At 37.9% G+C, this 52,306-nt stretch carries 39 protein-coding genes and 2 tRNA genes; 18 read left to right on the forward strand and 23 right to left on the reverse strand.

Annotation, left to right across the window (positions count from 1 at the left end):
- Positions 1 to 465: 465 nt before the first annotated feature.
- The 3 genes from J0L69_13080 to J0L69_13090 all read right to left on the reverse strand — a co-directional run bounded on the left by J0L69_13080 (position 466) and on the right by J0L69_13090 (position 1,999).
- Positions 466 to 1,131, reverse strand: a complete 666-nt coding sequence (locus tag J0L69_13080) for a hypothetical protein (GenBank protein MBN8694122.1) — start codon at positions 1,129 to 1,131, stop codon at positions 466 to 468.
- The gene (locus J0L69_13085; protein ID MBN8694123.1) at positions 1,124 to 1,291 is read right to left on the reverse strand and encodes a hypothetical protein; all 168 of its coding nucleotides are present in this window, start codon (positions 1,289 to 1,291) and stop codon (positions 1,124 to 1,126) included. The genes J0L69_13080 and J0L69_13085 overlap by 8 nt, the downstream gene beginning before the upstream one ends.
- Before the next feature lie 471 nt (positions 1,292 to 1,762).
- Positions 1,763 to 1,999, reverse strand: a complete 237-nt coding sequence (locus J0L69_13090; protein ID MBN8694124.1) for a DUF2061 domain-containing protein — start codon at positions 1,997 to 1,999, stop codon at positions 1,763 to 1,765.
- 996 nt (positions 2,000 to 2,995) lie between these two features.
- On the opposite strand from J0L69_13090, the gene J0L69_13095 reads away from it, so the two are divergent.
- From J0L69_13095 to J0L69_13105, 3 genes are all read left to right on the forward strand, one after another.
- Complete coding sequence (locus J0L69_13095; protein ID MBN8694125.1) at positions 2,996 to 4,597, forward strand: VCBS repeat-containing protein; 1,602 nt, start codon at positions 2,996 to 2,998, stop codon at positions 4,595 to 4,597.
- A 110-nt stretch (positions 4,598 to 4,707) separates the two neighbouring features.
- A complete protein-coding gene (locus J0L69_13100; protein ID MBN8694126.1) occupies positions 4,708 to 6,165 on the forward strand; it encodes a T9SS type A sorting domain-containing protein in 1,458 nt (485 codons plus the stop codon).
- A 327-nt stretch (positions 6,166 to 6,492) separates the two neighbouring features.
- A complete protein-coding gene (locus J0L69_13105) occupies positions 6,493 to 7,614 on the forward strand; it encodes a Fic family protein (GenBank protein ID MBN8694127.1) in 1,122 nt (373 codons plus the stop codon).
- Between the two features lie 60 nt (positions 7,615 to 7,674).
- On the opposite strand, the gene J0L69_13110 is transcribed toward J0L69_13105, so the two are convergent.
- From J0L69_13110 to J0L69_13125, 4 genes are all read right to left on the reverse strand, one after another.
- Positions 7,675 to 7,759 (reverse strand) — tRNA-Leu (locus J0L69_13110).
- Positions 7,760 to 7,797: 38 nt separating this feature from the next.
- Positions 7,798 to 7,870: transfer RNA gene (locus tag J0L69_13115), tRNA-Gly, on the reverse strand.
- A gap of 508 nt (positions 7,871 to 8,378) precedes the next feature.
- Positions 8,379 to 11,024 carry a DNA mismatch repair protein MutS gene (mutS, locus tag J0L69_13120; protein ID MBN8694128.1) on the reverse strand — a complete coding sequence of 882 codons (2,646 nt, stop codon included), beginning with the start codon at positions 11,022 to 11,024 and terminating at the stop codon, positions 8,379 to 8,381.
- A 131-nt stretch (positions 11,025 to 11,155) separates the two neighbouring features.
- The gene (locus J0L69_13125; GenBank protein ID MBN8694129.1) at positions 11,156 to 14,923 is read right to left on the reverse strand and encodes a gliding motility-associated C-terminal domain-containing protein; all 3,768 of its coding nucleotides are present in this window, start codon (positions 14,921 to 14,923) and stop codon (positions 11,156 to 11,158) included.
- Between the two features lie 285 nt (positions 14,924 to 15,208).
- Here J0L69_13125 and fabG point away from each other — a divergent pair, with 285 nt between their 5' ends.
- A complete protein-coding gene (fabG, locus tag J0L69_13130; GenBank protein MBN8694130.1) occupies positions 15,209 to 15,955 on the forward strand; it encodes a 3-oxoacyl-[acyl-carrier-protein] reductase in 747 nt (248 codons plus the stop codon).
- Positions 15,956 to 16,201: 246 nt separating this feature from the next.
- Positions 16,202 to 18,070 (forward strand): hypothetical protein, encoded by a 1,869-nt coding sequence (locus J0L69_13135; protein ID MBN8694131.1) that lies wholly within the window; start codon positions 16,202 to 16,204, stop codon positions 18,068 to 18,070.
- Here the strand turns inward: J0L69_13135 and smpB are convergent, their stop codons facing one another.
- Positions 18,071 to 18,529, reverse strand: coding sequence for an SsrA-binding protein SmpB (gene smpB, locus J0L69_13140; GenBank protein MBN8694132.1), 459 nt, complete (start codon positions 18,527 to 18,529; stop codon positions 18,071 to 18,073).
- A gap of 20 nt (positions 18,530 to 18,549) precedes the next feature.
- Between smpB and J0L69_13145 the strand changes: the two genes are divergently transcribed.
- Complete coding sequence (locus tag J0L69_13145) at positions 18,550 to 19,053, forward strand: GNAT family N-acetyltransferase (GenBank protein MBN8694133.1); 504 nt, start codon at positions 18,550 to 18,552, stop codon at positions 19,051 to 19,053.
- Positions 19,054 to 19,157: 104 nt separating this feature from the next.
- On the opposite strand, the gene J0L69_13150 is transcribed toward J0L69_13145, so the two are convergent.
- Together J0L69_13150 and J0L69_13155 are read right to left on the reverse strand one after the other, a co-directional pair.
- The gene (locus J0L69_13150) at positions 19,158 to 21,074 is read right to left on the reverse strand and encodes an ABC-F family ATP-binding cassette domain-containing protein (protein MBN8694134.1); all 1,917 of its coding nucleotides are present in this window, start codon (positions 21,072 to 21,074) and stop codon (positions 19,158 to 19,160) included.
- A 122-nt stretch (positions 21,075 to 21,196) separates the two neighbouring features.
- Entirely contained in the window at positions 21,197 to 22,429 is a 1,233-nt protein-coding gene (locus J0L69_13155; protein ID MBN8694135.1) for a NupC/NupG family nucleoside CNT transporter, read from the reverse strand.
- Between the two features lie 100 nt (positions 22,430 to 22,529).
- Between J0L69_13155 and J0L69_13160 the strand changes: the two genes are divergently transcribed.
- The gene (locus tag J0L69_13160) at positions 22,530 to 23,375 is read left to right on the forward strand and encodes a hypothetical protein (protein ID MBN8694136.1); all 846 of its coding nucleotides are present in this window, start codon (positions 22,530 to 22,532) and stop codon (positions 23,373 to 23,375) included.
- 133 nt (positions 23,376 to 23,508) lie between these two features.
- The gene (locus J0L69_13165; protein ID MBN8694137.1) at positions 23,509 to 23,730 is read left to right on the forward strand and encodes a DUF2795 domain-containing protein; all 222 of its coding nucleotides are present in this window, start codon (positions 23,509 to 23,511) and stop codon (positions 23,728 to 23,730) included.
- A gap of 40 nt (positions 23,731 to 23,770) precedes the next feature.
- On the opposite strand, the gene J0L69_13170 is transcribed toward J0L69_13165, so the two are convergent.
- From J0L69_13170 to J0L69_13190, 5 genes are all read right to left on the reverse strand, one after another.
- The gene (locus J0L69_13170) at positions 23,771 to 25,015 is read right to left on the reverse strand and encodes a hypothetical protein (protein ID MBN8694138.1); all 1,245 of its coding nucleotides are present in this window, start codon (positions 25,013 to 25,015) and stop codon (positions 23,771 to 23,773) included.
- Positions 25,012 to 27,384 (reverse strand): DUF2339 domain-containing protein, encoded by a 2,373-nt coding sequence (locus tag J0L69_13175; protein ID MBN8694139.1) that lies wholly within the window; start codon positions 27,382 to 27,384, stop codon positions 25,012 to 25,014. Before J0L69_13175 ends, J0L69_13170 begins: the two co-directional genes overlap by 4 nt.
- Positions 27,385 to 27,552: 168 nt before the next feature.
- On the reverse strand, positions 27,553 to 28,416 hold the full coding sequence (locus tag J0L69_13180) for a hypothetical protein (protein ID MBN8694140.1): 864 nt from the start codon (positions 28,414 to 28,416) through the stop codon (positions 27,553 to 27,555).
- Between the two features lie 114 nt (positions 28,417 to 28,530).
- Positions 28,531 to 29,784 (reverse strand): choice-of-anchor J domain-containing protein, encoded by a 1,254-nt coding sequence (locus tag J0L69_13185; GenBank protein ID MBN8694141.1) that lies wholly within the window; start codon positions 29,782 to 29,784, stop codon positions 28,531 to 28,533.
- A gap of 18 nt (positions 29,785 to 29,802) precedes the next feature.
- The gene (locus tag J0L69_13190) at positions 29,803 to 32,355 is read right to left on the reverse strand and encodes a hypothetical protein (GenBank protein MBN8694142.1); all 2,553 of its coding nucleotides are present in this window, start codon (positions 32,353 to 32,355) and stop codon (positions 29,803 to 29,805) included.
- A gap of 295 nt (positions 32,356 to 32,650) precedes the next feature.
- Between J0L69_13190 and J0L69_13195 the strand changes: the two genes are divergently transcribed.
- Positions 32,651 to 33,703 (forward strand): hypothetical protein, encoded by a 1,053-nt coding sequence (locus J0L69_13195; GenBank protein ID MBN8694143.1) that lies wholly within the window; start codon positions 32,651 to 32,653, stop codon positions 33,701 to 33,703.
- Here the strand turns inward: J0L69_13195 and J0L69_13200 are convergent.
- The 3 genes from J0L69_13200 to J0L69_13210 form a co-directional block, all read right to left on the reverse strand.
- Positions 33,700 to 36,396 carry a DUF4173 domain-containing protein gene (locus J0L69_13200; GenBank protein ID MBN8694144.1) on the reverse strand — a complete coding sequence of 899 codons (2,697 nt, stop codon included), beginning with the start codon at positions 36,394 to 36,396 and terminating at the stop codon, positions 33,700 to 33,702. The genes J0L69_13195 and J0L69_13200 overlap by 4 nt on opposite strands.
- An 87-nt stretch (positions 36,397 to 36,483) precedes the next feature.
- On the reverse strand, positions 36,484 to 37,647 hold the full coding sequence (locus J0L69_13205; GenBank protein MBN8694145.1) for a proline dehydrogenase family protein: 1,164 nt from the start codon (positions 37,645 to 37,647) through the stop codon (positions 36,484 to 36,486).
- Positions 37,648 to 37,701: 54 nt separating this feature from the next.
- Positions 37,702 to 38,679 carry a pyruvate dehydrogenase complex E1 component subunit beta gene (locus J0L69_13210; protein MBN8694146.1) on the reverse strand — a complete coding sequence of 326 codons (978 nt, stop codon included), beginning with the start codon at positions 38,677 to 38,679 and terminating at the stop codon, positions 37,702 to 37,704.
- Positions 38,680 to 38,808: 129 nt separating this feature from the next.
- On the opposite strand from J0L69_13210, the gene J0L69_13215 reads away from it, so the two are divergent.
- From J0L69_13215 to J0L69_13245, 7 genes are all read left to right on the forward strand, one after another.
- Entirely contained in the window at positions 38,809 to 39,552 is a 744-nt protein-coding gene (locus J0L69_13215; GenBank protein MBN8694147.1) for an electron transfer flavoprotein subunit beta/FixA family protein, read from the forward strand.
- Positions 39,553 to 39,579: 27 nt separating this feature from the next.
- Positions 39,580 to 40,563, forward strand: coding sequence for an electron transfer flavoprotein subunit alpha/FixB family protein (locus tag J0L69_13220; GenBank protein MBN8694148.1), 984 nt, complete (start codon positions 39,580 to 39,582; stop codon positions 40,561 to 40,563).
- A gap of 38 nt (positions 40,564 to 40,601) precedes the next feature.
- Positions 40,602 to 41,201 carry a bifunctional nuclease family protein gene (locus J0L69_13225; GenBank protein ID MBN8694149.1) on the forward strand — a complete coding sequence of 200 codons (600 nt, stop codon included), beginning with the start codon at positions 40,602 to 40,604 and terminating at the stop codon, positions 41,199 to 41,201.
- A gap of 36 nt (positions 41,202 to 41,237) precedes the next feature.
- On the forward strand, positions 41,238 to 41,843 hold the full coding sequence (locus J0L69_13230; protein ID MBN8694150.1) for a PASTA domain-containing protein: 606 nt from the start codon (positions 41,238 to 41,240) through the stop codon (positions 41,841 to 41,843).
- Positions 41,844 to 41,847: 4 nt separating this feature from the next.
- Positions 41,848 to 43,788 carry a T9SS type A sorting domain-containing protein gene (locus J0L69_13235; protein MBN8694151.1) on the forward strand — a complete coding sequence of 647 codons (1,941 nt, stop codon included), beginning with the start codon at positions 41,848 to 41,850 and terminating at the stop codon, positions 43,786 to 43,788.
- Between the two features lie 3 nt (positions 43,789 to 43,791).
- Positions 43,792 to 44,874 carry an RluA family pseudouridine synthase gene (locus tag J0L69_13240; protein MBN8694152.1) on the forward strand — a complete coding sequence of 361 codons (1,083 nt, stop codon included), beginning with the start codon at positions 43,792 to 43,794 and terminating at the stop codon, positions 44,872 to 44,874.
- A 170-nt stretch (positions 44,875 to 45,044) separates the two neighbouring features.
- A complete protein-coding gene (locus tag J0L69_13245; protein ID MBN8694153.1) occupies positions 45,045 to 45,389 on the forward strand; it encodes a hypothetical protein in 345 nt (114 codons plus the stop codon).
- A gap of 37 nt (positions 45,390 to 45,426) precedes the next feature.
- Here J0L69_13245 and J0L69_13250 read toward each other — a convergent pair whose 3' ends face one another.
- The 5 genes from J0L69_13250 to radC all read right to left on the reverse strand — a co-directional run bounded on the left by J0L69_13250 (position 45,427) and on the right by radC (position 49,974).
- On the reverse strand, positions 45,427 to 46,083 hold the full coding sequence (locus tag J0L69_13250; GenBank protein ID MBN8694154.1) for a phosphatidylserine decarboxylase family protein: 657 nt from the start codon (positions 46,081 to 46,083) through the stop codon (positions 45,427 to 45,429).
- Positions 46,084 to 46,324: 241 nt separating this feature from the next.
- Positions 46,325 to 47,065 carry a hypothetical protein gene (locus J0L69_13255; protein ID MBN8694155.1) on the reverse strand — a complete coding sequence of 247 codons (741 nt, stop codon included), beginning with the start codon at positions 47,063 to 47,065 and terminating at the stop codon, positions 46,325 to 46,327.
- 244 nt (positions 47,066 to 47,309) lie between these two features.
- On the reverse strand, positions 47,310 to 48,071 hold the full coding sequence (locus tag J0L69_13260; protein MBN8694156.1) for a hypothetical protein: 762 nt from the start codon (positions 48,069 to 48,071) through the stop codon (positions 47,310 to 47,312).
- Between the two features lie 18 nt (positions 48,072 to 48,089).
- Entirely contained in the window at positions 48,090 to 49,238 is a 1,149-nt protein-coding gene (gene wecB / locus J0L69_13265) for a UDP-N-acetylglucosamine 2-epimerase (non-hydrolyzing) (protein ID MBN8694157.1), read from the reverse strand.
- A gap of 34 nt (positions 49,239 to 49,272) precedes the next feature.
- Complete coding sequence (gene radC, locus J0L69_13270) at positions 49,273 to 49,974, reverse strand: DNA repair protein RadC (GenBank protein MBN8694158.1); 702 nt, start codon at positions 49,972 to 49,974, stop codon at positions 49,273 to 49,275.
- 126 nt (positions 49,975 to 50,100) lie between these two features.
- Here radC and J0L69_13275 point away from each other — a divergent pair, with 126 nt between their 5' ends.
- Both J0L69_13275 and J0L69_13280 read left to right on the forward strand, forming a co-directional pair.
- A complete protein-coding gene (locus J0L69_13275) occupies positions 50,101 to 51,360 on the forward strand; it encodes an MFS transporter (protein MBN8694159.1) in 1,260 nt (419 codons plus the stop codon).
- Positions 51,361 to 52,143, forward strand: coding sequence for a TIGR02757 family protein (locus tag J0L69_13280; GenBank protein ID MBN8694160.1), 783 nt, complete (start codon positions 51,361 to 51,363; stop codon positions 52,141 to 52,143). It abuts the gene before it with no gap.
- The last annotated feature ends 163 nt before the right edge of the window (positions 52,144 to 52,306 follow it).

The raw sequence follows: 52,306 nt of genomic DNA on the forward strand, positions 1-52,306 counted from the left end.
GGTTTCTGTACTTCCCCCTCTCTATTCATATAGTGGGCCGGGGTGAGTTTTATTTGTTTCCCGCAGATTACGCGGATTTTCGCAGATGGGTTTCTGTACTTCCCCCTCTCTATTCATATAGTGGGCCGGGGTGAGTTTTATTTGTTTCCCGCGGATTACGCAGACTTTCGCAGAGCGGTTTCTGTACTTCCCCTTCTCTATTCATAGAGAGGGTCTGGGTGAGTTTTATTTGTTTCCCGCAGATTACGCGGATTTTCGCAGATGGGTTTCTGTTCTTCCCCTTCTCTATTCATATAGTGGGCCGGGGTGAGTTTTATAAAAGCTGTCTCTACTACCCCTTCGACAAGCCTGTCTGCCGACTAGGCAGGCTCGGGGACCAACTCGACATGACATTTACTTTTTAAAAAAATCATAAATTAAAATCACTAAATCCTAACCCCTATATCCTCTGCCTCTATATGACATTTACTTCTTAACTCTTCGCTTAATTCCCTTCTTTGCTTTTAGATTCTCTCTCTTCAATAATTTAAAATGTTGTGTTAATTGAGGGCATTGTCTTCTTATGTACAAAGGCAATGCTTTGTTTATTTTAATAAGCTGATTATTGCTGAAATACAAAAGCACTTCGGGCTTCACATTCTCCCTGCTACTCTCAAGCAGCAATACCGATTCAAAAACATTAAAATACCGATCCAGATTAGCAAAACCTAAATGATATCTTTGAATAATTTCTTCGTCATTCACATAGTGTCCGCCATTTTGGTATCTGATAGCTACACGCTCTTTTGCGAGTGAGGTACTTTTTAAACAAAAAAACATGAGGTGTACGGCAAAATCGGCAGCCCTAAATTGATTCACCCAAAACATAGGATCTGAATGAAAATTTGTCTCGAAGGCAAAATCCTTTTTTCTAACCAATGAGTCCTTAATTTGAGTTTCAAATTCCTCTTGCGTTTTATTCCAGGCCATTTGTTCACGAAACTCGAAGTCGAAAGGAAAATTATTATAAATCTCCTTCTTTCTTTTATCAGCGTCAAATATCTTTAGCTTTGTTGCAAGGATAGTGGAAGCGTAAGTAGATTTACCGGAACCATTGCAACCTGCAATTAACACCAAATTTGGTTTAGACATTAAATAGTTTTTCGCTTTGAGAAACTGTCATTTTTTTAAGAGTACCTTTTCGCTTTGCAGTGCGGTATTTCTTCACCTGCATTCTAACCTTGCGCATAACAAGGCTCATTTCTTTTGAGTTTTCAGAAGACGCAATAAATATTTGCTTGATTTTCTTCATATACAAATTTACAAAAACATTCTGTTATTCAAAAGTAACTCCTCAACCGATCACACTTCCCCCCTCTCTATTCATAGTGAGGGTCGGGGTGAGTTTTATTTGTTTCCCGCGGATTACGCAGACTTTCGCAGAGCGGTTTCTGCGCTTCCCCCCTCTCTATTCATATAGTGGGTCGGGGTGAGTTTTATTTGTTTCCCGCGGATTACGCAGATTTTCGCAGAGCGGTTCCTGTACTTCACCCTCTCTATTCATATAGTGGGCCGGGGGTGAGTTTTATTATCCAGGTTGAGTTCAAAAAGATGTCTCGACTACGCCCTCCTTCACTATAGTTGCGGAGGGTAAACTCGATATTAGATTATGTGTACTCGTCATTCCGACCAGAGGGAGGAATCTGTTTAGTAAATAAGATTACTTCGTTCCTCGCAATGACGTACTCCATTCCCTTACTCCTTAATCCTATATCCTCTGCCTCTACTTTCTATGCGGTAACCCGAAATTAATTTTATACCACACACGCTCATGAATGAAGTATAAAATCATTTTGGTAAAAAGTTCAAGTCCGCCAATTTTCAAACCAACCATTGGGTCGCCGGTAACAATCCAAGCCAGTACAACCGAATCGATAGTGCCTACAATTCGCCAGGTAATTGTTTTCATGGCATGACGCTTTACCGAAGGATGGATGGATGCAAGACGATCAATTAGCATTTTTTATTTTTTTCGCAGATGTTGCTGATTTTCGTAGAGCGGTTCCTGCACTCCCCCCCTCTCTACCTGTAGAGAGGGACGGGGTGAGTTTTATAAAAGCTGTCTCAACTACCCCTCGACAAGCCTGTCTGCCGACTAGGCAAGCTCGGGGACCATCTCGACATGACATTTACTTTTAAAAAAATCATAAATTAAAATCACTAAATCCTAACCCCTATATCCTCTGCCTCTCCCACATGGCTCCGCCGTTCTCAGTCACAATTGAGGTAACATTCTGAGCTTTCATAGGCAGTCTGAAAATACTATTTCTTATTGCGCAATTTCACGAGCCACCAACCGAGTTAATAGAAGCGTGTTGTTAATAAGTCGGATGCCGCCTTTTCACTCTCATACTCTCATTTAAAAAAAGAAAATATGTTACAACACCCGTTAAAAATTTACTCATGTTTGAGTAGGGAAATTGGAGCGGTTTCACGAGGGTTTGAATGTTTTGGTTTCACGCGGAGGCGCAAAGACGCAGAGTGGGCTCTTTACTGATCATTATTTATTTTTCCCGCGGATTACGCAGATTCTCGCAGAGCGGTTCCTGTACTTCACCCTCTCTATTCATAGAGAGCCTGCCTGTCGTAACTAAGGCAGACAGGGGCCGGGGTGAGTTTTATTTGTTTCACACGGAGGCGCAAAGACGCAGAGTTTTTCTGCACTCCCCCCTCTCTACCTGTAGAGAGCCTGCCTGTCGTACCTAAGTCAGACAGGGGGCCGGGGGTGAGTTCAAAAAAATGTCTCGACTACCCTTCGACAAGCCTGTCTGCCGACTAGGCAGGCTCAGGGACCAACTTGACATTCTGTGTATTCGTCATTCCGACCAGAGGGAGGAATCTGTTTAGTAAATAAGATGGCTTCGTTCCTCGCAATGACGTACTCCTAACTCGTAAATCCTAATTTACCCCAACCCTATCTCAATTTTACTATATTTGATTATACAAAATCATCCCCATGAAAACAAAATCAATTCTCTTTCTTTTGTTTATTGCGTGCAGCTCACTTTTTTCACAAACACCAAAAATAAAATGGTGGTACAATACCAATGATTTTTCGGCTGGGCAAACCGCGGCGAAAGATATTGATGGTGATGGAAAAAAAGAATTGGTTTTTGGTTGCTATCGTAACGATTCATCCATCTATGCGCTTAATTCGGAAAACGGAACGCTGCTTTGGAAATATAATGCCAGTGCAGTCGGCACCCATGGCTGTAATGATGTGGCTCCGATTATTTACAACGTTGATAATATTGGATCGGAAGAGGTTATTGTTCCCGCTTCCTGCAATCCCAAAACGTTTTGTTTTAATGGTCCGAATGGCACCGTAAAATGGGTAGCGAATACCAAGGGCAGTGATTCACCTCCTACCATTGCCGATGTGGATAATGATGGGAAACCGGAAGTGCTACACGGCGAATTCGGAGGCTATGTTCTATGCCTGAACGCAGAAGATGGTTCTCAAGCCTGGGAAATTAAAGTGGATGGTAATTCCTGGATACAAACCGCACCAACGATTGTGGATTTGGATAACAACGGGCAGTTAGATTTTGTAGTCGCCACCTGGAATTTTAATTATAAGGACAGCATCTTCGCTTTCCGCGGAAACAATCAAACACGTTTGTGGGCTTATCCGGTTCACGATCATATTTACCATGGTACAGCTGTGGCGGATTTGGATAACGATGGTAAACCCGAATTACTCATCGGCTCCTATAACGACACGCTGTACTGCATCAATGGAGAAAACGGTACAACTGCCTGGAAATATTGTGGCAGCGGTTACGTTGGCTCTCCGGCGGCGATTGGTGATATTGACAACGACGGTATATGCGACGTAGTATTTACTAACGGTTCGCAGGTAACGGCACTTAGTAATAGCGGCGCTTTAAAATGGACTTACACCATTCCTAATTTCGGACAAGCATTCAGAGGGGTGGCTTTAGCTGATATGAATAAAGATGTTTATCTGGATGTGGTTTTTGGTTCGAGTAAAGGACAATTGATGGCCTTAAACGGTAACAACGGAAGTTTGCAATGGAGCATTGACCTGGCGGCGCATTATGGTAATTCACAATATTCATTAAGTCACGCGCCGGTGATTTCCGATTTCGACGGTGACGATACCTTAGATGTTTTTATTGTGGGTGGTTATGGGATTTATCCCAACACTTCCGGAAATTTCGGTCGCGCCTACATGGTATCGGTAGCTAAGGGGAACGGTCCGGACTGGCTCATGTTTCAACGTGATATCTGGAGACAATCTTCCATGTGCAGTAATTCACCAACAGCAATTCATGAATTAGAAAATGGTAAAGAGAACACTATTGTTTACCCTAACCCTGCTCATTCTGTCTTGAATTTTAAATTAAGTGAGGAGAATGAATCCGCAAACATGGTGAAAATATTTAACTGTAATGGCTCGCTAGTGGCTGAAGAGGAAATCATTTCAGCTGACCACAGCATAAACATCAGCGAGTGGCCGGCAGGAATTTATTTCTATCAAGTATTATTCAATGGAAACAAAACCATGACAGGAAAATTTGTTGTGGAAAAATAAATTGCTGCAACCTTAGCTTGCTTAATTCATTTATGGATGCTAAGTAACAAACTCGCAGATTAATTTGGATAGATAAAATATTTTACTACCTTTAATTATAGTCTACACAAATGGTTATACGCTTGCCAAACTATTTTATTTACGTTTTACTCTTTTTAGTGAGTAGTCGCGCCGGTTTATTCGCCTCTAAAAACGATTCGTTATTAGCTAAAGCAAATGCTGTGCTTTGTATTGAAGCTGCTTCGAGTCACGCAACGCTCAATTGGTATCCCGAAAAAAATAAAAGCATTTTAATCATTGCTTCCGAAAACACAAACATCACTGCGCCGGATGTTCATTCGTCTTACATTGCTAATTCGCATTACGGAAAAGGCACTTCTCTCAATAATGGATTTGTGGTTTATTACGGCAATGCGTCTTCCATAAACATCAGCGGATTAAAAAAAGGAAAAAAATATTATTTTACATTTTATGAAATAAGTGCGGAAGGTTTTGTGACAAGTAATGCGGCGTTGTTAAATCCATCCAATCAAACTAACATTCTTGAAAAACCAATTCCGCAAACTCCCAATGCGGTGGTTACTTGTGTATGTCCGGCTATTGCCGGCATTACCTGTACGCTCACGGGCACTACTAATACCGGTTCATCTGTTGCTTCCGCGGCGGGTTGCCCGCACGTTGGTTATTGCAGTCCTACAACAAACAATTCATGGTCGAGTGCAGCCGGAACAGGAACATTACAGTATATGTTTTCCGCGCCGGTTTCAGCAGCAACACTGCGTGCTAATTCTGTCAACACAAATGATTATGCTACTGTTTCTGCCAGCGGCGGTTCGGGTGGCGCGCTTTCTATAACGGGAGTTGTATGTATGGGCGTCGCCGGATTGGTGATTGGTCCGCTTACTGTTGCGTCCAGTTACGGTGGTGTAAGCTGGACAGTTAACTCAACTGGTTCTTACACTAATGTTACATTATTAAACACTGGCGCACAATCCGGTTGGGTATCGGCTTGTCCTACTGCTATTACCGCTGCACCATTACCAATTGAATTAGTTTCATTAAAGGGAGATTGTGTAGGAAAAAACATTGTACTGAATTGGCAAACGGCCAGCGAAAAAAACAACAGTTATTTCACCATTGAGAGAAGTTTTAATACGGAAGATTGGGAAGAAATTGGAAGAGTAGCCGGTGCAGGAAACTCCAACCAGCTAATGAAGTATGAGTTTGCGGATTTGAATACAATTAAAGGAAATGCTTATTACAGATTAAGACAAACGGATCTCGATGGACGATTTAAACTTTCGGAATTAATTGCAGTTGAAAGTTGCAAGGGTGTTGTGGATGTGATGGTTTATCCGAATCCTGCAAAGGATATTGTTAATGTGAAATGTGCTTCGCCACTAAACTTAGAAATCTATAATATTTTGGGAGAAAAATTAAGTGAAGAAAAGTTGGTGGCCGGTCAGAATAAAATTGACATAAGCACTTTGGCCATTGGTACCTATTTCTTTAAACTTTCAGATTCTGATTCCACCCTTCAGTTCTCGAAAGTGGTGGTGAGCCGCTGATTTTAAGAATTACATCAATTTCTTTCAACCTGTAATATTATTGCCTATACGTTTTTATTTTTCGGTTCTCGTTCAAGCAAGCTTGACTCAACCTGTAAAATCAAAAAAAGGATAGAACTGCGTTCTATTCTTTTCATTTATCTGTACCTCCAAGGGGAATGAATCCGAACCTTGGATCGATACTATCCAAAAGTTGGCAAATAAGATTCATACCACCAGTGAACGGAATATCAGTAAATGTCCAAATAATTCGAATAAATGAACATATAACTTTTTAATTCGATAAAATGGACATATATTTGCAATATGTCCATTTATTATTAAAATATGAACAAATCTAAAAAGATAGCTTTTGACAGAAACACCCCATATAATGATCTGCCATTATTACCACCCAATGAGAACATCATTGATAAAGAAATATTAATTAAATGGGGCTTGGCTTCACGTGCACTGGCAGAACTGAATAAAAATATTATGCGGATTCCGAATCCATTGATGTTGGTTAACACGATCTCTTTACAGGAAGCGCAAAGTTCCACTGCTATTGAAAACATTTTTACAACGGAAGACGAACTATACAAAGCCATTTCAGATACCGTAAAAGAAGTACACGCAAATCCGGCTACAAAAGAAGTTTTACGATATCGGGAAGCTTTATGGAGTGGACATCAAGCATTAACAAAAAAGAAAGTGTTTGATAAATCAATTGCAATAAAGGTCTTCCAACAAGTTAAAAACTCCAAGCAAGGTATAAGAACTCCTCAATCACAAGTAGTTATTAAAAGAGGACAAAGCGAATTTAAAGCCGGAGAAATTATTTACACACCACCAAGAGGAGAAGGTATCGTTGAAAAAAAAATAGAAAATCTGTTTAAATTTTTGAATGAAGAAAATGATTTTGATCCCTTATTAAAAATGACAATTGCACATTATCAATTCGAAGCAATTCACCCATTTATTGATGGAAACGGAAGAGCGGGACGTATATTAAACTTACTTTATCTGGTTCATCAAAAATTATTATCGCATCCTGTATTATACCTAAGTAAGTACATCATTAATCATAAAGACGATTACTACCACCATTTGGCGGGAGTAACTCAGCGTGGAGCATGGAAGCCATGGATACTGTTTATGCTAAAAGCAGTTGAAGGAACAGCAGTTATTACCAATCAAAAAATTGATGAGATCCTTCTTCAAATGGATTCAACTTATAAATATGCCAATTCAAAATTGAAATGGTATTCGTTAGAATTGAATCAGGCGCTTTTCTCACAACCCTACGTAAAACAAAAATTAATAGGCGAAATTACAGGTGCGCGAAGCAGAACAACGCTTACAAAATACATGTCACAACTGACAGAGCTTGGAATACTTTCTGCACATGAAGACGGAAGAGAGGTGTTTTATATTAACAATGATTTGATTCGGATATTAGAGTCATAGTTCCGAGGTGTCCTTAAAAAAGAAAACTCCAAAAAAAGTTACCTTTTTTTGGAGTTCGTGTACCTCCGGCGGGACTTGAACCCGCACGACTGTTGAGGTCACAGGATTTTAAGTCCTGCGTGTCTACCAATTCCACCACAGAGGCATCCTGGTGTTAAAAAAGCCCTTTTGGGGGCTTTTTCGAGCGGAAAACGGGTCTCGAACCCGCGACCTTAACCTTGGCAAGGTTACGCTCTACCAACTGAGCTATTTCCGCTTAATTTTCACTCTTATCATAAAAGTGACTATTTCAAATCCTCTTAATGAGGTCCCATCGTTTTGGGGCAGCAAATGTAATGGTTTTTTTAAAAATCCTCAAAATTTTGGGGTGTTTTTTTGATTTTTAAGGCAATTTACTGATTAGTTTGAGGTTACTTCATTACTTAATATGCGAACTTGAAACAAAGAAGGGTTTCTAAATAAAAGAAGCCTCGAATCAGCGCTCTTCTCCACTAAATCCTGAATCCTTAATAGATGTCTCAACCGCACCCACCTTCATAATTATTGCGGAGGATAAACTCGACATAACAACAATCCAATATTTAAGATTTGTATTTATTCTTCCCCCTCTCTATTCATAGAGAGGGCCGGGGTGAGTTCAATTAAAGATTTCTCGCTTGAGCTCGAAATGACAATTCGCTCAAAAATCATCACTCATAAATATGAACTTATGTTGATTGCTTCGTTCCTCGCAATGACGTATTATAAACATCAAACATTAATCATCATCCCCCAACTAACTTCTTTATCTCATTTAACTTCAACAGGGCCTCTACAGGTGTCAAGGTATTAATATCCGTTTTTAAAATGTCTGCTTTTATTTGCTCCAAAACAGGATCATCTAACTTGAAAAAGCTCAATTGCATTTCATCATCCGGTATTACTTTCTTTCGTCCGTTACTTTTCACCTGTATATCTTCCGTCTCTCCATCCAATGGCACTAATTCCATTTCGTGCTCTTTCTCTAATTGTTTTAGTACTTGATTGGCTCTCTCAATAACTACTTTTGGCATTCCTGCCATACGCGCTACATGTATACCAAAACTATGCTCGCTTCCCCCTTCTGCCAACTTACGAAGGAAAATAATTTTATTGTTGATTTCCTTCACGCTCACATTAAAGTTCTTGATGCGCGGGAAATAATTTGTCATTTCATTCAATTCATGATAATGCGTAGCAAATAATGTTTTGGCTCTGTTCGCCGGTTGATTGTGTAAGTATTCAGCAATTGCCCATGCGATGGAAATTCCGTCATACGTTGATGTTCCTCTTCCAATCTCATCTAACAACACTAAACTTCGCGCCGTAATATTATTTAAGATGCTGGCCGTTTCATTCATCTCTACCATGAAGGTGGATTCGCCGGATGAAATATTATCGGTAGCTCCAACACGTGTAAAAATTTTATCGATGATTCCTAACTCAGCAGCTTCAGCCGGAACAAAAGCGCCAATTTGCGCTAATAAAACAATGAGTGCCGTTTGTCGTAACAAGGCTGATTTACCACTCATATTCGGACCGGTAATCATCATCACTTGCTGCTCTTCATTATCCAGATAAACCGAATTGCTAACATATTCTTTGTCAACCGGCAATTGTTTTTCAATGACAGGATGGCGCCCTTCCGTAATTTTAATGGCATAACCCTCGTTAACTTGCGGCATCACATAATTATTTTCAATCGCTAAAGCTGCAAATGAACTTAATACATCTAATCTAGCTACGAGTCCGGCGTTTAATTGAATAGGCACAATGTAATCGGATACATCACGAATCACCGCTTCAAATAATTGTTGCTCTAAGGCTGTAATTTTTTCTTCGGCGCCTAAAATTTTCTCCTCGTAATTTTTTAACTCAGGAGTAATGTAACGCTCCGCATTGGTTAAAGTTTGTTTGCGTATCCATTCTTGCGGCACTTTATCTTTATGCGCATTGGTTACTTCCAAATAATAACCAAACACGTTGTTGTAAGAAATTTTTAAACTCGGAATTCCGGTGTTGGCGCTTTCTCTTTGCTGTATTTGTATTAAATAATCTTTTCCTGAATAAGCAATACTTCTTAACTCATCAAGTTCTGCGTTTACACCGGCTTTAATCACATCGCCCTTTAAGATGTTTACCGGCGCTTCTTCGTTTATTTCTCTTTCTAACTTATCCTTTATTAAAGCGCAGGCGTTTAATTGATCGGCGATTTTTTTAAGGGATGCAGGTTCCACCACACTCATCTCTAGTTTTAATTGCTCAATGATGTTGAGTGATCGCTTTAACTGAACTAACTCACGCGGATTAACACGTGTTGCTGCTACTTTAGAAATCAATCGCTCTAAATCGCCTACTTCCTTTAATAATAAATTGATTTTTAATCGCAGTTCATTATGTTGCACAAAATAATTCACGGCTTCATGTCGCTCATTTATTTGCTCAACAGATTTAAGTGGCAATGCTAGCCATCGCTTTAATAAACGAGACCCCATTGGGGTTACTGTTTTATCAATCACGTCAATTAAACTTTTTCCGTTCTCGTTATTGGAAGCAAATAATTCGAGGTTGCGAATGGTGAATTTATCCAACCACACATATTGCTCCTCATCAAGACGACTAACTTTAGTAATGTGCTTTAATTTGTCGTGTTTGGTTTCGTTTAAGTAATGAAGTAAAGCTCCACAACTCACAATTGCCAGACTGTAATCTTCAATTCCAAATCCTTTTAAAGATGTTGTTTCAAACTGCTTAATTAAACTTTCATAACCGTAATCGTATGTAAAAGCCCAATCATCTAATCCGAAAATATAAAAGCGGTCGCCGATTAATTCTTGTAAATCGTTTCTCTTATTTTTCTCAAATAAAATCTCATTAGGCTTAAAGTTCTGAATCAATCTTTCTACATAGGTCGTGCTGCCTTGTCCGACTAAAAATTCACCGGTACTGATATCCAAGAATGAAACCCCGGCTTTGTCTTTGTCTAAATGTATACTGGCTAAGAAATTATTTTTTTGATGATCTAAAACTTTATCATTGAAGCTCACACCGGGCGTAACTAATTCGGTGATGCCACGCTTCACAATGGTTTTCGTCATTTTTGGATCTTCGAGTTGATCACAAATAGCTACGCGATAACCTGCTCTTACTAACTTGGGCAAATAAGAATCGAGGGAGTGATGCGGAAATCCGGCCAACTCAATATGCGATGCCGAACCGTTTGCCCGCTTTGTTAATACTATACCTAAAACCTTTGCGGTTTTAACGGCATCATCTCCAAATGTTTCATAAAAATCGCCCACTCTAAATAACAATATGGCATCCGGGTATTTCACCTTGATGCTGTTATATTGTTTCATGAGGGGGGTTTCTTTGTCGCCTGCTTTTGCCATAATAAGGATAGCTAAGTTACGACAAGGTTATTGGAAGGCGGAATTAAATTTTTAACACAATACATGATTTTGTTTAAAACAAAAAGCCCCTCTCGAATGAGAAGGGCTTTTATTATTTAAGAGTGTTATGTTTAACGGTATACGCTAATAGATCCTTTATCTTCGTAATCCTTACCATCGGCGCCTTTCGCCTTCAGGATGTAGAAGTAAGTACCTACAGGAACTTCTTTACCGCCGAAGTTTTTACCATCCCATGATACGTTTCCGCTTTCAGATTTTACATCATACATTTTAACACCCCAACGATCGAATACCGTAAAAGTAATCTCAGATAAATTGGTTGTTAATAATGTGAAGCTATCATTAACACCGTCACCGTTCGGAGTAAACACGTTTGGTACAGTTAATTCTGATGGTAAATCAACTACTACAAGAGCTGTTGCAGTACCAACACAAGATACAGTCCCAACATTTTGTGCCATTACCAACAACACTGTGTAAGTTCCTGCGGTTTGGTATTGATTTGAACCACCAGGATAAGGAGTTGCAGAACCTGTGTAAGTGTTTGCTAAACTTGTTGTGCTTACTGTAATACCGTTACCGTAGTTCCAGGTAGTAGTCATAGTTCCTGAACTACTTGTAAATGGAGTTGTATTAGAGAAACCAACATTTAACGGAGCATAACCTGAAGCAGGGTTTGGTGTCATACTTACATCCAATGAACCTGAAGTAACAAGTATAGAGTTAGTCGTAGAACACCCGTTTACTGTATTTGTAATAACAACTTCATATACACCCGGAGCGTTTACAGTTGTACTGTAACCGTTTGGTGATCCCATACCTGCATTTTCAGGAGGAGTCCATGAATATGTATACGTATTAGATGTAGTAGTGGTGCCGGCCGTTACAATCGTTGTGGTTTGTCCGCAAGGTATTTGTACAGGCGCTAAAGCTACAGTTGAAGGGAATGTTACGTTCAACGGAACCACACATGTTGTTACTGAAGAACATCCGTTTAAGCTATTGGTGTAATCCATAGTATAAGTACCAGGTGCACAGAAGGTAGAACCCGGAATGTTATTTGTAAACGTAGGAGCCGGTGAAGTAAATGTAAATGTAATTGGGATAGTAGACGTTCCGGTTGCTAACTGAGGTGATAGCTGAACACAAGAGTTGGCACAAGTTATCGCACTCGGTGTAAACACCGCGTTATAGCGTGGCACAAATATATCCTTATAGAACTGTACCCTTTGTCGACCCACACAACCATTCGCAGGATTAGTTGCTAATACTGTGTAATTGGTAGGTGAAGTACTTGAAGTAATGTTCGATAAGTTAACAACCACCTGGTTAGTGAATGTTGTTAAGTTTGGCGGAACAGTCCAGCTATAGTTATTAGCTGCCAGTTGAGGGTTTGATATAGCCGTTGCGAGCAATGTATTGTTTGTACAAGTTAAGGTGTAACTGTTACTTGGCAAATTAGTAATAGCAGTTGGGAAGATACGTGCCGTATCTATCATAACGTTTACGGTTTGTGTAACTGTACAGCCTAAACCATCCTTAAATCCTGCAACATAAGTACCGGGAACACACACTGAATAGCCACCATTCACAGGAGTGGTTGTTACACTGGTAGTAACATTTGTCCAAGAATAAGAAATTGGTGCTATTGTAGAGCTTGAAGCAATTGCTAAACTCACACAAGGAACCGAGCATGTAATAGTATAACCTAAGTTAGCTGTTACCGACATGGTTGGAATTGTTGAGTTGGATGTTACTGATACGGTTTGAGAATTTGAGCAACCGTTTGCTACGTTAGTAAATACAACCGTATATGTGCCCGGCGCATTAAAGGCTCCAACCAAAGGTGTACTTGATAGGCCTCCAACAGGAACTCCCGGAGGTGCAAACCACTGACCTACGATATTTACTGTTGTAGAAGAGGTTGCCGTAAACGTTGCAGGTGCTCCATTACAAGTTAAGTTGCCTGTTATTGGGTTTACAGAAACGGTAGGTACTGCTGTATTTTGTACAATCGCAATTGTTTGTGTAGTCGGACAAGAACCTGCGCCTAAATCGGCTCCAATCACTGTTAATACGTTTGTACCACTTGGTGCACCGCCGGTCCATGTGGAGCCCGTCGCTGTACCGGTTGTTGTACTTACCCAAGTATACGTCATATTGGTTAAAGTACCCGTATTAATCGCATTTAAAGAAATACTCGGTGGATTACAACCTATTATCGTACCACTTGGTGCGCTAATTGAGAATGATCCTATCGGAGGGGCTGCCTGGAAATTTACTGTTTGCGTTGCAATACAACCAGCCATGTCTGTTATAGTAACAGTTGTTGTGCCTGCAGGAAATCCCGTATAAGTTCCTGTTGTTGCCGACTGACCTACAGTGGCTGTTGGCATTGCAGGCGCAAAACTCACCGTATAATTTGGAGTTGCTGATGTGTTGGGTGATCCGCTTCCCATTATTAATGATAAGCCATTAACCGTACTTGTACACGAAACTTGAGTCTGTGAAGACACCGCTAAGTTTGGAGCAGGTGAAATTACTACACTCACTGTTCGAACAATTGGTAAACAAGCACCTGGAGGATTCATTGTTAAGGTGTACATTCCGGTTACAGATGTTGTTACTGTTTGTGCAGTTGAACCATTTACCAATGGATCCGGACCGGCCCAAAGATAAGGACCAACACCAGGAGGAGCTGTAATCGTAGCCGTGTTACCCGTACCGCAAGTTGGTAATGTAATGTTTGGTGTACCGGCAGGGAATGAGGTACCGTTACCGATAATTGCCATTGGAGAGCATTGAGCATCAAAATAAATGTAACCATAATGTCCACCTGCATTACAGTCAAAAGCTTCAACTTCAATGGTAACGCACTGTCCAATATAAGAGGTTAAATCTAAAGTATTTTGCTTCCAACGATTGTAAGAAACACCCGCGGTAGCGGCTGGTAAATAAGTAACCGTGTTTCCTACAGAAGGAGAACTACAAGCCATTGCTCCACCTGGACAACCGGCGGTTTGAGGTGCTGTAGCAGTAAACTGAGGACAACCTAAAAGTGTTGTTGTTGCGGGCGCACATCCTAATTGCACTTTAATTGAAAAACCGCCACTGGTACAACAACAGTGAGAACTTTGTAATACTGCTATAAAAGCAAACTGGAATAATGCATTATTTGGTGTTACATTGATGTTCTTTTTTAAACGATGCGCCGTATAACCACCCGTGTTATTATTCATCTTAATAAACCAATCTCCAAAACATTGAAAACCATTCAAAGTTGTTGCCGCAGGATAAGAAGTGGTGGTATTACCGTAAACTGAATAAATAGGATAGGATGCGCCAATAACAGGGTCAATCAAACCAGTTGAACCTCCAGACATCACCCAAACAGCATTCGGGTTGCCGGTCATAGTCTTATATACACAAGACGCATTGGCACCCGTGTTAGAACCCGAGTTAACTGTCCAACCATTAATTGCGGTAGGTAATGTAACATTAATTGTACCCGGAACAGCTGAAACCAAACCTGCCTCTTCAAAATCTTCATTCACACAATTAGCAACTGCAATTGAATTCGGGCTACCACCTTTTGCAGTAGAAGGAGCAATAGGTTCCACTGTTTTTAAATTGTATTTCGCTTTCACGAAGTCACGCTTCATGTAATACATCATTACCTTGTACTCATCACCCACATAATCATCCGCCAAAATAGCTGCACTGGCAGCATTCTCATCAAACCCTTTGATTGAGTCAGCAGAGAAAATGTAATTTGGGGCAACGTTAGGATGCTCGAACTGTGCATTCGCATTAGTTGCGCTTAAAACCAGAGCAACTAACAGAAAGGCTAACTTTTTAACAATTGATTTTTTCTTCATTTCCTGTTTGGTTAATTATTAATGAATTCTATTTTGTCAGATTTTAACAAGAAACGTGCCAAAATTAAATTTTTGTTAAAATGAGGGATAAAAAAACGTAAAATACTGATTTTCTTACATTTAAATATTCGTTAATTTATTGAGCTAAAAATTTACATCTAATTTCATAAGACCTTTTCATCAAATATTGCTGATAATTGAAGATAGTTGGTTATTAGTAAAAACTATAATAACGTATCGCTTGGATATAATCTTTTATCTTTGAACTCATCATTCAAACCAACTATGAAATTACTTCAAAATAAAGTAGCTCTTATTACAGGTGCTACGCGAGGAATCGGTAAAGGCATCGCTCTTGCTTTTGCCCAACAAGGCGCTAATGTTGCCTTTACTTATGTGAGTTCAGAAGAAAAAGCTCTGGCTCTTGAAAAAGAATTAACCGCATATGGCATTAAAGCGAAAGGTTACAAAAGCGATGCCGGTGATTTTAAAGCGGCCGATCAATTAGTAAATGATGTGGTTGCTGAATTTGGAACTGTCGATGTTTTAGTTAACAACGCCGGAATCACCCGCGACACTTTGTTAATGCGTATGAGCGAACAACAATGGGATGAAGTAATCAACGCTAATCTTAAATCTGTATTTAATTTAACAAAAGCTGTTCAACGCCCGATGCTTAAAGCGCGTAGCGGCTCTATCATAAATATGAGTTCGGTGGTGGGTGTAAAAGGAAACGCAGGACAAGCTAACTACGCTGCTTCAAAAGCAGGTATCATCGGCTTCACAAAGTCTGTTGCGCTTGAATTGGGTTCTCGTAACATTCGTTGCAACGCGATTGCACCCGGATTTATTGAAACTGAAATGACCGGTGCGCTGGATGAGAAAGTAGTACAACAATGGCGTGATAGTATCCCTCTTAAACGCGGAGGTTCTGCCGATGATGTGGCTAACCTTACTTTGTTTTTAGCCAGTGATATGAGCGGCTACATTACAGGACAGTGCATCAATGTTTGTGGTGGAATGCTTACTTAATATTTTACTTTTATTATTTAACTTTAATGTCTGCCTGCGGGCAGACATTTTTTTTATATGGATCTTATTTCAGAACATGCCTGGTATTTTTTATTGCTTTGTCCCCTTGCGGGATTATTGTATGCATGGCTTCTGTATAACCGCGAGAAGAAACGTGACACATTTACAAAACCAGTATTATACTTTCTAACCGCATTACGATTCGTTTCTGTACTTATAATCACTTTGCTGTTGCTGAATCTTTTTTTGAAGCGAACAATTAACGAAACAGAGAAGCCTCTGATTTTGTTTGCGCACGACAACTCCGCTTCCATTATTGCAACTGCCGACTCTCAATTCATTAAAAAAGAATTTACAACTCTTCTAGAAAAAGTAAAATCAGAAGTTGGCGAGAAATACGCCGTTAAATCGCTTCTCTTCGGAAATAAAGTGACTACCGGAGAACTACCTGATTACAACGACAAGGAAACTGACTTATCACAACTCTTATCCGAAATTGATAATAATTACGCGAATCAAAACATTGGCGCTTTAATTATTACCAGCGATGGTATCATCAACCGGGGCTCAGGCAATTTTGATTTAGCGAACAGATTTAAATTCCCGGTATACACAGTTGCCTTAGGCGACACCACACTCACAAAAGATTTAACCATTAAAAAAATCAATCACAATCAAGTGGTTTATCTAGGTAATAAATTTCCGGTTGAAGTAATTACTCAAGCTTTTAAACTAAACGGCAAGACATCAACCGTTAGTATATTTAAAGATGGAGCGAAAAAAGCCGAACTTCCTCTTAAAATTAACAGTGATAATTTTATCCAAACACTTTCTTTTGTTTTAGAAGCGGAGAAACCGGGTGTTCAGAAATACAAAGTGGTAGTAAATTCTTTACCTGAGGAGAATAACAAAAGTAATAACACGATGGATTTTGTGGTAGACGTAATTGATACCCGCGAAAAAATCCTCATCCTCTCTTCTGCCCCACATCCCGATGTCGCTGCCATAAAAGAAAGTTTGGAAAGCGCACAAACCTATGAGGTAGAAACCTCATCCGCTTTTGATTTTAATAAACCATTGAAGCCATATAGCCTTGTCATTCTCCACAACATTTCTACGAACAATCGCTCATTAATGAATGAATTAAACACCAACAACCAACCTTACTTAATTATTCAGGCGGCCATTAATGAAAATTTACCCGGACTAAAAATCAATAGTTCATATAATAAACAAAACGAAACGGAAGCTTTGCTCAATAAAAATTTCACCTTGTTTAATTTAAGCGATGAACTAAAAAATTTCATTAAAGACTTCCCTGCCGTAAACACACCATTTGGAAATTATATTACTTCACCGGGCACCAATAGTCTTTTGTACCAAAAAATTGGCGTTGTGGAAACGGAAAATCCATTGATACTTTTTAACGATAATAGCGGAAGAAAAACAGGCATCATGGCTTTTGATGGTTTATGGCGATGGAAACTTCGTGATTTTGCTGAACACAAAAATCATAATTTATTTAATGAACTTATTTCGAAAACCGTTCAATACCTCGCTGTAAAAGCCGATAAAAGTTTCTTCAGGTTAATCACGAAAAAAATAATTTCGGAAAATGAAAACATAGAATTTAACGCGGAAGTATACAATCAAAGTTACCAACTCGTAACAGAACCTGAAGTGAATGTGATTATCACCGACAGTGCCGGCAAACAATTTACTTACACCATGAGTAAAACATCTAACGCTTACTATTTAAACAGCGGATTATTTCCGACAGGAGAATATAAATACAAAGCCACGGTGAAAGTCAACAATCAGGTATTCACACAAAGTGGTAGCATTACCGTTAAAGCCATTGTTGCAGAAAAAACAATTACGGTTGCCAATCATCAATTGCTTCATCAATTAGCGATGAGTACCGGAGGCAAATTATTTCACAAAAATGAAACTGAAAAATTAAAGCAGGAATTACTAAATAACGAAACCATAAAACCCATAACCTACTCACAAAAACAATTGAGTGATTTAATTGATTTGAAATGGATGTTCTTTTTGATTATCGGATTATTGAGCCTCGAATGGTTTTTACGTAAACGCAGCGGCACTATTTAATTAACGAACCTTTCGCATAATTTCGCGCTTCACATCTCTCTCTTTAATGCTTTCACGTTTATCAAATTCCTTTTTCCCTTTTGCAAGGGCTATTTCCAGTTTTGCATAACCACTATCTGAAATAAATAATCGAATGGGAACGATGGTTAATCCCTGATCTTTTAATTTTTTTTGCATTTTATTCAGCTCAGGCTTACTCAACAACAACTTTCTTTCACGATTAGGTTCATGGTTATAGTGAGTGCCCTCTGAATATTCGGCAATATGCATGTTCCGGATAAAAAGCTCATTGTTTCTGAAATAACAATAACTGTCAACCAGAGCTGCTTTACCTTCGCGAATAGATTTAATCTCAGTGCCGGTTAATACTAAACCTGCCACCAACTTTTCTAAAAACTGATAGTCGAACTTGGCGCGACGGTTTTCTATATTAACCTTATTGTTTATTTTAGCTGACACGTTGCAAATATACTAATACCATGTCAAACCACAGTGTACAATTATCAGTTGCGAAAACAGAAGACATTCCTGCTATTGCCAAACTCGCCCATACCATCTGGCATCAACATTACACGAGCATTATTGGTACCGACCAAATCAACTACATGCTGGAGATGATGTACAGCTATGAGAGTTTAACTGAACAAATGACACAAAAGGGACATGTGTTTTATTTAATTCATGAAGACGAACGCTGCATTGGTTTTATTTCGGTGAGTAAAATGGAAAATGCCACACACAGTTACTTCATTCATAAATATTACTTACTGCAAGAGTTAGCAGGAAAAGGAACTGGCACGGCGGCATTTATTGAATTACTAAAGCTACTCAAACCCGAAGAACTCCGTTTAACAGTGAACCGTCAGAATTTTAAATCCATCAATTTTTATTTTAAAAACGGATTTAAGATTGAACAAGTTGCCGATTTTGACATCGGCAACGGTTATGTGATGAATGATTTTGTGATGGTTTGGAGAAAGTAACCCCTCTGTCCTTCGGACATCTCCCCTTAGCAGGGGAGAATTAAGTCGTGGCGGTATTAAACTTTTTTAGAAACGATTCCTCCCCCTGCTACGGGCGAGGGGGTTTAACCTAATTTCGCAGATAAGTCTTCCCATTTCTGCATTTCAGCCTCGAGAGAAGTTTTCAATTTGTTATAATTGTCAAAAAAGGTTTTATCGTTAACTAACTGATTATAGGTTTCAGTATTAGAAAGTTTATCATCGCATTTTTTTATTTCTGCTTCCAGTCTTTCAATTTCACTTTCTACTTTTTTTATTTGATTGCGAATTTGTTTTTGTTCCTGCTCATTAGAATCAACCACTTGTTTTTTTTCAACTACGGCTTCCTTCTTTACGGCAGCAACTTTTTTATCTAAATCCAATTCATTCAAACGCTCCACCTTTCGTAACTCCATAAACTCTTCGATACCTCCCAAATGTTCTTTAACGTGGCCATCTCTGAATTCAAATAAACGTGTACACATTCCTTTCATGAAATCACGATCGTGACTTACCATAACAATGGTTCCTTCGTAATCCAATAAGGCTTGCTTCAAAATTTCCTTCGAACGAATATCCAAGTGATTGGTTGGCTCATCTAACAATAACAAATTGTAAGGCTCTAATAATAATTTACACAAGGCTAATCGTCCGCGCTCTCCCCCACTCAACACCTTCACTTTTTTGTCAATGTCTTCGCCGCTAAATAAAAAAGCACCTAATAAATTTCTAACGCGTTTACGGATATCGCCCACCGCTAAATCGTCGATGGTTTGAAAAACTGTTTTATCTCCATCCAACTTCTCTTCCTGATCTTGCTCGAAATAGCCCATCATCACGCTATGCCCTAACTGCACGGTTCCTTCGTGTTGTACTTTCTTCGCAATCATTTTCATCATGGTCGATTTTCCTTCACCATTTCTTCCAACAAAACCAATACGTTCACCTTTGGTGATGATAAAATTAGCATCGGAGAAAATTCTTTTTTCACCATACTCTTTACCTGCATGCTCAGCTGTTATCACGATTTTACCACTGTGCGCCGGAGGAGGAAAACGGAAGTACATAGCTGCTGTATCATCTTCATCCACCTCAACGCGCTCCATGCGATCGAGTTTTTTGATTAACGATTGAGCAAAGGAAGCTTTATTGGCTTTTGCACGGTATTTATCAATCAACACTTCGGTTTGATCAATGATTTTTTGCTGATTCTTAGCGGCGTTTTCTTGTTGTTCTTTACGTTCTTTACGCAACACCAAATAACGAGAGTAATTGGTTTTATAATCGTAAATTTTTTGGTTTACAATTTCAATGGTACGATTGGTAACGTTATCTAAAAATGTTTTATCGTGACTAATTAATACAACTGCACCGGGGAAAGTCTCCATGAATTCTTCCAACCATTGAATCGCTTCAATATCCAAGTGATTGGTAGGCTCATCTAACAACAAAACATCCGGCTTTTGTAATAATAATTTTGCTAATTCAATACGCATGCGCCAACCGCCGCTAAACTCTGAGGTCTGGCGTTGCAAATCTTTACGGTCAAATCCCAAACCTTTTAAAATTTTCTCAATCTCCTCTTCCACATTTCCGGCGCCAACAATATCCAATCGGTGATTGATGTCGGTTAAGTCCTCAATCAATTTCATGTACTCATCACTTTCGTAATCGGTACGTGTTTCCAATTGGTGGTTAATTTCGTCCAAACGTTTTTGCATCATTTGAACCTCCTGGTAGGCTGTTTCAGTTTCGGCAAATACAGTACGTCCGTGTTGATGGGTCATATCCTGCGGTAAATAACCGATTTTGCATTCACGCGGAATAGCAATTTCACCTTTGGTAGGGTTTTGTTGTCCTGCCAATAATTTAAGCATGGTAGATTTACCTGCGCCATTTCTTCCTGCCAAACCAATACGGTCCTTAGGATTAATTAAAAAGGAAATATTATCGAACAGAGTGAAACCACCAAATGCTACTGTTGCGCCGTTAACCGAAATCATCTTACCAATTATAAATTATGAATGCAGAATTATGAATTTTGCGGTGCAAAGATAGGGAATTATTGCAGGATTTAGGATATAGAATGAAGGGATTTAGGGTTGAATCTTCAATAAATACGGTTTTACACCAACATTCCGGCAATACATGCAGAAAGATAGGATGCCAAGGTACCGGCGATAAGGGCACGAATACCCAATTTCGCTAAATCATTTCTTCTCTCAGGAACCAAGGCGCCGATACCGCCAATTTGCATACCTACGGAAGAAAAATTAGCGAAACCGCAAATAGCAAAACTTGCAATCATGGTTCCCTTTTCACTTAATGGTGCTGCTAAACGATGTGTTAATGTATCAAAAGCCACAAACTCATTAATCGTAAGTTTTTGTCCCATCAAGGTGGCAACGGTTTCCACATCTGCGCCGGGCACACCCATTACCCAAGCCAAAGGATAAAACAATTTTCCGAAAATAAAATCAAGCGATAGCTGAGGGTATATTTTTCCGAGCCCCCAGTTAATAAATGCAATAAGCGCAATAAAACCAATTAACATCGCGATAACATTAATCGCAATTTTCATTCCGTCAGCCGCACCGTGAGAAATTGCATCAATCACATTGGTATACGGACTCTTCACTTCTAATTTTACTTCGCCTTTGGTTTGAGATTCTTCCGTTTCAGGATACATAATTTTTGAAATCACTAAAGCAGCGGGTGCAGCCATTAAGCTAGCGGTTAACAGATATTCTGCCTTCGCGCCCATGTTTACGTATACAATTAAAATTCCTCCCGCGATGCACGCCATACTTCCGGCCATGGATGCCATGAGTTCACTCTTCGTCATGGTAGGTAAATACGGACGAATCATTACCTGCGCTTCTACTTGTCCTACAAATGCGCTCGCCACATTACTTAACGCTTCTGCTCCGCTCACACGCATCACAAAATTCATCACTTTCGCAATCACAGAAATTACTTTTTGCATGAATCCGATGTGATACAAAATAGCAACCAATACACACACGAAAATAATGGTGGCCGTAACACTGAATGCAAATACAAAAGTATGCGGCGCACCAAAAGATTTTGAAGCACCATCATGCGTATCAATCATTATTCCGCCGTAAACAAAAGAAGCACCTTGCGTAGCAAATTGTTCTATTTTACCCATGCCTCTTCCAAGCATGGCGAAAAAGTTGGTGATAAAAGGAACCTTTAAAACCAATAAGGCAATTACCAGTTGCAAACCAATGCCACTTAATACCAAACGATAGTTAATTGATTTTTTATTATTGGATAACAAAAAAGCGATTCCTAAAATCACAATGATTCCTAATATCCCTGTAAAACGTTCCATGCACTAAAATTTACAAGAGCAAGGTAAAAAATAAGTTTTATAAATAAGGTGTAACCAAATACACTTAATGAACATTATATTAAAAAACAAGGAGGGAATTATGAAACAAACAATCAAACAACTCAGCACACTTTTACCGGCATTAAGTATAAACTGCATGGCTGTAACAACAATTAGTATTGATGATGCCCTCCGAAAAAGTTTAATAAGAGCCGATGTTACCTGTAAAGGCGGATTGATTTTGGATTATAAAATAAAAAACAACCTCAATGATTCTGTAAAAGTGATTGTTCCCGCAGGCTGGCGAATGAATGCCGTGAAAGAAAATTATCAGGATGTTTTGGTAGCGCATGAGCAAATTTTGGCTATGGGAAGAAATGAAACAAAATCGTTTGAGATTAAAGGCTATTGTTGTGAATACACAAATTCGGGTCCGATTAAAGGATTAAAATACGAGACAGGAAAACTGGCCGACACTAAACTTTTACTCTTAGCAAAATACTTAAACGCCTCTAAAACGGATGATAACACAGAGCAATATGCTGTGTGGGCGGTGAGTAACAACCGGCCTACTGCAAACATAACAGGCGTAAACGATTCTATTACTGAAGATTTAAGAAAATTCGTTGCTACGATAAAAGATGAACCTATTCCGTGGTATACCCTTAGAAAAAAAGCAGTGATTAATGAATACGGAAACATTCATGAATATCCGATACAATTAAAGGCGAATGTGGATTATCAGGTTGACAAAACATGTTATGCCTGGTTTTATGTGACAGATTCGCTGGGTAATAAAGTGGGTGAGATAAAAGGACAATGGGTGAATGCGGGTTCACAGGAATATGCGGTGAGGTTAAATATTAAGGGTTTTAAGAAAGGGAAGTATAAAATGATGCTGGCAGGTGAAAATGAGACCTTTATTGATAAAGAATTTGAAATTTAACAATCTGTTTTTCAATACATTATAAAGTTTTAAAAAGGAATGAAACTTTTGCTGTTTTTTTAGCGTAAAATCAAATAAAATTTTTTTCTTTGCAGCAAATTAAAGAGTAGAATAAACTTAAAACACTTTACCTATGTATTGGACCTTAGAATTAGCATCGTGGTTAGAAGATGCACCATGGCCGGCGACAAAAGACGAGTTGATTGATTTTGCCATGCGTTCGGGTGCGCCAATGGAAGTTATTGAAAACTTACAGGAGATGGAAGACGAAGGTGAAGCTTACGAAACCATTGAAGAAATCTGGCCCGACTATCCTACCAAAGACGACTTCTTCTTTAATGAAGATGAGTTTTAAAAGAAACTAAATAAAAACCACCGCTCGGTGGTTTTTTTATTTACGCTTGTTTGTCTTCTTGCTTTAATAATTTGAGGGTGAAAATCCCTATGAGCAAAACACCTGCCGTAAGCGCAATCCAAATCCATAGTTTGTTGCCAAATAATGGCTTCTGAACTTCCGGTGTTGCATGCGAAATTTTTTTCTCCGCATCTGTCTCCACATACTTAAGATTTAATGGAATGGCATTTTTGAAATATTGTAAATCATACTGAGGTAAAGCGTCATTGTTTTTACCATATGCTAACACATACTTTTTATCTTTCTCCAATTTACATTTTAAAATTTCTTCATGAGTAAATGCATCTATGGCAATATTGCCGAGCGGACGATCATCCAGATTATGAATAATGATGCGCATTTTAATTGTCTTGAAATTTTCATCCCGTGAAGAATAATTCTTGAAATAAATTTTGTTGGAAGAATTTGAAGAAATCACACTTCTGCCAAACACTACCCATTTATCGTTTCCGGTATTTTGAGTAAGAAACTCTACTTCCACTTCACGACGATAAGGCATTTCATTCTCTACTTTTATTTGCAAACAACCTATAAAATACATTCTCCTGAACGAACATTCAATAACCGTTTGCTTTTTTGCTTTGTCTTCCGTTCTTATTAACCCGGTTGGTAATAATTCTCCGTCACCATTACTCACTTCTTCGGTTAACGGAATGTATGCCGAGGAAATATCCAATTTTGGTGAATCGTTATCCTCCGTTATCACACGGATATATTTGAACGTAACAGGACTAAACGAAATTTTGTTACGGTAGTAATGATCAAATGGCGGACGGAAATAATGAAACACTTTTTCGTTCTCAATGATGGTTTTCCAGTTCTTGTTATCATCACTTCCCTCTAAAGTCACATTCTTAAAAAATTCCGGAGCCGAAAAATTTAAATAAACGGATGAATAAGTTAATCCTGAATCTACCACCAAGGTGGCGTAAGATGATTTATTGGCTATATAACTCTTGTCTACAATATTCAAATACCTGAAATAACTTTTATCGTAGGTACTGTTATCATACTCTTCAATAATATGCGGAACTTCCAAAGTATCCTTTCCGATTTCAAAAACACGGTAATGTCCCGGACGATCGATAACACCGGAACCAATTTTTAATTTATAAAAACCATTTTCGCTAACCGGTTTTATTTCCCGGTAGTAATCATAGGTATTTAATTGCGCAGAAATCCGAAACGCAAACAGAACTGAAATTAATACTATTACTTTCTTCATAAGGTGTTGTCTTCTTCTTTACTAACTGAATGAGCATCTTCAAACAACAATGGTTTGAATTTTTGATACATAAACGAAACTAATAATAAAATTACGCCAATGGTGATGAAAACAATCAAGCGATAACCCATGGTCATACTCATGGCATCACCGGCTAATTTTAAAATAGTCAATCCGAATAAACTGATGGCAATGATACGCAGCATCTTTTGCTTGCGTAAAATTCCATATGCGATTAAGGCCATGGAATAAAGTCCCCATAACACTGTATAACCCATTCGTGATGCAATTTTTTGATAATGCTCGTAATCATTTAAATGTAGCATGGTGGTAATATGCGACAATTCATTACTTAATACAATTAAAATTAAAATATGAAACAACCAGTAATTTACCGGTTTTACTTTCTTCAGCACTTCCGAGTTTCTGAAAAAATAAATCATCCCAATCATTATAAATACAAAAGGTAAAAAAGCATAACGTATATTATAATTCCATGTACTGATATGAGAATACGCATAATTGTAAACTGCTTCCGTTTTTAAATCGGAAACAATTAAAAACCCGGCAGTGACGGCGATAAGTGCCATCAAAATATTAAGTGACCAGGAAATATAAGCGAATACAGTGCTGTTAAATTTCTTAATAGCAAACCAGCCAAGCACAGCGAAAAACACAATACTATAATTCATCAACCATAATCCATTGTAAGACTTCCAGGAGCTATCGTAGTCTGTCCATTCACCGTATTCACCCACATGCGTGTACTCCGTTAATTTATATTGTATATCGAAGTAAAGTGAAATTTCGTTTGAGAAAGTCATATAACAAACCAGCAATCCTATTACAATTAAAAAAATGTTTGCGATGCGGGAGAGTACTGTCTCCAAATTCATTTTATTCATTTTCCATAGGAAAGCAAAGCCTACTGTACCGAGGATACTCGTTAAAAAATAACGGTTAAGTATCGGTTGAAGCGCTAATGTTGTATCGGTGTTATTACTAAAGTAAGAGTAATTGCTCCAATCGTGTATTAAACTAAAAAAGGCTAATAAGGAAATTCCATACGATAAATAGCGGTATGTGTTCACACCTGTTCTTTGTGTCATCCACATTAACACAATCATTTCCATAACCCAAATGATGGTGACATAATTCCCCTCGAGCTGTACTGGGATAGCCATTGTAATGAAACTAATCACCATCGCTAAAATGAAATGATAAATGGTTTTATCATTCAATTCCTTCTTTTTACATAATACCGCAAATCCTAAATGAATTAAGGCATTAAATACGCAGAATAATCCCTGGAATTGCTCATAATATTTATCGTCCATGGCATTATAGCCAATACCAAAATAAATCAAGCTGTTGCTTAACACCAGCACCACATCCCACACACTGAAGTTTTTGTTTCGGAAAACTTTATAAGAAATAAAGGATAAATAAAACACTAAATAAAATGCCGTGGAGAAAAACAGTGTTCGTCCGAAAAAGCGATCTGCTTCATAAGAAGAAAGCATCCAGCCGGAAAATATCAGCCACGTTAATGCATAAGCTACATGGTTCACAAACTTCCAGTACTTCTTAAACGCCAAGACTAATACCCCCAGGTTTAGAATAAGCATAAATCCAAACATGTATTGTATTTCGCCGCTACCTGTACTTAATAATGGAGGGAGTATATAACCGCCGATTAATCCAATTAAGGCGATGATTTCATAATTATAAACATGCGCTGCAAAAACCGTAAAGGCGGTAAATAAAGCCATGATGACAAAAGCAACGGGGGCATTATAGAAATGATAATGTGAATAGCCGATGTAAGTTGTAAAATACATGATGGCCATTGCGCCACTCAGGAGAACAGCACTAAACACTTCGTATTTCCTTTTATAAACTAATGCCAGTCCAAGAATTAATGTCCCCGCCAGATAACCTAATACTAATCGGGTTGTTTCATTAATTAAATCCTTATCAATAGCGTATTTAACACCAATGGCAACACCCAGCACCAAAGTGATAATACCAATGATGCTAAACCAACGTGCGCCGATTTTCTCTTCAAAATTTAATCCGGCAGTAAAAGATTTTTTAGTTTCACCCTCGTAGGCATAGGCCGAAACTTCTTCTTTAACGGCTACTTTCTCTTCCTTAATTGTTTCTACAACCGGTGGAGGCGTAATTGTTTCAATTTTTGGCGGAGTTATTTGCTCCTCTGCTTTAGTGTATGCTTGGGTAGATTTTACACCTTTCAGTTCATTTAACTGCTGCTGTAAAAATTCAAGTTCTTGTTTGTAATTGTCGAGATTTTTAGACAGCAATAAAATTTTCTGTCCGATTAAATTAATCTTTTCGTCGTTTGTCATGCAAGGGGGTTGATTTAACCTTATACTAAAGGTAAAAGAATTTTCGGATTGAGCTTCTTGATGTAAATCAAATTTATGAAGCGATTATTAAAAGCCTGTTAAAATATGCTAATACAAAATAAAAACGGAGGCTTGAGGCCTCCGTTTTAAAGTCAATCTTATTATTTATTATTCAATAATAATCACTAAATATTTTGAAGCTCCCCAAAACTCTTCAGCATTGGTGATTTCGATTTTCTCAACTGTTTTTTCGCCAATTAACTTGTAAGAGTTGCTTGGGTGAGTAGTTAAGATTTTCACTTTCTTCGCGCCAATCACAATTGAACTTGTTTGTGTAATATCTAATTTCGTAAAGTAATCACGGTTGAAATCATCTTTTAATTTTGATGACTTACCAATTCCGATAAATCCACCTTCTTTAGTAATGATACCTTTTTCCTTTAATTCTTTACTTGTACCGAAAGCATAATAAGCAGTGTTTAATTTTTCTGTCTTCACTTCCACTTCCTGCTCAATTTCTTCGTAGTTCATGTTGATGTTGCTTAACTCAATGTTTAAAGCTTCGATCTGAGATTTTAAATCAGTAATCTCATTATCCTTTGCAGTTAACTGAGCTTGTAATGTCTCTAACATTTTTTCTAAACCTTCAATCTGAACTTTGCTGGCTTTTAATTTTTTGGTTAATGAGTTAATGCGGTTTTTGTTTTTACCCATCAAATCATAAATAGCCTGGATGTCTTCCTTAATTTGATCTTCTTTACTTTTAACATCACCTGCTTTTGCAGAACCTGTAACGATTTTTTCTTTTTCTTTAATTGCATTCAAGTTGTCTTGAATTTCGTTAAACGTAGTTACGAATTGCTGAATGGCTGCTTCTTTTTCAGAAAGCTTTCCGTTTAATTCGCTGTTTAATCCGCTTAAGCTGTCAGCTAAAGGATTTGGTTCCTTCTCATCAGAACCCTTGCAAGATGTAAAATTGATTGCAGCTAAGCCTAAAAACAAAGCCACGATAAAAAATTTAATAGTTTTCATATTCGAATAAAAATTGGTTTGCAAATGTACTTATTAATACCAAAAAAGCGGGTAAGTAACCCGCTTTTAAGATTTTTTTAGAAGAAATGAACCTCTGATTTTTAATCAGATAGCTTAATTTTCCTTGATTAATACGTCGTCTACTTCCCAAGTCTTACCATCCGTATTAGAACCAACGTATTTGAAAGCAATGCGGGTGTTAGCCGATTTGTAGGCCGATAAGGATACAGTTCCTGAGGATGTAAACACCCAGCTTCCTGCTGATAATGTAGGTGATAATTGAGTCCAGGTTGCTGTTGAAGGCGCTCCTGAAGTATAGTTTGTAGAAACCCATACTTCTAATTGAGCTCCCGCATAATTACATGCGCTTTGGAAATATAAATTAGGATTGGTTGAAGTTGCAATACTTACAGGAGGCGAGATTAACCAAGTTTCACATGCTACGTTAGAACCTGAGAAATTTGTACACTTCGCGAAATTTTGCGAGCCAAATGAAGAGGCTGTCCAATTAATGGAGCCTATAACGTTTTGTTGTGTCCAACCACCGCTGGTGATGCTTAAATCTTCAAAATCTTTACTTAAATAAGTGCCCGGAGCTAAGGTAGAACCGCATAAAGCACCGGTCATATTTACTTCACCTATTTTACGAATACTTAATTGCATGGTGGTGCCATACTGACTAACGATTGCAATGATGCTTCCGTTACCGGTTGGAATTGGTGTTGCTGCAAAGTTTGAATAACCACTTGTACGCACAGTTAAAGTTGGCGAACTGCATGACTTAATGATTTGGTTTTTGTCTACCTTACCAACTGCATCAGCAAATGTAGGATAAGAAACATTTGTAAATTCTACGTTATCAATACGAACTAATTTTGATTGAGCTGTATTAGTAGCAGAAGTATTAGAGGTAATTTGAGTGATCGTCATTACTTCCGGTTGTGGATTTAAACCACTCGCTAATTTTACAACACTTTTCTCAGTGTTAACTGAATCTAATTGAATCAAATTATTGTCGTCATTTAAATAACATCCCTTTAAGTTAATACGGATACTATCGCCGATATACAATCCACCACTGTAAACTAAACGCAAGTGCAATGCTCCGGTGGCGTCTTTTACATAAACTTCTTTATACAAATTTCCGCTAACCTCATCGGAAGTCACTACACAGTATAGATTACTATCGTTTTGAAAACGGTAATTTTGATTTGGATTCAAAGTATATTTCGACTTTAACTGACCAATCGTAATTCTTGCGCTTTCAGGAATTGATTTTACCGGCGGCTCATCAAATTTCTTTTTACAAGATGTAATAGCAAGTGTTCCTGCTAAAACTAAGGTTGATAATGCGATTATTTTTTTCATTGCTACATAAAATTAATATTAAAAACTGAAATTTACAATAAACATGTAGGTGATGCCTTGCATGTAGTAGTATTTATTGTCGAATTTGCTTACGTTAGAATAGTCCCAACGTAATTGCTCGAAACCACTTGTAATGTTACTTTGGTTATTTAAGATGTTATTAACGCTTAAGTTAAAATTTAAGAAGTATTTTTTCTGAATGCGGAAAGACTTTCCGGCATTCGCGTTTAACGTGAAGTACCTTGGTAATTTCTCTTGCTCAATAATTGGCGCGTAAACATCGTATTCTCCTTCTACAAACTTATCAATTGCCTCTGCCGTTCTTCTGTCAGGATTTGGTTCAATGTAAATTTCATCAAAGTAATTAAAGTAAACTCCGGCAAACCAATATTTCTTGGCATTGTATTTATAACCAATCCCTGCTACCATTTGCGGAGAACCACCTACTCTGTAATTGATTAAATATGCCGTTCTTTCCTTATAAATTTCAGTTGCATTATTATCTTGCCAAGCTTGTAATTTAGGCCTATTGGTATAAAGATTTTGTCCGTAGTTAAATACCGCTTGAATAATGTGAGATGTAAAGAATGATTTTTCTAATCCCAATTCAACGCCTTGATGAGTTTGGTTTACACCTGTCATTATTAAATTAACATTATTGTTATATGTATCATGCCAAAAGGTTCTTACCCATGTTTGATTATTAATTTGCGTATAGTAATAAGTTAAACGCATTTTGAAGGTTGGGAATTTTGCCAAATAATTCACATCGGCAGAAATCACTTCTTCATTGGTTACTCCATTCACCAAATCATTTCTCACACGTTGCGAAACAAAAATACTATTCGCTTCAGGTGTTCTTGTGAAATACGTTCCGTTTGCTGTTACGAAATGTCTTCCGCTAATTTTATAAGTTGCTCCACCTTTTACACCATAATTTAAGAAGTTGGATTTCTTACTTTCGCCCTTACTTGTTGTAGGAAATTTTCCATTCGCCACATGACCTTCGCGCCAAATTGTATTATTCGATACGGTTAATCCAAAATACACATCTACTTTATTCATCGTGTATTCTGCTTGTCCCCATAATTCAGCGCGATTCACATTAATGGTATAATCATAACCAAATTTTTCGCCTTCACGTATTTTCTTGTTAGGATTATCTAAATCATTTTGCTGAAATGTTTCATCTACACCTAAGTTCTCCGCGAATTGATCCACATCCATCCAAAACGAAGCGCCTAATAAATCCTCTAATACTTTATACTTTCTGTTTTTATAAATATTTCCGTTGGCACCAATACTCACGAATAAATCTTTAATTCGTTTATTAAACACCGTATTAAATCCGTAGTTTTTTAAATCCTCAATTTTATTTTCAAGAATATAGCGTGCGCGGGTTTCTGTGGTATTAATGCCCTGACCTAATTGTGAAGGTGGCGTGTATAAATTATCCTGATTCATGCGGATTAAACGATCCCAATCGATTTGTTGAGTACTGCCCACTTTATTTTCCCAGTTATATTTTAGAATATCGCCGTTAGCAGTATCGCCTTGCATATAATAATAACTTGGTAAGTAACGGTAATAATCAGGACGAGGATTCGGAGCGTCGTTCCAGTTTAATCCGGTTAAGCCATTTTTTCCGAAAGTGTAAAATAAGGAAGTAGTTAATTTACTACCCGGGCCCATGTTAAAGATATGTGACAACATTAACATCGGACGGTGCGTACGCGAAATATTTGAATTACGAACCTTTCCGTTTTGGTAACCCCACAAACTATTATAATAATTAGACCCTGCAATTTCAAAGGTTTCTAAAGTAGCGGCACTTGCACGACCTTGTTCAATTGGTGCGCCAAAACCTGTAAAGCTTAACATGTGTTTATCATTAATACGCTTGTCAATAGAAGCATAATAAGCAAAAGCACTGAAATAAGTTCCCGGCGCATAAATTTTTGGTCCGCGCTCAGCATCACCCTGACGCATGGAGCCGGATAAAGTAATGGCCCATCCGTTTTGCATCATGCCCGTTGAATGTGTAAACATAGCACGGTGTTGGAAAATACGATTCGCACTTGCATAACCAACACGTGTACCCTTTTTAAATGAAGAAGCTTTAGAATCAATATTGGTATATCCACCGGGACCAGAAAATCCGTAACGGTTGGACACCACACCAAAGCGATTCTCTACATAACGGGTTACGTCATTTAAACCACCCCAACTACTCCAGGAGCTAAAGCCTGTTTCAAGATTATTGACGTTTACACCGTTAATCATGACGTTTTGATTTTCTGCCATGTAACCACGCATTCTGAAACGCGCCGCACTAAACTGAAAACTGGAGAATTGAGTAAACACATCTCTACTCGACATTAATAAGGATGAAACATCCTGCTGTTCAACATCCGCATCTAAATCTCCACCGGAGGTAGAAAATATAGGAATGTTAAATGTTTGGTTATTCGCACTTGTATCAACAGCGGTTTCGGTAGCAGTACTATCTGCTTGCGAAAACACCGTGATGCTGGCACATAACATACAAACGGTTAAGAGTTTTTTAATCATTCTATGTGTGAAATTGTTTGTTTTAAATTTTACTGGTGAAGTGGTTTCGGTAAAATAAAAGAGGACCTTTTATTCTCGTCAAGGGTGATCACTTCTCCTTGGGACGGGCAAATATAGATAATTTTAAAAATCTTGATATTACCGAATTGTAAACAAAATTTAGCTTTATTTTAACAAACAGGGGCGATAATGTTAAATCTCTAAAACACTAAAAAGAATTAGGGAATTAGATTTTAGTTTTTAGTGGCTGTCAATTTTTATTGTTTACTTTTGACGCTCGCTTTTTATTCAAACTATGAATTTGAAATTTAAACTTTTAGTTGCATTAGTTGCTTTTGGTATAACTTCTTTTGCACAAACATTAGACAAAAAGAAAAATTACTACGTAGCAGCTTATGGCTTTTGGAATGTAGAAAATTTATACGACACGCTTAACGATCCTTTACGCAGCGATGAAGAATTTACACCTGAAGGTGTGAACGCATGGACCGGTCCGCGCTACTGGAAAAAAATTGAGCATTTAGCAAAAGTGATTTCTGAAATGGCCATCGATGCTACGCCTGAAGGTTTATCCTGCATAGGATTTTGTGAAGTAGAAAATAAAAATTGTTTGGAAGATTTAGCGAAAGACCCTCAGTTAAAAGCACGCAATTACCAAAGCGTTTTAATCGATGGTCCGTATGCCCGCGGTGTTGACCCCGGCTTTATGTATAATCCCAAACATTTTAAAGTGACCAAGGTTGTTACTTATCCTGTACCCTTAGCACAAGACACCGGTTACAAAACACGCGACGAATTAGTGGTGAGCGGTTTATTATTTGGTGAGCCTATGGCTTTTATTATTAATCACTGGCCATCCAGAAGAGGCGGTGAATTAGCAAGTCGTCCGGGAAGAATCACAGCAGCAAAGATTGCGAGACATATTGCCGATTCCATTGAAAAAGCAAATCCCGCCACAAAAATTGTTATTATGGGAGATTTAAACGATGACCCCGATAACGAAAGCGTAAAGAAACATTTGAATACGGTAGCAGATTTTAAAAAGGCTAAAGACGGAAATTATTTTAATCCCATGGAACCGTTGCACAAACAAGGCATAGGCAGTTTAGCATGGCAGGATTCATGGAATTTGTTTGATCAAACAATCGTAAACAAAGCGTTCTTTCCAACAGACTTTAAAACCTTTCAATTTTATAAAGCTTTTGTATTTAATAAAGCTTACTTAAAAAGCGATTTTGGAAATTTTAAAGGTTATCCATTCCGTACCTATAGCGGCGGAGCCTATACAGCCGGTTATAGTGATCACTTTCCGGTTTATATGCTGATGGTGAAAGAACGCGTGAATTAATTTCCGTTTATTTTACAATCAGGTAATGCTTTTTTAAGCTTAGCCAATTCTATTTGATTGATGTAATCAATGTTTAACACACGCAAATTTTTCAAGGCGTAAAGCGGCTTAACATCCGAGATGTTATTGGTAGTTAAATGTAGCTCCTGCAAATTCACCAATTTCTCAATTCCGTTTAAGCTGCGTATATTATTTTGAACGGCATATAATTTAGTGAGTGATGTAATAGTTGTTATACCTTCCAAACTATTTAATCCCATTTCACTTACATCCAATACACTCAAATTCTTTATTTGCTGCAGCCCATCTAATCCTGAACGCACATGACAAGCGCGTAGATTTAAATCTTTGAGTTCCTTTAATTGCTCAATACCCTCAATGTTTTGCAAAGGGTTATTGGAAAGATTGAGCACTTGCAGTTTACTTAGTTTAAACAAAGGTTCAATTTCCTTAATATTATTTGAATTAATTTGTAAATCTTTCAATTGCGTAAACACACCAATGCCGGCCAAAGTATAGATACTGTTATTATAGGCATATAACTTTTCTAATGCAGGAAACAGAGCTTGCCCTGTAGTTTCATTAATACAACCATACAAATTACCGATTTGGTTATTATTCAAGTTAAGTGAATTTAATTGCGCGGAAGATTTGAACTTACCTAACAACTCTGCTGAGTTAGAAGCTGTGATTCCATTATTATTTAAATCCAATGATTTTAGATTTTCTAATACAGGAAACGAATCTAATCTTGAATTGAATGTTGAACCAATATTTAAATCATTCAGTTTTTTAAATCGCGATAGTGAAGAAAACTCACGCAGCGGATTATTAGAAACATCCAACATTTCCAGGTTTTCAAAATCAGGTAGTATGCTTACATCTTGAAGCGATGTACTCTCTAATCGAAGCTGCTTTAAAGAAGGCGCGTTTTTTAAGGCAGTAATTCCGCTTAAGGTGTTGCTAGATAAATCCAAATCTTCCAAGCTTTTTAATTCAGGAAAAGTGTGGATAGAATCGATCGTATTGCTTCGTAAACTTAACTTCTTTAATTTCGGAAAAAGGGCCAACTCCTTTACATCACGCATTACATTATTATCCAAACGTAACTCAACAATATTATCTAAGGGATAAAGCGGCTTTAAAGTTGAGATAGAATATTCGTTATTGAGTTCTATCGATTTTATTTCACCTTTTGCATTTAAGGCGAGTAAATCATTGAACACTCTGCTCTTTTCCACGCAATACGATTGCCAATCCGAATCGGTATCATAATCCTTTAAAAAGTCGTACAGTTTTTTATCAAGTCCTGATTTAAAACTATAGAAATAGGTGCCGCGCAGTGAAAAATAATAATCGCGTGCTTCATAGTCGTCATACGCTTTTATACTGTCATTCAACATTAATAAGTCTGGCAGATTTTTATAGCTTAAGTCGACTAAATAATATTTTTCCAATTTTTTATTTTCATGAATAGCCTTATTGATATTAAAATGGGTAATATATACATCCCAATTCACCAGGCAGCTAAGAACCATTACGGCATAATAGGCCTGAGGATTCACTCTAAATAAATACCAATTACTTTTTTGCTTTATTACTTTTATAAAAGTGCTGGCCAATCCAATCAGCGTTAAGCCTAAATACACATACACGCCAATTTTTTTATAACTGATACCAGATTCTTCTATATACATATTCATGCGATAGGCCGTTGAGAAAATCATAAACGCGTTTTGCGCAATCCATATATAAGTAAACCACCTCAACCATCTATTATTCTCTTTATAATTTAAACGGCCGCGGAAAAAATAGAGCATGATGAGAATAGCCAGAATAACGGAGAGTATTAAAGTTCCAACGCCATCGTGAACAAATTCTTTGTGTTTTATTCCAACAGGCAAAGTACCGTCAAACCAGAGGTAGTTTAAATCCAGAACATTTAAAACAAGTAACATGATGTTTAACACCGCAAACAAGGCCACACCGGTTAACATTTCAGTATCTTCTTTAAACAGGTGATTAAAAAAACCGGGCGATAAGGCCTTTTCTTTATCCAGTTCGTTACTGATCTCTCCTTCCGTTGATGTTAAAGTACCTAAATGACGAACATAATAATAACCATATAATAATAGCAATCCGCCCAATGTAAAAAACAACCAAGGCACAGAAATAAAATCGAGATTAATGTTTTTGGTAAAATCCTTAAACAAAGGATTTGAATTTTGATACATGACAAAAAACAAAATGGTTACCACCGCCACAATCATAAACATCAGCACCTTTACGTAAATAGGCCGTTTGTTTTCAATTTCTTTAGAATTCTTGCGGCGCTTTATCATATCCAAAATCATCATGACTGTGGATGAACCGATAGAGCAAAACGAAAGAAACAGGGAAACGATTACCGATGTTTTCGGAGAAAAACTAACAACCGATAAAATCGCCAAGGATAAAATATTGGTAACAATGGCAAGGGGACTCGAATAAACCATAATACACGCTGAAGAAATTATGGAGCCCGCCGCAACTATTAACCAACTTCGGTTATTTCGCGCTTCAGGATTTTTGATGGCTGCACCTGCAACAAGTGCTAAATTGAAAATTAGAAAATTGATTCCGGCAGCCTGTTCGTAAAACAAATAGCTGTACAACAGAACCGACACGAGTAGTACCCAGTCGTTTTTTTTCATGTATAAAAGGGGTTTAGGCTTCTAACGTATTTATACCCGAAATAGTATAAGGTAATCCTTAAAAAAAGCTAAAAGAAATAAACAAGCTTATTTGGCCTTACTTCTTCTTTCCTTTTCTTTAATGATAAGCGATAACTCGCGACCGGTTTGCCCCTTTACACTGGTGTTTTCCTGAGCACGGCGAATTAAATACGGCAATACCTCTTTCACCGGACCATAAGGCACGTATTTAGCCACATTGTATCCGTTCTGCGAAAGATTATAACTGATATGGTCGCTCATACCTAGCAACTGTGAGAAAAATACTCTTTTATCGTTTGCCGCGATGTTCTTCTTCTTCATTAAATCCACCAACAACAAACTGCTCTTTTCGTTATGTGTACCTGCACACAAGCCCATGCGGTCGATGTTCTCTACGCAAAATTCTACAGCTAAATCGTAATCTTTATCACTATTCGCTTTTGTGTCTTGTATTGGTGAAGGATAATTCATTTCAGCAGCACGCGCTCTTTCTTTTTCCATATAAGCACCACGTACTAACTTTGCCCCCACGTGATAACCGTTAGTCTTGCCCATTTCTAAGGTTGTTTTTAAATAAGCTAAACGGTCTTTACGGTATAATTGAAATGTATTATAAACAATGGCTTCATTCTTGTTATAGCGCGCCATGTTTTCATTCGCTAAATCATCAATGGCTTGTTGAATCCAGCTTTCTTCCGCGTCAATAAACAAAGGTTGTTTGTTAGTGTAAGCCTCTTCACAAATCTTTCGTACACGTTCGCGTACACGTTCGTATTCAGCACTTTCTTCAGAACTTAAATTTTGCTTAGCGGTTACCTTTTCTAATAAAGCAAAGCGCGCCAATCCGGTCACTTTAAAAACACTAAACGGAATATTTTTATCGTTTTTAGCGCGGTGAATGGTTTCTATGGTTTCTTTACAGCAATTATCGAAATCGGTTTCACTTTCTTTTCCCTCCACACTGTAATCTAAAATGGTTCCGATATTATACTTTCCTAATTGCTCAATGGTTTTGTTGCAATCGGCAATGTTTTCACCACCTACAAACTGCTTAAAAATGGTGCTTTTAATCAAACCTTTGAAGCCTAATTTTAAACCTAGAGGAGCTAAGCCTCCGCCGTATTTTACTAGCGTAGGATTACCAATTAATTTAAATAACCAATAAGATTGTTTTAAGTCGGAATCACTTTTAGAAATAAAAGCAATTTGTGTGTTATCAAAAGAAACCATATTTAATTTTTTGAGCAGAAAAAAAGCATGTTATTCACATGCTTCTTCTGAATTTTATCTGTACATCACTTCTTTTACAGCTTTAACAGTACGAGCTACATTGGGCAATGAGGCTTCAATTAAAGTGGGAGCATACGGTAATGGAACATCGGCTGATGTAACACGACGTATTGGAGCATCTAAATAATCGAAAGCGTTTTTCTGTACATTGAAGGTAATTTCGCTGGAGATACTGGCTAAAGGCCAAGCCTCTTCTACAATTACCAAACGATTGGTTTTTTTCACTGATTCAATTACTGTTTCATAATCAATCGGACGAACAGTTCTTAAATCAATAACCTCAGCACTGATGCCTTCTTTTTCAAGTTCGGCAGCAGCAGCCATCGCTACTTTTAATATTTTCCCGAATGAAACGATGGTCACATCGGTTCCCGGCTTTTTTATATCGGCAACGCCAATCGGAATTAAATATTCTTCCTCCGGCACTTCCATTTTATCGCCATACATTTGCTCACTCTCCATGAAAATTACTGGATCGTTATCGCGGATGGCTGATTTCAATAATCCTTTCGCATCGTAACCATTACTCGGAACAATTACTTTTAAACCCGGACAATTCGCATACCAACTCTCAAAGGCTTGAGAGTGCTGAGAGCTCAACATCCCGGCACTTGCGGTTGGTCCGCGAAACACAATAGGAGCGCCGTATTGTCCGCCACTCATGCTTAAAATCTTAGCGGCGGAGTTAATAATCTGATCAATGGCAACTAAGGAAAAATTAAACGTCATGAATTCAACAATCGGACGTAAACCGTTCATTGCTGCTCCAACACCTATACCTGCGAATCCTAATTCGGCTATTGGTGTATCAATCACACGCTTAGCGCCAAATTCGGCCAGCATGCCTTTACTAACTTTATAAGCTCCGTTATATTCGGCAACCTCTTCGCCCATTAAAAAAACATTTGGGTCGCGGCGCATTTCTTCGCTCATCGCTTCCCTAAGGGCTTCACGAAATTCGATAACTCTCATAGCAGTGTTTTGTAGCGAACAAAATTAGGGTTTTTCTGTTTATATCCTAGGATAAAAGAGCTTAAAGTTTTTTTTGTCAGACAGCCTAAATTTTTATCTTTGCGAACCGTTTTTTATTTAGAAAATCCTATGAAAATATTAGTAGCCATCAGCAACGTTCCTGATACAACAACCAAGATTGCGTTCAGCGACAACGATACTAAGTTTAACACTGCCGGTGTTCAGTTTATTATTAACCCTTATGATGAGTGGTATGCCCTGGTTCGCGCCCTTGAATTAAAAGAGGCCGGAAAAGCAGAAAAAGTAACGCTTATTCATGTGGGACTAGCTGATAGCGAAGCCACTATCCGTAAAGGGTTTGCTTTAGGCGCCGACGATGGTGTACGTATTGACGCTGAAGGCCCGGATGCTTATTTTGTGGCTGAACAAATTGCAAATTATGCAAAATCAAACGGTTATGAATTAGTTATGGTAGGTAAAGAAACCATTAACTTCAACGGTTCTTCTGTTGGCGGTATGATTGCCGGATTTATGGATTTACCTTATGTTTCTTTAGCTACTAAATTCGAATTAAACGGAAATGTTGCTACTGTTGAACATGATGTTGACGGTGGAACTCAAGTGGTAGATTGCGAATTACCAATGGTTTTATCATGCGCGAAAGGCATGGCAGAGCAAAGAATTCCGAATATGAAAGGAATTATGGGAGCTCGTACAAAACCTTTAACCGTAGTTGCTGCTACCGGTGCCGAAAAATTAACCAGTATTAAATCATATGCTTTATCGGCAGGTCGTACTACTTGCAAAATGATAGATGAAAATAATTTAGAAGAATTAGTAAATCTATTACATACAGAAGCAAAAGTTATCTAATTGTAGAATTTTAAAAAACATTATCATATGTCAGTTCTAGTTTATACTGAAATTAATAAAGGAAAAGTTAAGAAGGCTTCATTAGAAGCAATTAACTACGGAGCAAAAATTGCTGAACTTACCGGTTCTTCTGTAACTGCAATCGCCATTAACGCGGATGCGGCGCAAATAGAAGAAATCGGAAAAGCAGGCGCTAAGAAAATTTTATCTGTAAAGAATGATGCTTTAAAAGGATTAGACAGTATGGCTGTATCTGCCGCTGTTGAACAAGCCGCAAAAGCAGAAGGCGCAAAAGTGATTATTTTCTCATTCGATATCACAGGAAAAGCAGTAGCGCCTCGTTTATCGGCGAAATTAAAAGCCGGCTTAGTGGCAGGTGCGGTTGATTATCCTGCTGTAAATGGCAGCGGATTAGATGTGAAGAAAAATGTTTTCTCAGGTAAGGCTACCGCAATTTATACCATCCACAGTGATGTTAAAATAATTTCTTTATTACCTAACTCTTTCCCTGTAAAATTAGGCGATAACAGCGCAACAGTTTCTGATTTTAATGTGGATTTATCTTCCGTACAATCAAAAATTAAAGTGAAAGAAGTTAAATCAACTGATGTTGGGGGTATGGTTCCGCTTCCTGAAGCTGAATTAGTAGTTAGTGCAGGTCGCGGCATGAAAGGTCCTGAAAACTGGGGAATGGTTGAAGATTTAGCGAAAGCTTTAGGTGCAACCACAGCTTGTTCTCGTCCGGTTGCTGATATGCATTGGCGTCCGCACCACGAGCACGTTGGACAAACCGGTGTGGCTATTCGTCCGAACTTATATATCGCCATAGGTATTTCAGGCGCTATTCAACATTTAGCCGGAGTTAACGGAAGCAAAACCATTGTTGTAATCAATAACGATAAAGAAGCTCCTTTCTTTAAATCTGCCGATTACGGAATTGTTGGTGATGCTTTCACTATTCTTCCTAAATTGGTAGAAGCGGTTAAAAAATTTAAAGCTAACCAGAACTAATTCAGGCATTTTTTTGTAAATTAGAACTTCTCATGGGAATGAAAAAAGTAAGGCTTGAAATAGTTGGACTCTCTTACAGCCAAACACAATCCGGTGCTTATGCTCTGGTTCTAGGTGAAAGTGCCGGAACCCGCCGCCTGCCAATTATCATTGGTGGTTTTGAAGCGCAGGCCATTGCCATTGAGTTAGAAAAAATGACGCCAAGCCGTCCGCTTACTCACGATTTATTTAAAACATTTGCCGAAACCTTCGACGTTCAAGTGAACGAGGTTCTTATTTATAATTTAGTAGAAGGGATTTTTTACGCGAAGCTCATTTGCAACGATGGCACTAAAGATGTAGAAATTGATGCGCGCACCAGCGACGCGATTGCTTTGGCCGTTCGTTTTGCATGCCCAATTTATACTTACGAATTTATTTTAAAATCTGCCGGTATTGTGTTGGATGATGAGAATGCGGGTATCGCCGGAAACATCGAAGCTGAAGTTCCGCAAAAAGAAGTTTCAGGTGATACAGATGATTTAAAAAGTAAAAGTACCGAAGAATTAAAAAATCTTTTACAAACAGCACTGGACGATGAACAATACGAAACGGCTTCTAAAATCCGCGACGAATTAAACGTTCGTAAAAAATCCTAATCAACATTTATTTGAAAAGCAAAAAATAAAAAAATCATGAAGGAATTTTTTGCCTTTATCAAATCAAAACAGTTTTTCCTCCATTTTGGTATTGCCACTCTAACGGTTATTGTGACGCTTTGGATTTTAGTAAAAAGCTTGAATTCATATACCCAACATGGCGAGAGCGTGGAAGTTCCGGATTTCAAAGGTAAATCCATAAAAGAACTAGAGGCTTTCATTACCGGTAAAGATTTACGCTATCAGATCATCGACAGTATTTACGCGCCAAAAGAAAAACCGGGAGTTGTTATTCGCCAAGACCCTGAAACAAAAACCCGCGTTAAACGCAATAGAACGGTGTATTTATACGTTACTGGATTTCAACCACCGCAATTAGTCATGCCAAAATTAATTGACCGTAGCGCGCGCCAGGCTGTATTGATGATTGAAAGCTACGGATTAAAAGTTGGCAAGATTACTGAAGTTGCGGGTGATTGCAACGGTTGCGTATTAGAACAATATGCCAACGGTAAAAAAATTGAGCCCGGCGCTATGGTGAAAAAAGGAACTGTCATCAGCATTAGCATCGGAAGAAAAGAGCGATATATTAATTCGGGAGATAGTGCCGCTGTATCAACCGATCCAACAAATTTTGAGTAAAGAGATGAGAAAAATAATTTTGATATTAATGAGTGTGATGTTCTGCAAGGAAATCGCCTTCTCGCAAGAGAAACTGGTTCCTCTGAATGGCAACATTAATCTGATGTATCATTCACCACAAGCTCAAAAAAATAATTCACTGCAAAAAGTAACCGCGCTTTACGACACCCTACCCTTCTTTGAAGATTTTTATTACGCTTCCCGTTCCATTTATCCGAGTGGTACGCATTGGACAGACTCCAGTGTATATGTAAACACAGGCTTTGCCATTGCGCCACCAAGTATTGGCGTGGCAACTTTCGATGGATTAAATAGAAAAGGTTATCCTTATAATTTAACTGCACAACCGGTTGTTTCAGCAGCCGCTGATACTTTAACCTCTCGCCCGATTTCATTAGGAACACAATCAAGCTGGACATACAATGCTGCCGATAGTATCGCATTAACTTTTTTATACCAACGCGGGGGCTTCGGCGAAAATCCGGAAGTAAATGATTCTTTAATCGTCGATTTTTACAAACCACTTTATCCGGTTGTAACAGGTACAGTTACTAATTATGGCGCCTGGTTCAGAGTGTGGAGTACCAAAGGAAGCAATTCACTTCCCGGTAACGACACTATGTTTAAGCGCGCATTCATCCGCATCAAAGACACTGCTTACTTTCACAACGGATTTAAATTCCGTTTCCGTAACAAAGCCACCACCAGCGGAAGTGTAGATCACTGGAATGTAGATTACATTTTTTTGAAGAAGAATTACCTAAGAACCGATACAGTTTACGATGAAGTGGCATTAGGCTATATGCCGCGCCCCATTTTAAAAAATTATTCGGCAATGCCATATTATCAGTATCAATCCACTGAGATGGGAACGAAATTCTCGAACTTCATTCGCAACAATGCAGTTGGTGTTGTTAAGAACACAAACTACGAATATGCCATTATGGATGAGAACTACTCGGTGCTGCATACATTTGGTAGCGGTTCATCCAATGCCGGTAACGTTAATCCTTTTGTAACACGTGGTTGGGATTCAGTAGCAACGCATAAAAGTCCGCCGGTGAATTATACGATTAGTCCGTTTAGCGATAGTTCCCGTATATATGTTCGACATATTATTAATTCTAATCCGGATGTTTGGAAATACAACGATACTATTTATCAAAAATTTGAACTCAATAATTATTATGCGTACGATGACGGCAGTGCGGAAGCGGGCTATTATTTAAATACGTATGGTGCTAAATTGGCTCTACGCTTTACTTTAAACGTAACCGATACTTTACACGGCATGGATATTTATTTCAATCCTATCACACAGGGTAATTTAATTCAAGCCACAACTTACCGTATGTATTTATGGAGCGATGGCGGGGGTAGTCCGGGAACCGTTATACGCCGCGATAGTGTGGCTTACCCGAAATACTTACAGATTGGCCACAATCAAATGCCGCGTTATTTTTACACTACACCAATTATTTTGAACCCCGGAACTTATTATTGCGGCATCGTGCAAACCACCAATCAGCAATTGAATATCGGGTTCGATAGAAACTTTGATCATAAAGATGCTTTGTATTATGATGTAAGCGGTTTCTGGCAACAATCCGCCATTCCGGGATCTATTATGATACATCCTATTGTTGGCCCGAGTGCAAGAGCATTGGTTGGTATTAAAGAAACAGAGAACAAAAAAGAAAGTTCCGTTAAAATTTATCCTAATCCGGCCAGCGACAAATTATTCATTGAAACAAAAAACATTAGTGAGTGCAATGATTGTAAAATTGAATTGTACTCTGTTTTAGGAAACAAACTGAATGAAGAAGAACTTGGCAATGGTGTAAAAGAAATTACTTTATCCGAATATGCAGCGGGTATGTACTTCATTGTTATCAAACAAAACAACAAAGTTGTATCGCAAAACAAATTCATCATTTCGCGATAAGCCATGAATAAAGGTCCGGATACTGATGATTTTTTAGAAGAGGAAGAAGACGATCGCGAGCTCTACGAACATCACAACATAAAGGTTGATAAGGGCCAGATAATGATGCGCATTGATAAGTTCATCATGATCCGCATCAGCAACACCACGCGCACTAAAATTCAAAACGCCTGTGAAGCAGGAAGTGTGTTAGTGAATGGCAAACCCGTTAAATCCAATTACAAAATAAAACCATTGGATGAAATTTCCATTGTATTAACGGTACCGCCGCGTGATGTAGAAGTAGTACCTGAAAACATTCCGTTAAACATTGTTTATGAAGACGAGTACATCGCCTTGGTAAACAAACCTCCGGGAATGGTAGTGCATCCCGGTTATGGTAATTACAGAGGAACTTTAGTAAATGCACTAGCCTATCACTTCAAAAATTTACCAACCAGCAAACAAAAAATTGCGCACGATGTAACTTTAGAAAGACCGGGATTAGTGCATCGCATCGATAAAAACACATCCGGAATCGTGATCATTGCAAAATCAGAATTAGCGATGACCCGATTAGCTAAAGATTTCTTTGATCATACAATTGACAGAAAATACGTGGCTTTGGTTTGGGGAAATTTAAAAGAAGACAGTGGTACAATTACCGGACATGTTGGCCGTGATTTAAAAAACAGAAAAGTGATGACTGTGTTTCCGGATGGATCACACGGGAAACATGCAGTAACACATTATAAAGTTCTGGAAAGATTCGGTTATGTTACTTTAGTTGAATGTAAACTAGAAACCGGAAGAACCCACCAAATACGCGTACATTTCAAATCGATTGGTCATCCTTTATTCAATGATAATGAATACGGTGGTGATATTATTTTGAAGGGAATTAATACTGCTAAATACAAACAGTTTGTACAAAATTGTTTTACCATGTTACCTCGGCATGCGCTTCATGCCAAAACATTAGGCATTACACATCCTATTAATGGCAAGAAATTATTGTTTGAGAGTGAAATCCCTGCCGATATGCAAAGTGTAATAGATAAATGGAGAAAGTACGCTTTGAATAAAGAATTGGATACGGAGAGTTAGTAGAAATTGCATGAGAAAAATTATTTGATATTTTTATCAAATAAATATAAGATAACCATTTACTCTTAAATAACCTAAAAAATTCGGAGAAATTATCGGAATTAATTTTTGAAATTTACTTGTATCACTAGCATAAGCTGTGCTAATTTTGTTGACATAAAACTTACACAATGAATACAAGTTTACTTTTAGATTTAATTAGAGTTAATGTGATAAACCTTAAAAATGCCCCAGAAGTAAGGACATTTAAAAATCATGTAAACGGAATTGACACTCTTGTTTTAGCAAACATGCTATCTAAAATAAAACACATAAGTGATTTGAAGTTAACAGAAGACGAATTATGGGAAGCTGTCAGGCTGGTTTTAATTGATGAATATATAAAAAAACTAAAAACGGAAAATAATCAAAAGTTGTTAGACAGTTACCTCATACAATTAGAAAAGCTTTCTAAATCAGATTATGATAAAATCTGTTGGTTATACAACTATGATTTCACAAAAGTGATTTCGTAAACATTTGGCGAGTGCCCCAGATTACTCGAATCAAGAATTAAAACTCCGCCAATACGGTCTGAGATCCCTTTACTACGTCACCGATTTTCACTTTCACCTTTACATCCAACGGTAAAAACAAATCAACGCGTGAACCAAATTTAATAAAGCCCATTTCCTGACATTGCGAAGCCTTATCGCCTTCCTTGCAATACCACACAATTCGACGTGCCAATGCTCCTGCAATCTGACGGAATAATACCTCTTTGCCACTGCTGTGTTTTACTACAACAGTCGTACGTTCATTATCGGTACTCGACTTTGGTTCCCAAGCCGCTAGAAATTTACCGGGATGGTATTTGAAGAACACCACATCGCCTGCAATAGGATAACGGTTGACGTGTACATTAATTGGCGACATAAATACCGACACCTGCAAACGCTTACCTTTAAAATATTCCGGCTCTTCAGCTTCCTCAATTACAACTACCTTTCCATCAGCAGGAGAAATAATAAAATTCTCACCTTGTGTGAAGGTACGTGTAGGATTGCGGAAAAATTGTAAGATAGTAATGATTAAAAACGCGCTTACTAAATAAGCGAACCAATGCGCGATAGCAAAGCCGGGGAAAAAGAAATGTGCTATAAATGTAATGATAGCGCTGAATACCAACACTAATATTAAACTGGCGTAACCTTCTTTGTGAAATTTCATTTTTATGTTATTGGTTATAGGTTATTTGTTATAAGTGTAGTTAATTTTATTAATTAATAACCTGTAACTGATAACCAGCCCCAAAGATAGGAATTAATCTTTAGATTTTTTGTTGCCGAAATCTGTAGAATAATCTATCAGGTAACTTAATTTTATTGACATATAATCCCTACTGTATTCTGGCCTTCGAAAAATGATACCATTATAATCATATTGCATTTCAAACATAAACATCTGTTTTTTAATTTTTAAAATTGCCACAAAAACCAAAAGTCAAATAAAAAGACCCGGCAAGATCTTGATTTGAAAGATTTTCTATTTCATCATTTTTATATTGCAGATAACTTGTTTCTATCAATGAATCCTTAATCGTGCTTTGCGATGTATATCCAATTACCATAAATCGTTCTGCCGCGCGATCCTGAATAGCGCTAAACTTTTTCAGAACCAATGCCTGATATCTCCAGCCGGAATACAATCTAAGATATGGAAGCATATTCCCACCAAGAACCATACCTAAGTCAACATAATGCAAATTCAACTTTCCCTTGAGGTAATCCTTATACCTATAATAGATAGCTCCTTTATAGGAACCGCCGGAGTAGTAAATAGACATTGGATTCAGCTCATAATATTCCGAGCGACCGTTAATACTTTTGCTATTTCCACCGTAGGTGTCATCTAACTTCTTCGAACCAAAAGAATAACTAATATCCGTTCTGATAAAAAACTCACGCTTATTTAATACGTAGCCAATGCCAATATTAGGGGATTTAAACTCAAAATTTCTTGATTGAAGAGCATATTTCCAATGATCAGAATATTTACTAAAAACATAATGATCTTCTCCACCTAAACTATAATAACTTGTGATGTAAACACCTCTGAAATCTCTAAGCTTTTCTCTTTTTATGGAATCTCTTTGAGCGTTTAAAGAGAATGAGATAGCAAATAACAGTATGAAAACAAGATTTTCTTTCACACTTGAATTTAGTTAAGTAAAACAACAATAGCAAATCAAGCTAAATACTTCACCATTTCTCCGCAAATAAACTCGAAGCATTACCATCACCATATAGTTTTGGGAATTGCATGCCTTGCTTTTGTGTGAGTGTTTTATAAGCTTCAATCATTTTGTTTGCGTTGGCGCCTGAAATAATACTGAACGCTAAAACTATTCAGAAAAAATCTACTTTGTGTAATTTCTTGCTTACAAAAACGATTAACTAATTTACAATTACGTTTTGGGTAAATTGTGTGTTATTAACAAAGTAGAAATACTTTCCACTTACAGTGTCTTTTGCATATTTTTTACACTTTACAACCATATTTAAAGTTCCTGTTGGCAATCCTGATAATTCGGAAGGCGAGAAAGAAGCACTACCGGCTGAATATAAATAGCGCTTTTCAATTGTTGAAGCAGTAATGGTGCTTGAAAAAGATGTTTCAATCTTAATAGACACGCTGTCCTTATTTGTAATATTACTGAAGTCAAATGTAAATCCTGTAGATTTATTTACTTGTATATCTCCCGAGCCGGTTGTTACAGTTGGGGTTTTTGATGTAAACGTAAACGCCGGGATATTAACTCCTCCTGTAGCTTGCCATGCTGCATTGCTGGTACTCATCAGGAATGAATTAAAATTATTATAAGACGAATCTGCGTATTGCGTACAAACCGATGAGTTAACGCTTACGGTTCCTGCACCTACCATTGATGTAAAATTACTTGGAACAAGGGTAAACTTTGCAATACCCATCTGTGAAGAAACTACAGAAGAACTGGAGCCACTTGTCGTTTTTGTTATCAAATTAGACACGGTCAATATGCCATTAGCATCATTATAGTTTGCAGGAATATAATGAGTTTCAGGAACCGTTGGTGTTGGTTCAGGTGTTGGCGTTGGCTCCGGATTGTTATCTTCCTTTTTTTTACAGGCGAATATTATGGCTAATACCGCAATAATTAAGCATGTTTTTGTTTTCATATTTTAGATTTATAGAATTTATTTTAAATGCTTCACCATCTCTCCGCAAATAAATTCGGAGGCTTTACCATCACCATAAAGTTTTGGGAATTGCATGCCTTGCTTTTGTGTGAGCGTTTTATAAGCTTCAATGATTTTAGTTTCGTTCGCATCAGCGATAATTGCCGTACCGCATTCTACTAATTCAATCCACTCCGTTTCGGGACGTAAAATCACACACGGTTTTTCAAAATAAAAGGCTTCCTTTTGCACACCGCCGCTGTCGGTCATAACAATCTTGCAATTTTTTTCCAAGGCAATCATTTCCAAAAAAGAAGCCGGTGGCGCAATATGGAATTTTTTATTGCTTTTGATTTCCTTCAGCAATACAGGATTTAAGTTTGTTTCGAGCAACTTCGCTGTACGCGGATGCAAAGGCAAAATTACTTCCACATTTTCCGAGGTACTGATTTTATTCAAGGCACTGAATAAAGCGTTTAAGCGCTCCGGTTCATCGGTATTATTATTACGGTGAATGGTGGCTAAAATAAAATTATTCTTAGGCAGATTATATTTCCCGATGATAGCTGTTTTTTGCTCGGCAACGGTTGAGAAATACAAACTGTTATCGTACATCACATCTCCGCAGTGGTAAATTTTTGGGTTATTCGCATTGTACGGTGCAGTATTCGTGATTTTAAATCCTTCCTTCACCAAATTTTCGAAACCTGTTTTGGTTGGAGAAAACAATAATGTACTCACATGATCACACATGATGCGATTTACTTCTTCCGGCATGGCTTTATTATAAGATCTTAATCCCGCCTCTATGTGCACTACCGGCACATGAATCTTACTCGCCGCAATTCCTCCTGCCAATGTCGAATTGGTATCACCATACAACACAATAGCGTTTGGTTTTTCCTTTACCAAAATCTCTTCAATTCCTGTAATCATTGCCGCGGTTTGCTTACCGTGAGAACCACTTCCTACGTTCAAATTATAATCAGGAGCAGGAATGCCTAACTCATCAAAAAACACCTGACTCATGTTTTCGTCGTAATGCTGACCGGTATGAACAATAATCTCCTTTATCTGCGCTGAAAAATGCGTTTTAATAGCGCGACTTAAAGCTGCAGCTTTGATAATTTGTGGCCTGGCGCCTATGATGGTTACAATTTTTATCATAAATATCTATTCACTAAATCCTGGCTCCTATATCCTAAAGTATCCCCTCATCCGCAAAGCTAAGATATTTTTGGTCACCAATGATAAGATGATCTAACAAATTTATATCCATCATCCGAGTACTTTCTTTAATCTTCTTAGTCAGACTTACATCCTGCTCGCTCGGCTTTAATTGCCCGGATGGATGGTTGTGACAAAGTATTATACCGCTTGCTAAAGATTCAATGGCCGGTTTTAAAATTAATCTCACATCCACCACTGTGCCGCTTATACCGCCCTGACTGATACACTCCATTTTTACCACGGAATTTGCACGGTTTAAAAGAAGAATCCAAAACTCTTCATGCGGCAAATCACTTAGTTTTTTATTGAGTAATTTAAATGCATCTAACGAAGATGTAATCTTTGGCTTGTCTGTTCGCTCCAACTCGTTTCGTCTTCTTCCCAATTCAAAAGCAGAAGCTATGTTGATGGCTTTAGCCTCCCCAATTCCCTTGAATTTCTTTAACTCGGATACCGATGCTTTCGCCAATAAATTCAAATCGTTGCCATAGTAATTTAAAACCCTTTGTGCTAATTGTATGGCGGTTTCCTCTCGTGTTCCAAATCCTATTTGAATCGCCAGTAACTCGGCATCCGAGAGGTTTTGTCTGCCTATACTCAAAAGTTTTTCTCTTGGCCGGTCATCTTCTGCCAAAAACTTAATGGGAATGTGCTTGATGAATGTTTCTTCCATAACAATCCAAAATTAGAGCGACCAAACACTTAATGCTGGCTATAAAATGTAGCAATTACGATTTGTGTCCAAATATTACACATTCATTTTTTACAATAGTTTTATTTGGGTACCTTTACACCCATTATGTCGCTTTTCGACAGTCAATCGCTCAGTATTTTTAAGATAAAAGAATTCCGCTTTTTCTTTTACGCCCGCTTTTTTCTTACGCTTGCCATACAAATGCAAATGAGTACAATCAGTTTGCAGATTTATTATGAGCATACACGAGAAGAGTTAGTACTGGGTTTAATTGGTTTAGCAGAAGCAGTACCTTTTGTAATTTCTTCATTTTTCTCGGGACATGTTGCAGATACGGTGAACCGAAGAAAGGTGTTGTTAGCGGGCATCTTTGCTTTGTTTTGCGGCTCTGTATTACTCTATTTTTATAGCGCACCCTTTACTTCCTTTTTAAAGGATACCGGTATGTTTGCTTTGTTTGGAGTGGTTTTTCTCTTTGGTATCATCCGTTCTTTTCTCGCAGCTACCACTCACCCGTTCATGAGTCAAATTGTTCCGCGTAATCAATACACTAATTCTGCCACCTGGAATAGCACGGCCTGGCATGTGGGTGCGATTTTAGGTCCGGTATTAGCGGGATTAATTTACGGATACAATAACAGTTTAAACGCAGAAACCTGTTATATCATCAACGGTATTTTGTATTTGCTCGCTCTCGCCTTTATCTTTCGTATTAGTCCTAAACCAATGCCGGTGCGTGAGGTAAAAGAAACCTTGTATCAAAGCATGACTTCCGGTTTAAAATTTGTATTCAAAAATAAAATGGTATTGAGTGCATTATCCTTGGATTTATTTGCTGTTTTATTTGGAGGTGCGGTTGCATTAATCCCGGCCTTCACCGATAAAATATTGAAGCTTGGTCCGGAAGCTTACGGTCTGCTCAGAACGGCTCCTGCGGTTGGCGCGGTATTAATGGCTGTCATTTTAGCCATTAAACCTCCGGGTAAAAAAGCAGGAGAAGCTTTGTTATGGTCGGTTATTTTATTTGGCGTATTCACCATTTTATTCGCATTGAGCACCAATTACTGGTTAGCTTTTACGATGTTGTTATTAACCGGAGCATTCGATAACATCAGCGTGGTGGTACGTCATAGCATCCTTCAATTAATGACACCCGATAATATGCGTGGAAGAGTAGCGGCCGTAAATAGTATTTTTATTGGTTCGAGTAATGAGATTGGCGCATTTGAGTCGGGAGTGGCAGCTCGTTTAATGGGATTGGTACCTTCGATTGTGTTTGGCGGAATTATGACTATTGGCGTAGTGCTTGGCATTCACAAATTAAATCCTGATTTAAAGAAAATGGATTTGACAAAGTATCAGTAAGTGAAAAAAAAGAAAGATATATCATTACTGAAAGACTTTCTGGAAGAAAAATATCTTTTATATAATAACAAATCCTTCATTCCTACAGATCCTATTCAGATTCCGCATCAATTCAGTAAAAAGGAAGATATAGAAATTGCCGGATTTTTAGCTGCAACAATTGCATGGGGACAAAGAAAATCCATCATTCATAATTCGAATAAATTAATGTTATGGATGGATAATGCACCGCATGATTTTATCGTACATCATTCCAAAAAAGACTTAGAACCTTTTAAAAAATTTGTGCATCGGACTTTTAATGGCACCGACTGTACCTTCTTTATTCAATCACTACAAAACATCTACAAAAAGCATGGGGGATTGGAAAATGCATTTTCGAATGGGATTCAAAAGAAAGATGAAAACATTAAAAACAGCATTATCGGTTTCAGAAAACTGTTTTTAGATTTTAAACACGAGAGCCGAAGCGAAAAACACATTTCAAATCCCGACGCCAAGTCGAGTGCCAAACGTTTAAGCATGTACTTACGATGGATGGTTCGCAATGATAAAAAAGGGGTTGATTTCGGAATATGGAAAAATATTTCTCCCTCGCAGTTATGTTTGCCTCTGGATGTTCATACCGGAAATGTGGGACGTAAATTAGGCTTACTCCATCGCACTCAAAATGACTGGCAGGCTGTTGAAGAAATTACAAGTGTATTAAAGAGCTTTGATAAGAATGACCCTGTGAAATACGATTTCGCATTGTTTGGGTTAGGAGCGTTTGAGAAATTTTAATTTCTTTTTACTGAAATCAAATTATCATCTGCTTTCTTTTCTTTTTTGCTGCCATCAAAAAAGAAACAAAAAGCTCTTAATTGAATTAAACCCCTCTGTCCTTCGGACATCTCCCCTTAGCAGGGGAGAAATCAGTCTAGGTGGCTTGAAACATTTTAACCCG

The sequence above is a fragment of the Bacteroidota bacterium genome (assembly GCA_017303905.1).
GTDB lineage: Bacteria > Bacteroidota > Bacteroidia > B-17B0 > Aurantibacillaceae > JAHEYG01.

Coding starts and splice junctions, on each gene's coding strand:
- J0L69_13225 (MBN8694149.1), top strand. CDS start 40,602: ATGAAAAAAGTAAGGCTTGAAATAGTTGGACTCTCTTACAGCCAAACA.
- J0L69_13155 (MBN8694135.1), bottom strand. CDS start 22,429: ATGGAACGTTTTACAGGGATATTAGGAATCATTGTGATTTTAGGAATC.
- J0L69_13210 (MBN8694146.1), bottom strand. CDS start 38,679: ATGAGAGTTATCGAATTTCGTGAAGCCCTTAGGGAAGCGATGAGCGAA.
- mutS (MBN8694128.1), bottom strand. CDS start 11,024: ATGGCAAAAGCAGGCGACAAAGAAACCCCCCTCATGAAACAATATAAC.
- J0L69_13095 (MBN8694125.1), top strand. CDS start 2,996: ATGAAAACAAAATCAATTCTCTTTCTTTTGTTTATTGCGTGCAGCTCA.
- J0L69_13145 (MBN8694133.1), top strand. CDS start 18,550: ATGTCAAACCACAGTGTACAATTATCAGTTGCGAAAACAGAAGACATT.
- radC (MBN8694158.1), bottom strand. CDS start 49,974: ATGGAAGAAACATTCATCAAGCACATTCCCATTAAGTTTTTGGCAGAA.
- J0L69_13240 (MBN8694152.1), top strand. CDS start 43,792: ATGAATAAAGGTCCGGATACTGATGATTTTTTAGAAGAGGAAGAAGAC.
- fabG (MBN8694130.1), top strand. CDS start 15,209: ATGAAATTACTTCAAAATAAAGTAGCTCTTATTACAGGTGCTACGCGA.
- J0L69_13230 (MBN8694150.1), top strand. CDS start 41,238: ATGAAGGAATTTTTTGCCTTTATCAAATCAAAACAGTTTTTCCTCCAT.
- J0L69_13250 (MBN8694154.1), bottom strand. CDS start 46,083: ATGAAATTTCACAAAGAAGGTTACGCCAGTTTAATATTAGTGTTGGTA.
- J0L69_13175 (MBN8694139.1), bottom strand. CDS start 27,384: ATGACAAACGACGAAAAGATTAATTTAATCGGACAGAAAATTTTATTG.
- J0L69_13125 (MBN8694129.1), bottom strand. CDS start 14,923: ATGAAGAAAAAATCAATTGTTAAAAAGTTAGCCTTTCTGTTAGTTGCT.
- J0L69_13150 (MBN8694134.1), bottom strand. CDS start 21,074: ATGATTTCGGTTAACGGCGCAACAGTAGCATTTGGTGGTTTCACTCTG.
- J0L69_13165 (MBN8694137.1), top strand. CDS start 23,509: ATGTATTGGACCTTAGAATTAGCATCGTGGTTAGAAGATGCACCATGG.
- J0L69_13245 (MBN8694153.1), top strand. CDS start 45,045: ATGAATACAAGTTTACTTTTAGATTTAATTAGAGTTAATGTGATAAAC.
- J0L69_13160 (MBN8694136.1), top strand. CDS start 22,530: ATGAAACAAACAATCAAACAACTCAGCACACTTTTACCGGCATTAAGT.
- J0L69_13080 (MBN8694122.1), bottom strand. CDS start 1,131: ATGTCTAAACCAAATTTGGTGTTAATTGCAGGTTGCAATGGTTCCGGT.
- J0L69_13170 (MBN8694138.1), bottom strand. CDS start 25,015: ATGAAGAAAGTAATAGTATTAATTTCAGTTCTGTTTGCGTTTCGGATT.
- J0L69_13260 (MBN8694156.1), bottom strand. CDS start 48,071: ATGAAAACAAAAACATGCTTAATTATTGCGGTATTAGCCATAATATTC.
- J0L69_13085 (MBN8694123.1), bottom strand. CDS start 1,291: ATGAAGAAAATCAAGCAAATATTTATTGCGTCTTCTGAAAACTCAAAA.
- J0L69_13105 (MBN8694127.1), top strand. CDS start 6,493: ATGAACAAATCTAAAAAGATAGCTTTTGACAGAAACACCCCATATAAT.
- J0L69_13185 (MBN8694141.1), bottom strand. CDS start 29,784: ATGAAAAAAATAATCGCATTATCAACCTTAGTTTTAGCAGGAACACTT.
- J0L69_13090 (MBN8694124.1), bottom strand. CDS start 1,999: ATGCTAATTGATCGTCTTGCATCCATCCATCCTTCGGTAAAGCGTCAT.
- J0L69_13235 (MBN8694151.1), top strand. CDS start 41,848: ATGAGAAAAATAATTTTGATATTAATGAGTGTGATGTTCTGCAAGGAA.
- wecB (MBN8694157.1), bottom strand. CDS start 49,238: ATGATAAAAATTGTAACCATCATAGGCGCCAGGCCACAAATTATCAAA.
- J0L69_13215 (MBN8694147.1), top strand. CDS start 38,809: ATGAAAATATTAGTAGCCATCAGCAACGTTCCTGATACAACAACCAAG.
- J0L69_13195 (MBN8694143.1), top strand. CDS start 32,651: ATGAATTTGAAATTTAAACTTTTAGTTGCATTAGTTGCTTTTGGTATA.
- J0L69_13190 (MBN8694142.1), bottom strand. CDS start 32,355: ATGATTAAAAAACTCTTAACCGTTTGTATGTTATGTGCCAGCATCACG.
- J0L69_13220 (MBN8694148.1), top strand. CDS start 39,580: ATGTCAGTTCTAGTTTATACTGAAATTAATAAAGGAAAAGTTAAGAAG.
- J0L69_13200 (MBN8694144.1), bottom strand. CDS start 36,396: ATGAAAAAAAACGACTGGGTACTACTCGTGTCGGTTCTGTTGTACAGC.
- J0L69_13275 (MBN8694159.1), top strand. CDS start 50,101: ATGTCGCTTTTCGACAGTCAATCGCTCAGTATTTTTAAGATAAAAGAA.
- J0L69_13100 (MBN8694126.1), top strand. CDS start 4,708: ATGGTTATACGCTTGCCAAACTATTTTATTTACGTTTTACTCTTTTTA.
- J0L69_13180 (MBN8694140.1), bottom strand. CDS start 28,416: ATGAAAACTATTAAATTTTTTATCGTGGCTTTGTTTTTAGGCTTAGCT.
- J0L69_13205 (MBN8694145.1), bottom strand. CDS start 37,647: ATGGTTTCTTTTGATAACACACAAATTGCTTTTATTTCTAAAAGTGAT.